The organism is Vibrio proteolyticus NBRC 13287 (genome assembly GCF_000467125.1).
GTDB classification, from domain to species: domain Bacteria; phylum Pseudomonadota; class Gammaproteobacteria; order Enterobacterales; family Vibrionaceae; genus Vibrio; species Vibrio proteolyticus.
On record NZ_BATJ01000006.1, the window covers coordinates 1 to 57,671 of the forward strand.

Here is a 57,671-nt window from a genome sequence, read left to right on the forward strand (position 1 = left end):
TCACTGGCGTTTAGCAAGAAGGTCACAGAAGTCACGGCGACATTCGGTGGACAAGAAGCCGCATTCACGGCGAATGCCGATGGCGATATCTGGAGCGCAGATCTGGTTGTTCCATCCATAGACTCAACGGATGCTGTAACACTGACCATTTCTAGCTTTAAGGATGACTATGGCAATCTGGGTGCTCAGAACAGCGACTACTCACTGGCATACTCACCAGAAATGGCGGTGGCAGGTCTTCCAATGCTGGTCAATGGCTCTGAGTCGGGGGCGGTGAGCATCAGTGGTACATTTAACCACGTTGTTTCTTCAGCACTGACACTGAAACTAACCGGTTTGGATAAAGATGGCGCTGCAGTAGAAACGGACGCTCTGCTGGTGAGCTACGACGACACTGCCGGCACGTGGACAAGTGCGCAGTACAATCTTGCTGAATTTGCCGATGGTTCGATTGCTTTGGTGTTTGGCGGGAATGTGACGGTGGCAAATGGCGTTACCGTGAATGCCAGCGATTTCGCACCTACGGATAAGACAGTGACATTGAATCAGCAGAAACCGGTTGTTACTGATATTGCCGTCGATACCCTGAGCAACGGTGCTCAGGGGGTGGTCACAGTGTCCTTCAGCGAGTCGGTGACCGAAGGGGCAGTAACGATTGCGGGTGTAAACACGACCTTAACGGGCTCAGGCACGGAATGGACGGCCACCACAACATCAACGTTATCACTTGCTGCCACGCAGGAAACAGTAGATGTTGAAGTGAGTGGTTTCAAAAACACCGTGGGAAATACTCTGGATGCGCATTCACAAACCGTGAATACACCGGTGACCTGGGCTTTGACACCAAATCAGGATACGCCATACAGCCAGGAAGAGGCGAAGAACATGGTGCTCAGTGGCCAAACAACGGGTCTGGCTGCCGGTACCTCGATCACTGTGGTCGCAAAACAGGCGGGCAGTACGCTTCAATCGGAAACCGCTCAGGTTCTCAGCGATGGTCAGTGGTCTGTAGCGTTTGATTTGAGTGCCAGTGATGGCGAAGTCAGTGTTCAGGCATCAGCAACACGTAATGCGCAGACTTTTGAATCAGAAACCAAAACTCTGCAATTGGATACTCAGGCGCCTTCGGTCGATGGCACCCCACAACTGACACCAGCGACACCGCTTTCTGGTGAAGCTGTGGCGGTGAAGGTGAACTTTACCAAGGCCATTACCTCTGTGGGCGCAACCACACTGGGTGGTCAGTCTGTTGTCTGGAGCACAAGCGGTGCTGCAACACAATGGACAGGCGAAGTCACATTAGGAAACATGACATCGGCTGAAGCGACCTTGATTCTGGGTCAATACCTGGATGAAGTGGGTAATACAGTCGCAGCGGGAGCCGAATACGACTTTGCAATCAAACCAACGGTCACACTGGATACCGTCACCATCACCCCAGATAACGCGAGCAATGTGACATTAACTGGCGATGCATTCGGCTTTGGTGACCTGGCTGCTGATCAAGTGACAGTGAGTTTCATCAGTAAAGAAGGAGCCACCGAGCCAGCACCACAAACTGTCGATGTGACCGGCAGCACAGGTCGCTGGACGTTAAGCAATGTCGATGTCAGTACGCTGGATGAAGGGAACTGGAGCATTGAAATTGCCGGTCAGAATAGCCAGGGTCAAAGTGCAGAAGTGGTTACGCAAGATGTTGAGTTGTCGAACAAAGCACCGATTTTAAACAATGTCACCTTTAATCCATTGCATCAGGATGCTGGCGAGTCGGTTCATGCCTCACTGGCGTTTAGCAAGAAGGTCACAGAAGTCACGGCGACATTCGGTGGACAAGAAGCCGCATTCACGGCGAATGCCGATGGCGATATCTGGAGCGCAGATCTGGTTGTTCCATCCATAGACTCAACAGATGCCGTAACACTGACCATTTCTAGCTTTAAGGATGCCTATGGCAATCTGGGTGTTCAGAGCAGTGACTACTCACTGGCATACTCACCAGAAATGGCAGTAGCAGGTCTGCCAATGCTGGTCAATGGCTCTGAGTCGGGGGCGGTGAGCATCAGTGGTACATTTAACCACGTTGTTTCTTCAGCACTGACATTGAAACTAACCGGTTTGGATAAAGATGGCGCTGCAGCAGAAACGGACGCTCTGCTGGTGAGTTACGACGACACTGCCGGCACGTGGACAAGTGCGCAGTACAATCTTGCTGAATTTGCCGATGGTTCGATTGCTTTGGTGTTTGGCGGGAATGTGACGGTGGCAAATGGCGTCACCGTGAATGCCAGCGATTTCGCACCTACGGATAAGACAGTGACATTGAATCAGCAGAAACCGGTTGTTACTGATATTGCCGTTGATACCCTGAGCAACGGTGCTCAGGGGGTGGTCACAGTCTCCTTCAGCGAGTCGGTGACCGAAGGGGCAGTAACGATTGCGGGTGTAAACACGACCTTAACGGGCTCAGGCACGGAATGGACGGCCACCACAACATCAACGTTATCACTTGCTGCCACGCAGGACACAGTAGATGTCGAGGTGAGTAGTTTCAACAACGCCGTGGGAAATACTCTGGATGCGCATTCACAAACCGTGAATACACCAGTGACCTGGGCTTTGACACCAAATCAGGATGCGCCATACAGCTTGACTGAAGCGAAGACAGTTGTGATCAGTGGTCAAACAACCGGTTTGGCGACCGACACGCTAATAACCGTTGTAGCAGAGCAGGCGGGCAGTACGCTTCAGTCGGAAACCGCTCAGGTTCTCAGTGACGGTCAGTGGTCGGTAGCGTTTGATTTGAGCGCTAACGACGGTGACGTCAGTGTTCAGGCATCGGCAGATCGCAATAGCGAGAGCTTTAGTTCAGCGGCGCTCTCTCTGGAGCTGGATACACAGGTTCCAACCCTGACTCAGGTGGAATTTAACCCAGAGCATCAAAGTGCTGGTGAAGACGTGGCGGTGACACTGACCTTTAGCGAAGTGGTCCACAGCGTGGCTGCGACACTGGGAGGAGAGGCTGTGGCGCTAAACTCCAACGATGACATCGTTTGGAGTGGTACTGTCACAATGCCGACTCAATCAGGAGATAGTGCCTCTTTGCTGGTCTCTGGGTATGAAGACAGTGCGGGCAATCTAGGCGCGGAAGATTCTAGCCATATATTGCCATATACGCCGACGATCTCTGTCAATGCTCCGGGTACATCAAATAGCAATCTTACCGTGACAGGAAGCACAACCTACTTCGAGCAGGGCAGTGCACTATCCGTCACATTGACGGATCAGCGTGACCAAACGGAAACTGCGCAAGTAACGGTCGATGAGTTTGGTGACTGGAACCTGACACAAGATATTGCGAGCTTAGATTCTGGCACGATCAAAGTGGATGTGGCCGGTACGAATCAGAAATCGGTTAGCGTGAGTGCCACTCAGGTTGAGTTGACACTGGATAAAGACGCGCCAAGCGTCCAGATCGTGGTTTACAGTCCTGAGTCACCGCAAAATGGCGATGAAGTGACGGTGACCATCACCTTTGATGAACGGGTTTCTAGCGGTGTTGCCGCGACTCTGGGAGGCGAGGTTATCGATTTTAGCAGCGTAACTGCACCTGCGACGACTTGGGAAGGGACTGTTGCGGTAAATGTTAGCGCAGTAGATGAATCACTGGATTTGGTATTGGGTAGTGGCTATCAGGATCAAGTAGGCAACGACGGCAGTCAACATGATGATGTATTCAAGATCACACCGACCATTGCGATAGAGGAACCGGTGGAAATGACCAGTTCAACCGTGATAACTGGCACGTCAACCGGTCTGGCGGAGTCAACGACAGTCACCATTACTATCACCCAAGATTCAGAAGTTTCCAATGAGTACTTAGGCACTACCACTATAGGTAGTGATGGCAGTTGGACATCAGAATCCATTGATATGGAGTCATGGTCAGTAGGCACGTACACCATAGAAGTTAAAGCGACTAACGGCCAGGCTCTGGACGCGATTGATACGCTGACGATAAGTAAGTCAACGGCGATGTTAACCACGGACAATTGGAATTATCCGTTAGCGGCATAGTTTCATTAAAGGGCCAGCAGCATGCTGGCCCTTTTTCTATATATTGTTGGTAATGTGATTTTGTTTCCAAATTCTATTCAGAATGTCATCTGGATTGTGAGCCTAATAGTGATTTGTTGTGATTTTATTTGAAGAAATTGCTTTTTTTAGACATCGGATTTGCACTAATTTTCGACGATTACCATAACCCAACTGTGCTAATAAATGCAGCCATAGCCTAATTACACATTTATGAACAATGATTGGTAGTGGATTAGTCGGTTATGCTGGCGGATTAGTCATCTTGTTTCAATACAATCGAGCCTATATAGTCCTGTCCTGTGTGTTTTCAAAGCTTTGTAAACACAGTCCTGCTTTTAAAGTAAGCGTTGCTTACAACCTAGCATAGTATCGGTTTTGCGTGTGGGAATGCGTAGTGGCAGCTAAGGCTGCCAGACATATCGTTACTTTCGGAGTGCTGCTTATAATAGCCGCACTCCTTCTTTTTCTTCTCATGCTCCTCCAAGCCTTCCATTGCTATAAACAAAAGCGTATCTCATGTGTGCAAACGATCAGATAGTCACGACACAGTGGAATCAAATGATAGTGATATGCGTACGACGACTTTTTGGATAGAACTATGAATAAAAAAATCCTGATATCAGTTACCGTCGCTACAGTTATTGTCTGTGGGACTCTTTTTTGGGTTACTAAGTCACATAAAGTAGATCCGGAATTCCAAGTTCAACTTGACTGGATTGCATATGATCATTTAATGAATCCTGGTAGAAAAACTAGGACACCTAACTGGAAAATTACTGTTGAAATGCCGAAAAATTCAGCTGTAGAACGTTGGGATGCAGTAAATAAACAGCCACAAATTATGTTTCACTATGGACGAGATGGTACGATTTATACCATGAATATGAACGGTACAGATGTTCGGTTGCTATTGGATCGTGATGAACTGGGAGAGCTACCTGCTTCAGGCTACGATATACGTTCTCCAAATGGAAGATACTTGTCAATTCATTACGCGTTAAACTTAGACCCTACAGCTTGTCTTATTTTTGACTTAAAAGAACGTAAGATTGTTACTAAATTGCGTAGTTGTTGGGATGGAACCTTTAGTAAGGATAGCCAGTCCTACTATTATTCAGATCTTAGTCCGGCTCACCGTCAACCTAGAAAAGTTAACTTGATATCAGGTAAGGCATCCGATGTATTGCCAGAGACAATCACAATTGATGGTTCAAAGTATTACCCAGAAACTCAAACTCAAACGTTTATGATCAACGAAGCATTGAACTTATTGATCTGGTCTGGTGCAAAGAAAAACCCTGGCGGAGAAATTATAGAACGAGTTCAGGTGGGCTTTGATTTAGAAACATTGGCGTTAAAAGAAGTGAAAAATTACCTGGCACCTGAATGCCAAGGCAGCTTTAACTATAACCCTAATCCCGACTACTTTATTTGTGGATATCGCGTTGAACAACAAAACTTTGTTTTTTCTTCGTCTGAACCGGATGAGAAAATTGAAAATGCTTCCATTAGAAACGTAATAAAAAGGAATGCATGGTATTTCAATGGTTCCGCTAATAATTACGATAATACCTTGTTGCGCTATCGCCAACCAAATGAAGCCGGCATGTTTGATAAAATCAAGTACTACTATGAACTAGAAATAGGGAATAAAGACGATTATGACCGACTTAGTCACCTTAACCTTTTTATTCCTGATAGCTTGTTGTACAAGTTTGAACAGGTTGATTTAAAATCATTTTTCCCCGCGATTCCAACCCAAGAGCAGTATGACGAATCCTATCGGCGCCAGTTAAAAGCTCGTAAGGAAGGGAAAGAGTAAGCATCCTATGTCTGACGCTGTTAGGTGAGCTTAACGGGTTGGTACGTCTGGCATCACCGCTTTGAATTCACTCTATGTGATCGATCACAATAGCGATTATAAAGACGTCTTTGATTTAGAGTTTTATGAAGGGGAAGACCACGACTGGCAGCAAGCGTTATTAAGTGGGCTACCATCGGACGGGGTCTTTACTATGTCCCTAGTACATGACCAAGACCCAGACAGTCGTCACATACTTTTTGATCGGGTCGCTTACAACGATTTATTTGTTGAACCTGAGAGCGCTACTGAACGTTCGCCCGAAGCTCAGCCAAACGATAAGCCTAAAAGTATGACTGCAGCAGAAAAACAACGCTTTGAGTCATTAGTGCTGGATTGGCCGTTGTAACCTAAATAGAAAATGGATTAAGAATGAAAAAGAAAATATTACTCGGCTTGGGTTTTACGACTACTGTCGCCGCAGGTGTTGGTTACATAGCAACTAAACCCTATTTTGATGAAAAAGCAAGAATAGGCTTGTTAGCTGATTGGTTAGATACAAACCGGGGAGATACTAAAAGTTGGCTTTATCGTTATGATTTTAAAATCCCAACGAACTCGGAGGTGGCAGATTGGAATACTGAGAATGTAACACTCCCTCAGTTGCTGTTTACTATCGAAAACCTAGAAGACAATTCTAAGGTTAGTTACTGGGCTGTGAATATAGACGGTACTAACCCTCAATTGCTAATCCCTGAGGGGGTATTTCCGCCGCCAATCTATCGAAGTACGACTGATTACGCAAAATATATGTCACGCTCGCCAAACGGTCGCTATCTTGTTATCCCTCAGAAAAATAGCACCGTCTTGTACGATCTAGATAACGGAGAAGTAACAAACATTAGTGAGGAGTCTGGTTCAACTCGTCACGACATTATGTGGGATACAGACAGCACACAAGTTGTTGTGAAAAAAAGAGATGAGCTTCTGCTGGTTAAGCTAGACACCAAAGAGGTAGTGAAATTTACTGATGTAAATGGTTCATACGCACGTTACATGACCTCTTTTGCCAAGCCTTATATGAGCCAGTCAGAGCAAGCGATATATTTTAGTTACGAACCTGGCTTGGCGGGTTTTGGCTGTAAAGGAGAGGAAGAGGAGTATCTCGAAACTTTTGGGGATAGTGATGTTCCAAAATGCGGTAACACATTTGTGTTCGATGCCAAAACCTTAAAATTGGTCGATCGTGGTGATTTTACTCCGGATAGCTACGATTGTAATGTTTGGGGCGGAAAGTATGGAGATGGCTTTTATTGCCTTGGAGGTGCGGCATACCGCTCGGGAAGGCCATCTGAAAAAATGGGTAACTTCCCTGCTACAGTGGATTTGTTGGCTTTCAACGGTGGTGATATGTGGTTCGTCCCCGCGCATGGTCGAAATATTACCCGCGTGTTACACCAACCGACCGACAATAGCCCTACGACAGAGATGATATACACATATAGGGCGCTGAAAAATGGCGAGCGTGTCAAGCAATCAGCTTTCGGTTTGGGTTTTAGTCGTTATGTGATTGAGCATAAAAAGACGGATAATTGGAGTGAGTCACTCTATCCGCTGCCAAGTTATGCTGACATCAAAAAAGCAAGAACAGTTCTAGAGGAGCGTAATCATGGCTAGGACTAAGATTGAACAGCACTCTCTTTATTTGATGGGGCAATTAGTCGGACCAACTGGAGAAGCAGTAATAGAGAGATAGTTGTTCGATAAGATAAACCCAATCCACTTCTTTTTGAGTGCTGTAAACAGGCAGATTTGTTGTCAGTCACGCTTGTTTAGCTAGTTAATGATTGAAGTGTTAATTAAATTGGCTCAAAACTGGGAGGAAGGTTTCTTATCTTCGGTTTCTATCTGATAAATAAAGAATTACCATGTGAGGTTCGGTTGTGTTGGGTGGTGCGCCACAACAGTGACAGCGCCAAATAATGATGGTTGAAGTTCAAATAGTGAATGGGTATCATATCAGAACCAAATCGCCCAAATTTAAGCCTTATCAGCTTAAGCATCACCGCAGCCGAATGAACAAAAGATTCTTGGTTGTGGAGATCTCAAATGCAATTGTTTTGCAAATTTATACCGGGTTCTAAGTTAACGTATGACGAACTCGATTACGTCCTGACGCCAGATGAGTGCATCGGGCAGCTTTCGCGCGCGCGAAACATGCAAGACGTCCTGCGGCAACTTCCCAAGCCGCTATCGGAAAGACTCACCCTGTCAGCAAAGAAAGACATCCACAGCCTACTCAACAACGTCAGGCAGCGCCTCGTTCGTGCCGAGTGGATTGCGCTGTCTTCTTTTACCCGCCGCACTAGCCTTACAGACACGCAACTTCAGGCATTTCCTGCACTGAGAATGCAAGTTGATAAAGTGTTGGCAACGCAAGATGCAAAACCGGTCAAAGCTAACTATCAGGCAGTCACTGATGATGTTCCTTTGGCACGAAACCTGACTTACACACCGGTACCACCCTCTCCGGATCATAAAATTGTGGTTGAATTCGCTGGCCAGTGGTCAAGCAATGCTGCCTGTCTAATGTTGGCTAAAACAGAAGCCCAAAAAGAGAAAGTGACCGTAGGCAAAGCCGATCTGGACAACAAACACCGCAGCCTCGCCACTTTCAAAGACTTAGAAGTTGAGGGGAAAACGCTTTATATCAAGATTCCGTGTGCCGATCAGCCCACTCCTATCTTGTTGAAGCTTGCTGAAGATCTTCAGCCAGTGGACAAGGAAACGGAGATGGATGAATGGGATAACGTGTTGGTGCCGGTTAGGCCGCTTGCCTACCTTGACGGTAACAAAGATAAGGCCAAAGCGTCTGAGCTGTGTGGCGGTTACCTCTATGTCTTTTGGAAGAATAAGCTTTGGCGAGAGCTGGCAATCACCGAAAAGGGTTACTACCAAGACGTGGATGTCGAGTACTATCGAAACCTTTATAAAGAAGAGCAGCAAAAAGAGACACCTCAGGTCATAAAACGCAAAGCTGAAGGTTTTGCTGTCCCTCATTTTTGGGCGCCATATAAGATCAACGGCGAACTTCAACAAGGTGACAATGGCCTCAAACTCATCTTCTCCCCAAAACAGAAACGCTTTGCCCAAATTGAAGCATTAGAATCGGATGCTGCTTTGCTAGAGAAATCAAGTACACCACTTGATGAATTAAGCAGCTACAGTGATGGGCAGTCATTCAGTGCACAACAATTCACTTCCGATGTAGACAGTGCAGCCATCCATAAAGTTACCGAAGATGACATGCCCTGGCTAAGCGACCAGCAAGCCGTAGTTCGCAGCTATGACCAGAGCAATACCGTGATTGCTTATGTGGATGGAAAAAACAGTGGTTTTCTATTGTCAGTTGAAACCGGTCTGATCGATTTTAACACCCCTGTCATACATTATGCGGTGATATCTGATAGTGAAAGTGATTGGGTACTGAGTGAAGCGCTTCAATATGACAACGAAAACCCACATTTTGCGACGGCGCAGCTCGGTGGTTTCCCACCAAAAGGAAAATTCACTTTACAGATCACTTCTCCAGGTTATGCCCATCACTCGGAACTGGTTTTTCAAGATTTAACTCTTGAGCAGATACAGAATTGGCCGACTCCGAACCAAATGGCGGAAAGGGTAGAACCCGAGCCAGAACGCAGCGAACAAGAGCTGAATGCAGAAGATAATCTCAGCCAATATATGTCGCTGTGGAAACAAGAATTAGGAATGTAAGTTATGAACAAAAAAGTCGTATTTGGCTTGACCGTACTAGCCATAGCGGGCGTTGGGGTAGGCAGTGCCTTTAGCCCACAAGTTCAGCAATGGTTAGATGAAAGAGCGATTGCACAAGCACAGCAAGCTAAATATAACAAGGCGTTAAACACGGTGGTTTCTTCTATGGGACTCTTTGTTGATAGGACGTCAGAGCAAGCCGATTGGGCTTTAGAAGTCGCAGACCCTCGTACGGCACCATTGGCTGAGTGGGACAAGCCCGGAGACAAGCCGCAAATTATTACTCAGATTTATCGTGCTGAAAACCGCAAACAAGCTGGTTTATATACCATGAACTTAGACGGCAGTAACCTACAAACCCTGTTGACCCCAGAAGAAGTTGGCAGCCTGGTGAGTTTTACCAAAAATTTGCGTCCGCAGCGCTCACCAAATGGCCGTTTCTTGTTTTTTAACATGGGGTTATTCGTACAGCTAAAAGGGTGTGCGGTTGCCGACCTTAAAACCCGCCAAATTGAACGCTTTGGTGGCGATTGTAACTTTGGTGGCTGGCTACCTGACAGCAGTAAAGCGTATATATCGCAACTCGGCAAGGCGTACGAATTTGATACAAACACCATGGTTATGAGTGAGCTGCCGTTGGCTTTACCCAATCCGGACTCTCCTGAACTGAGAAAGAAATGGCTTGAAGGTAATTGGGGAGATCTTGCCTATGACAAAATTAAAAGAGTAAGGCTTTTAAATGATGGGAAGGAGCTTCTGGTTAAGACAAGAACATCACGTAGCAAAAAAGTTTTGGGTAGAGCCGATAAGGAAACCAATCTCGTCTATCAAGTCGGCGATTGGCAACATTACACGGTGGAGCGTTATTACCCTGAGGGGTGCTATCTAGCGGAAGAACAGAGAAAGTACGATGTCTTTTCAGCGTACATCTACTGGCGGGAAGATGGTGGTGCGTTTACGTGTAACACAAAAAATGGTTACCGTTCGTTTAATACCCGAGAAATGGGAAAATCAATTCCTTTGGTTGATAAAAATACTCGCTACACATTACAACTAGGCGTATTAAGCGGTATGGATGCTCCTACGCCGAGATTGTATAGAGCGCGTCAGGCAGATGAGAGTTCGCCGATTGATGTATTAGCCTACCAGTATAAACCGCCTGTAGAAGGCGATAGTGTTAATGGCTTCTCCCTTTATGTACCAGCGAGTTTGCAACCCCAGTTCTCTGATTATGATTTACGGCAGGAATTCCCTGCTTTGCCAAGCCATGCCCAGTATAAAGATGCCTACGCTCGCTACCTCGCAACTCAGGAAAAAAAATGCAAAAAAGTGAACTACGAAAATTCGACAGGTGAAGAAATCTTTCGATGTGAACGGACATGTCAAATTGAAAGACAAGGCAATCATTTTGTGACGGCATATTGCGAATCAAATCAGGTTAATTAAGGAGTAAACTTCGTGGCGAAATTAAACCTTAAAGTCCGTGGTGTTTATCTCCTTGGGCAACTTTTTGATGACATGGGACCAGTACCAAACAGTCGATATTTTCCCCTACGTAATGTGTGTTTCGCGCATAAAGACGACCGTGAGGGCAGGACTGTCAGCTATGATGGAGAGGGAAATCAAACTCAAACGACCCCGAAGGCCGCGTTATTGTACAGTGACGCACTCGGGAAAATTACCTATTTTAACGCGCCTGAATCATTAGACTTGCAGCAAGATTTGCCATTGCAAGGTAATCCTGCATCTGCGACAACGTTTGCCTCTGGTAACTCTCGCTTGCTATTCTTTCCGCCTTATTTAGCACCAATTCATCTTATGAGTAAAGAGGGCAAAGACGGTAAATGGCTAGCGAATTTGTATGATGCGCTTATCTCAGGAGCAGAAACTAAGCCTATAGAAAATTATTATCAAGTTTCTGAACAAAGTGATTATTCCATCTCAGAACTATTACCAAGCAAAGAGGTGAGTGATGAACAATATGCCGCTGCTATCGGTAAACTTGAGGACTCGATAGAGACAGAACAACTGAGTACGCTAAAAGCCATTGTTTTACCACAAAAATATACCATCGTAGTGCACTTTTCTGATGCAAATTTCGTTGGTGCCACGGTTACGCTGTCGAATTTTCCTTCACACTTGCGTATGAAAGGGGATGAAGACGGCAGTAATTTAACTGCGGTGAGCACGGTCAAAGAAGTGAAATTCAAAGATATCGACGGTCATGAAAAGAACATTTATAGCGCTACGTTTTGGGTAATGTCCGACTCTGTGTTTTCACTCAAAGAAGCAAGCCAGCATTGCCGTTTTGATATTGACGTATCTACAGTAATAAATGGAACCGCAAAAGACTTTTGGCTAAGGAAAAATATTCAAAAATACAGTTTTTGCGAAAGAGTGCTGCACCTGCCAATCTCAACCCCACTGGGTCGCAGTGCTTTGGTGAATGGCGATCCAATCTCGGTAGAAGAAGCACTGTTCAATCAAGCGCCCCATCTTTATCCAGATTTACTTGAAAAGCTTAAACAAAGCCCAACTGATTTGCCGGAAAAATTAGCCAGTGAGTCAAAAAGCGCGATCGCAGCTCAGATATGGCACAGTGTACAAAGCAATAAAGCGTACATTGAAAGTGCAGCCCAAACGATGCAACATAAGTTAAGCTGGCAGACTGTAGCCAAGGTCGCGGCGGCTTCTGTTGGTGGCAGTGCTGACAGTGAAATCAAAAATATTGCGGGCGCTACTGGGGCTTGTTTATCCGTTATGGGCAAAGCCAATGATCTTTCAGCGAACACGGCCGCATTTGGCCAGAGTCAAATCGATCTGATTAAGTTGTTCGGTGACAAAGGCAATATCTTATTCGATAAGCTGAAAGATAAAATCAATTTGATTGAAGTACCCTCGCAGTGGCGCCAGTTATTACAAGACACTCAAATAGCAGAAAAGATTGGTAAAGCTTACAGCTTAGCGGATGTTATTATTAAAGGCGGAAACTTAGTTGAGGCCTATAACAAAGACGACAAAGCAAGCAAAAAATTTGATTCTGTTGTCGTTGAATACCTTGCTACGGTTCAACAGCCGGGTATGCAATCTTTAGCGGCGATTAGTGATCAAGAATTGGCGAGTGCAGAGAAGGTGGCACTTGAACAACTCAAGCAGCTGCTTCCCTATATGGGCGATGATGAGCTGTCGATTAATACTCAGGTCAAAGAAGGGCAACATATTTTTGAGCTAAGGAGTACAACGTTTGCGTTTGACCGTAGCGAATCTGATAATCCTAAAGCTAAAGCTAACTTAGTTAAGTTGGGGGAAATACTGTCAGAGTTACACCGTCCTATCCCTATCACTATTAAAGGACATACGTGTTCCAGAGGTTCTATTGAATACAACCAGAATTTGTCTGAACAGCGAGCAAGCTACATACGAGAGTGTATTCTTGAAGGGATAAATAGCAACTACGCTGTATGGCAAAAATGTATTCGTGCCGTCGGTTTTGGCGAACAATTGCCTCTTGTTCCTAACGACTCCGAGGAACAGCGCCGCCGCAATCGTCGTGTCGACTTGGTATTGCATTTTGAAGCAATATTGGACTATCCGTTGTCCCGCGGCGGATTAACGGTCGTTGAAAAAGCGCGTAAAATGATGATTGCTAATGAGATGCAGCTTGATGAAGCCGCCCTGGATGCAATCGAACTCGCCATTGATACCGCCCTTGACGTTGCCTCAGTGACGCCTTGGGGGGCGTCTGCAAACTTTATTTATACTGTTGCAAAGGAAGGCGGAGCAGTATTCTCCAATTTTTATGATTTGTGTACAGAAAATGCTGATACATTGAAGCTACGTAATAACCTTGAACAAATTCAGTACCAAAACATTGTGTCTCAAGAACAGATACTTTCGTTTGATTCAGCCAATCTTACCGATGAGATGAAATCAAGCTACTATAAACGCGCCCACGCATTGAATGGTTTGAGTCGCTTACTACTTGAGCGCAACTATCAGATGATGTCAGGTGAAAAGGTAAACGTCGAGATAAAGCATATTGATGGGTACATTAAAGAGTTTTTGCTAAATGATTTGTGGCAGCTCAATGAAAATGGGTTTGGCATGGTTCATCTTGATGAGTTCTATATGGACTCCGGTTATGCACAAGCGGAATTATCACTACTGAAAGCCAGTACGTATTCCGCTTACGCGCAGCTTGGTGCGAGTATAGCGAGTAATCAGGTGAACAATTGGTTTTCTGATGAAAAGGATAGTGAGAGCCCTAAACCATTTATGGAATACTGCCCCATTCATTACACTGCATCTTCAAGCATCAATGCTCTCGTTGATATGTTTGAGATTCCATTTAATACTGAAGAGCTTGAGGCATTGTACAAAGGGTCCACACAGTCTATTTCTGTCAAAACGGCTCGTGACGGTGCGCCGAACGAGTGGATGGCGATGGATGAGTTCTTAGACGAATATGATTCCTTGTCTCCATTTGATGAAGTGAGGATTATCGTGATTTTAGCCCAAGAGGCTATTCAATCATTAGCCGAAGACAAGCGAAGGCTATTGCATCGTGTAGGGATTGAGACTCAAACTAAATGGAGTTGGTTGAATCATTTGGATCTGACAGATGCTATGTTCAAGCGTTCTAAGATTGTGGGTAAAAACTCAGAGTATCTACGAGACATTACTCCTTTGGTTAAGCAGTTAAGAATGACTTCTCAAGAGAAAGCTATGATCAACCAGCATTCTGGCAACGAAGTGTGGGGCGCTATTATCGAGCCATCTTTTGTATTCGGCGTTAATAAGATTAAGGGTACACGACCATGGCTAAATAGCGATTCGTATAAAAACATGCTTTTAAATGAGTTATTTAAGAAGAAAGGACGAGAAATTCGCACCGGAGAAATGGCCTTAAGCTATGAGTATTTAGCAGGTATTAAGGGGGTAAAAGATTCATTTAAGCCAGTCAATTATGGTTCCTGGGGAGGATTGAGTTTGTCTACATTCAACCTTTCACTGAGTCCTTCTAGACTTTATCAGTTCGGTAAAAATAAAGATCCTAGACATGCTGATCATTTGCTTGTTACTGAGAGCTTTCTTTCTGCGCCTAAACCAGATTCTGATGAAGGTTACTTCCCTAAAGTATTTGATGACCCTGTCGTGGAACTCCATGTTATGCAAAGAGGCCTTGAAGGCGAATACTCGGATTTCAATCGTTATTACAAAAAGGATGTAAAAGGGTTTGATTGGAGCCAATGGGTTAACTGTTTGGCTGTTGTCAAAACCGCGCATTGTAGTGACGAGGTATTCACTAACATGGGGTTTGCACCCGGAAGAGTGGTTGGGGTCGATGCCAAATTAAGAGAAGTTGAACTTGCGAATAGTCTTGACTTCTTGCCAGGAGTATCCGGAGGATCACGTATTGATTTAGGTCGGAAGGAGTTATATCGACTTGGAACTATTATGGAGAAGGATGGTGATTGGCAGTTTGATAAAGTTACTCCGTCCGAGAGTGTGGCACTCGAATCGTTCCAGTTGCCTAGCCAACTTGAGACTCTGCAAAGATACTATTCTGAAATGACATCGGATGAACTAAGGAAGCACGTCGTTACTAAATTTGGAATAGGTCAGAAAACTGATATTTATGCTCAAGCTTTTAAACCAGAATACGTTAATGCGTTAGGCACCAAAGTGCGCGGACTTAAGCCCTTTAAAAGAGTCGAAAAGTTAACTGATAGCTTCTTTATATTTTTAGAACTGCAACTTGAGCTCATTGGCCCTACAGGCTCTGGGTTAAACGCTCAATCGGATAAGCTAAAGTTGAATGCTCATGCTATTGATCGCGAGAAGATCCCGGAAGCATGGTATTCATGTAAAGAGGAACATATTCGAGGGGCTAAAGAAATCCTGCAAGTTGAGAAAAAGGATAACCTCTATGCGAAAAGAAAAATTGCAGAGAACTATGGTAAAAAATATTCGGACATTGTGCCTATTTTACGATGGTTGGAAGCCGGTGAAGCGAAACCTCCTAGAATAACGGATGCTCAGCTAGGCTTGATTAACGACTGGATCTCTAACCAATAAAAAAACCGCCTTCGGGCGGTTTTTTTATTACTTACTCAGTGGCGGTTATCTCGTACTTGCGCATTTTATGGTTCAGTGTACTCAAGGGTAGAGATAGCTGCTCTGCTGCGCGTTTGGTGTGCCAGTTGCACGCATTCAGGCAGTCGAGAATAACGGTCTTCTCATACTCGCTCACGGCTTCTTTAAGACCTCGGGAGAAGTCTGTATCGGCTTCATCAAGGTTTTTGGGATCCGCAGTGAGAGTTTCCTGACTGGGTATTGGCACTGACTGCTCTGATACCAATGGTGTCATCACGCCTTCACCGATTTCTACTTGCGTGATGGTTTCGAAATCAGACAACAACACCGCGCGTTCTACGATGTTTTTCAGCTCTCGGACGTTACCCGGGTAGGCATATTCCAATAACTGACGTCGTACATTCGCACTGAGTCCGGGTGCCTGAGGCAGCCCCAGAGAGCTTGCACTCTGTTGCACGAAGTGTTCGGCCAAAGGTAGGATATCCGCTTCACGTTCACGCAAAGGCGGTAACGTGATGGGGAAAACATTCAGGCGGTAAAACAGGTCAGCCCTGAATTCGCCGGATTTGATTTTCTCCATCAGGTTGCAGTGCGTCGCCGCGACGACACGAACATCCACTTCAATCTCTTTGCTGGCACCCACCGGTCGGACTTTGCGTTCTTGCAGCACGCGCAATAATTTGGCCTGAAGTAGCAGCGGCATGTCGCCGATCTCGTCCAGGAACAAGGTACCACCGTCTGCTGCTTCAAACAGGCCGATCTTGTCTTTGTCTGCACCAGTGAATGAGCCTTTCTTATGACCGAAGAGCTCAGACTCCAACAACTGCTCTGGTATGGCCGCGCAGTTTTGCACGATCAACGGTTGCTTTGCCCGGTCGGAGTTTTCATGAATGTACTGAGCAATCACTTCTTTACCGGCGCCGGTTTCTCCGCGCAGCAGTACGTCTACAGGCAGGGTGAGCACTTTATCCAGACGGCGCAAAACTTCAAGCATCTGCTCGCTTTCAGCAATGGGGCCGTTGTACTGGCCTTGCTTGCGTTTTTTAAGCTGCTTGTTTTCCCGAGCGAGGGCTGCGTTGTCTGCACTGAGGTTTTTGATCATATGCCCGTACTCTTCCAGCCAGAAAGCCTGACGAATACTGTTCGCTGCGATATGACAAAATGCCGTGAGTGCTGATTCGTTGTCGATCACACTCAAGTCCATCAACGCCAGCAGGCCGATGGTTTTGTTGTCATCGTCCACCAGAGGCCAGGCAAGCAGGTTAGTACTGCGCAAACCAAGCTTTGCCTCGGTTTGGTAAATCGTATCGCAATCGTAACCATTGTACTGGTACAACTCATTGATTAGGACGACTTCACCATTCTGGATGGCGTAACTGAACGGGTCGTTTTCGCTGGCTAAATCTAAGGAAAGGGGTTTCCACGGATGGGCGGAGAAAGCGGTTTCGTTGTGGTGGACAATACTGGGGATCAGTGCTTGTCCGGTCTGATCCAGAACGTAGATGATGCCGTGTTTGGAAAACGTCATCTGCCGGGCAGCGGTTAACACTGCGTCTAAAGTTTGCGCTAACTGAGAGCGATCAGCCAGAGACTGGCTGATCGCAAGTAAAGCACTACTCAGATCGTTCTGATTAGCTGAACGCATAAGACAGCGTTCCCTGTTCATCGACAGAAACGGTGATCTGGGTATGCGCATCGTCTTTGTCGTGAACCAGCAACTGCGTTGACAGTTGAGGCAGCAACTGACGGTTGATCACGGCATCAATGTTACGTGCACCAGTTTCCGCCAGACGACAATTACCCAGAACAAACTCAACCAGATTGTCGTCATAGTTCAGTGTCAGTTTATGATGATTTTGCAGACGCTGAGACACTTTACCCAGTTTATGATGGATAATATCGGTCATGGCGTCGTCAGACAGAGGCACGAACGGCAGAACAGACATACGCGCCAGAAGAGCAGGCTTGAAGTGCTGATTCAGGGTCGGGCGGATAGCTTCGGCAATCACACCCGCTTCGATCTCTTTTGACTGTTGAACCAGAGATTCAATTTCATGCGTCGCCAGATTACTGGTCATGATGATCAGGGTGTTTTTAAAGTCGATCGCACGACCTTCGCCGTCGTTCAGCGTACCCTTATCGAACACCTGATAGAACAGATTCAGTACTTCTGGGTCGGCTTTTTCTACTTCGTCCAGCAGGACTACAGAGTATGGGCGTTGACGGACGGCTTCGGTCAACATACCACCTTCACCGTAACCCACATAACCCGGAGGTGAACCGATCAGGCGAGATACCGTGTGCTTCTCCTGGAATTCTGACATGTTGATGGTGGTCATGAAACGTTCACCGCCAAACAGCTGGTCTGCGATGGCACGGGCAGTTTCGGTTTTACCCACACCGCTTGGACCAACCAGCAGGAAGACACCGGTAGGCGCATCTGGGTTACCCAGACCGGCTTTAGCGGTTTGGATGCCTTCTGCCAGTGCATCAATTGCAAACTCCTGGCCTTTAATGGTTTGAGTCAGATTGTCTTTAAGGTTCAGCGTGGTCTCAGCTTCATCCTGCAACACTTTACCCATCGGGATGCCTGTCCAGTCGGCAATCACATGGCTGACTTCGTCAGGGCCAACTTCAAAGTGCACCAGTGGGTTCCCGCCGCGAATTTGCTCAAGTTGTTCCTGACAAGCCGAGATCGCGATGCGTACCGCTTCTTCATCCATTTCTGCGTAAGGAGAAACGTCAGCGTCTTGATCGTCTTCTGTCTCTGATGCCGGCTCATCTGATACCAGTTCGTGAAGACGAGCACGCAGTGCGATCATCTCTTCGATCTGGTTCTTTTCGTTTTGCCATTGGGCTTCCTGTACTTCCAGCTCTGCACGGGTTTCTTCCATGGCCGCTTTTAGATCAGGAATGGTTGCCAGACTATGCTTATCACCTGTTTGTTGCAGAGCGTCACGTTCCAGCGCTTCCAGTTCACGGGTTTGCGCCGCCAGCTCTTGTTGCAGCGTTTCTACAGAAGCAGGTACCGCATTCAGGCTGATGTTGACACGCGCACAAGCGGTATCGAGTACGTCGATCGCTTTGTCCGGCAGTTGACGACCGGAAATGTAACGGGCAGACAGAGCAGCAGCGGCAGTAATTGCGTCGTCACGCACGTACACGTTGTGAGATTTTTCATACGCCGGGCGTAGACCACGGATGATGAGTGCGGCTTGCTCCGGTGAAGGTTCGTCGAGTTTCACTAATTGGAAACGACGGGCAAGCGCCGGGTCTTTTTCGAAATACTTTTTGTACTCAGACCAGGTTGTGGCTGCGATAGTTTTGACTTCACCGCGGGCCAGGGCGGGTTTCAGCAGGTTTGCTGCATCGCTGCCGCCAGCCTGATTACCACCGCCGACCAGAGTATGGGCTTCATCGATGAACAGGATAATCGGTGTTGGTGAGTTCTTTACTTCATCCAGAACGGCATTGAGGCGCTTTTCGAATTCGCCCTTTACGCTTGCGCCTGCTTGCAGCAGACCCATATCCAGGCCGTACAGTTCCACCCCTTTCAGGTTGTCAGGCACCTCGCCCTGGACAATTTTGAGCGCCAAGCCTTCTACCACCGCGGTCTTACCTACACCGGGTTCACCCACGGCAATCGGGTTGTTTTTGCGACGACGGGCGAGGATATCGACGATCTGACGAATTTCCTGATCACGGCAGAATACCGGGTCGATTTCGCCTTTACGTGCTTTACCGGTGAAATCAGTAGTGAATTTGCTCAACGCAGAGCCTTCTTCACGTGCCTGAGTTTTCTCGGATGTTGCTTCACGTGCTTCCAGAGACTGCGACGTGAGTTCCGCAAAGTTACGCTTCAGGCTGTCTGGGTTAACGCTTTCAAGAATCGACGCGTAACCGTGTTGGCCGTAACGCAGCGGGTTACTGACCAGAGTCAGCAGCAAGGCGCCGGTACGAATCTTAGTTTCCGAAAGATCCAGAGACGACACCAGCCAGCTTTCCTGCAGCCATTCGATCAACAGAGCCGAGAATACAGGTTTACCGCCGTTACCAGTTGGACTGGAATCCAGTGTTGAACGAATGGACTGGCGTAGCAGGTTTTCAGAACAGTCAAAATGCGCAAGCAGGACGTCAATATCACTGTTTGGGCGTTCAAGCAGGCTAAGCAGGTAGTGCTCGATTTGAACTTCATTGGCCTTTTCTGATACAGCCAGTGCTGCTGCATCTTCTAGCGCAACTTTTGCGATAGGGTGCAGACGTTGTATTAAAGAAGAGAGATTAATATTTATCATTGTCGTTTCTGAGCTTTTAGATTGTATAAAAGTGGGCGAGATTATACTAAACAATCGAGTGTGGTTTTTTTTATCCGCTAATTTAACTAGTCAATTTTAGTTATTATGTTGGTGGCTTTTTCCACAATTTAAATATACCTAAGCAGGCTTTCGGTGTTTGTGAATTAATTGATGGGTAAAGTGACTGAAGTGGTAGTTAATATGACTTTTTTACCTCAGTGGAATGCCGTTATTTTCTCTTTATCGCCGAGGAACAATAAATTAATATGGGAGAACAAGATTTTGTTTAAATTTCTAAAATCTTGTAATTGTGTATAGTGTGAATAAGATGGAATTTTTACTAAGTCATTGTAATTAATACTATTTTAAAGTTGGCATGCTGGTTGCATTGTTATATTGGGTCGCGGTGATAAGCGATTTGGTGAATGTAAATAATATAGAATTTTTTAAGAAGGAAATTTCAATGCCAACTCCAGCATATATGTCTATCAATGGTGAAACTCAAGGTCACATCACTAAAGATACTTTCTCTGCGGATTCTGTCGGTAACACTTGGCAAGAAGCTCACGTAGACGAGTTTCTGGTACAAGAACTGGATCACGTTCTGACTATTCCACGTGACCCACAAAGCGGCCAACCAACTGGTCAACGTGTTCACAAACCAGTTGTGGTAACTAAAGTTCAAGACCGTTGTTCTCCACTGCTGTTCAACGCGTTGGTTTCTGGTGAGAAACTGCCTGAGTGTCAGATCCGTTTCTACCGTACCTCTGTACAAGGTAAGCAAGAGCATTACTACACGATCAAACTGATCGATGCTTTGCTGGTTGACGTGCAAACTCGCATGAACCACTGTCAAGACGCTGCAACTGCAGACCGCGTGACTGAAGAAGTTCTGAAGTTCACTTACCGTGCAATCGAAGTGACTCACGAAAACTGTGGTACTGCGGGTAACGACGACTGGCGTGCTCCACGCGAAGCGTAATAGCTATCGCGGTACGTATCAGGGCCAACATGATGTTGGCCCTAACTCCTTTATTAGTATCAGGTAAAAGATATGGTGAATGACGTAGAGTTTAAATTTGAAGTCCTCGGGACAGGACATGAGTTTCGGGTTGAGAGTTTTCAGGTAACGGAAGAACTGTCCAAACCTTTTCATGTCAGCCTTTCATTACTTTCACTTGATGCTGATATTACATTCGATGCATTGATTCGAAAGCCAGCTCTGTTGACCTTGTATGGTCAGGGAGCGGGCTCTGCGCGTTTGTTCCACGGTGTTGTCAACGAGGTTCGTTATCTGGGGCAGGGGCGACGCTTTGCACGTTATCAAGTCGTGTTGGTTCCACAGTTTTGGTTCCTGACTCAGCGTCAGGATTGCCGTATTTTCCAACATAAAGCGGCGCCGGATATTATTTCTGAAGTGCTGGACGACGCGTCGGTGACTGACTATCGTCTGGAGTTATCAGGGACTTACCCACCAAAAGAGTATGTGCTTCAATATCGTGAAACAGACAGCCATTTTGTTCAGCGTATGTTGGCTGAGCATGGTATGTGGTATTACTTTGAACACACTGAAGCCAACCATACGATGGTGATCGTCGACAGCAATGACGCCATTGCTGAACTGCAAAGCACCCCGCTAAACGCGTCTTACATCGGTCCGATCGTTTACCATTCGGATGCTGGTGGTGTGGCTGACCGCGAGCACATCTTTGATCTGGAGTTGATCAATCGCGTTCGAACTGGTCACGTGACGTACACAGATTACAACTATGAACAGCCGAAGATCCCTCAGGAAATGGCGTCAAATGGTGACCTTGATCAGGATCTAAAACTGTTTGATTATCCGGGCCGTTACGGGGACCCTGCGCAAGGGCAAATTCGTGCCACGGAATGGATGGCCGATCATGTCGTAGAGAATCAGCAGATTGAGGCCTCCAGTAACGTGATGCGCCTTACTGCGGGTTACAGTTTTAATATCGGAGAGCATCCTCGCGCGTCAATTAACCGTGATTTTACCATGTTGGCAGTGACTCACCATGGTCATGACCCTCAGGTTCACGAAGACGAAGCGAGCGGCATGCCAACGTCATATCACAACCAGTTTGTATGTATTCCTCGTGATATTGTTTTCCGGGCGCCAAAGCTGCCAGCACCTATGGTCGATGGCCCGCAGACGGCCGTTGTAGTGGGGCCGGCTGGAGAAGAGATTTATACCGATAAGCTTGGTCGGATTAAAGTTCAGTTCCATTGGGATCGTTACGCGAACAACGACGAGCATGCCAGCTGCTGGATTCGTGTCAGCCAGTCAATGGCGGCGCCAACCTGGGGTGCGGTGTACTTGCCACGAATTGGTCACGAAGTTGTGGTTACGTTCCTGGAAGGTGATCCGGATCGTCCGTTAGTGACGGGGGCCGTTTACAACGGTCTGCACTATCCTCCGTACTCGCTGCCGGAAAACAAAACACGGACCACTTTCCGTACTCAGACGCACAAAGGCACTGGTTACAATGAACTGAGTTTTGAAGACGAAGCGAACCAGGAAGAGATCTATATCCATGCACAAAAGGATATGTCGACCAAAGTCCTGAACAACCGTTATCGTGACATTGGTCAGGATGAGTTTCTCAAAGTCGGCCGTCACCAGACGAATGAAGTCCACGGCGACCACAAAGAGACGATTGACGGGCATAAGACCACACAGGTGAACAGCACCTTTACGGAGACGGTTGAGCAAGACGTTACCGTCACCTATAACGCCAACGAAACTCAGTACGTAAAAAATAACAGCAGCCTTGAAATTGGTGACAATCGTACCACCAAGATTGGTAAAAACGACGATCTGGATGTCGGTGAAAACAGCAACCTGACGGTTGGGGCTTCACGCTCTTCGGACGTTGGTGCGGATGACAACCAAACGGTCGGCGGTAACCTGACGGTTTCCGTCAAAGGCAATACCTCATATAAGGCAGACGGGGCCACACAGATTATCAGTGGTGAAAAAATTGTACTCAAAACCGGCGGCTCGTCGTTGGTGATGAGCAGCGACGGCACGATTAAACTTTCTGGTACTTCAATTACCATCGATGGCAGCGCTAAAGTGGTTGTGAAGGGTGGTAACGTAGCGATTAACTGATGAAACAGACACAAACATTACTAGAGTCCCCTCTGGAAACGGAAACTACACAGCAAGCCGAGCAATCGGCTTGCTTTTCGCGTTTTGGACGCATTGTGGCCATCAATGAATCACTGGATAGCGTGAAGATCGATTTCGAAGGCAATACTTTCGGCCAGCCCATCACCGCCAGACTCGGACGTATGTTTCGCAAGGCGGAGCTGGATATGGCGGTGACCAATCAACTCAATTGTAGGATTGAATTCATTAATGGTGATCTGAACTTGCCAGTTGTGACGGATATTTTCTTCTCGATCCTGAATGACTCAGATGAGTTCGTCTTGCGTGCCGACAAAATGGTCATTGAGGCCTCTCAGGAGCTGGTGGTACGCAGTGGTGAAACCGAAACTCGTTACAGTGGGCGTGATAACCGCGTCACCACCAAAGCGAAGTATGTCACTTCTCAGGCCGAAAAAGCCCAAAAAATTCAGGGCGGCACGATCGCCATCAATTAAGCCGTCATCAAAAAGAAGTAAAGAACGGAATGCGACAAAGAATTGGTGTAGAACAACTGAAATCGCCGTTGTCAGACGGTGAGATCGAGCAGGCATTAGCTGCGGTAGAAAAAGCCGTGTCAGAACTGGATAAACTGGATCCGGCATGGTTGTCGTTTTGCCGTGACAAATCGATTTTAGCGATCGAAAACCTCAGTTTCTTTCTCAGACAATGGCTACGCCTGCATCAGCAGGGATATCCCAGTACCGAAAACGACTATTTGAGAATCATCGAACGGCAGATGGGCGAGTTGAAGCAGGTTTATGTTGCCTTGTACAAGCTGGCGCCCGGATTGGTTTACGAGTTGCAACAACAAGCGCCAGAAGTGTTTGTCTGGTTGATGTTGTCAGCAGAATTTGGCCAGGAGAAAACCCATCTTCTGAGTGGACTAAGTACCAGCCAGGATATTTCGCGCGAAATGGCCTGCATGCTTGTGGTTCAGTCAAAACTGATGCATCTCGACTTGTATCTTGCGGGCTTGGTTGACGGCAAAACGAAACTGGCAAAAGACACGTTTGACTATTTACGCCTACGCCAGACATTGAGCGTGTCACTAAGTAAACGCTGGCTGAAAGAAGGAATGATCCCGGAGCGAACTGTGCATCCGGTATTGGCGACGTTTGACGTGGTGGACAGTATTGAATGGATGGAAGAGAATCTGTCTGGTGAGCAGAATTTATTTGAACGCTTGCTGGTTAAGCAAGATCGTAACACCTGGTTCCGCCAGTACTTCGGAATCCAGCCAGATGCACTGCCTTCCGAACAAGTGAATACGTTCGCTAAGTTACTCGAACTCAAAGAGTTTATGCAGTTTGATTTGTCTTCGCCTCACGCGCCATTCCATCTGGCGTTAACTGGTGATCCGGAGTGGGCATACAATGTGCTGGCGGCGTTACAGGATATGGACGAGGAAGACGGTGAGCGCTGGTTAGACTCTCTGCACGTTGTTTATGGAGAAAGCTTTCCACTCAATCCAACCGGACTTGGGGTTGACTACGAATGGCAAGATGCTCTTGAGATACTGGATGAATGGGTCAGCGACGGCCATCACCAACTTCATGTACCGGCTCGCCTTGGCTTTGCGCTTTCTTATGATTCGACGTTGGCAGCCCTGCAAACCGCGACCATACCGGAAACGTACCGAATCTGGCTATGGCGTCAACTGTGCTTGCATGCCCGGGTATACATCCCCTGGCACGCCACTATGCCTGAAATTCAGCAGGCATGGATCATCAGTAAACTGAAAGAGATACCATCGGCTTCCGAACGATTTAACCTAAGGAGTCATCATGCAACTGTGGGATATTGATGAGCATCCGGAACTGGAAGTTAAAGGTCGATTCCAACGCGACCATAACGGGCATGAGGTCTGGGTTCTGACGGCAAAGCGTCAGTGGCGCTGGATAGAAAAGCAGTGGATGGAAGAGCGCGCAGAACAAGTCTTCGATGATCCCGTTTATCTGGGGGAGGCGGGCTTTTCAGCGATGCAAGTGGACCATGATTTTCCCGTTTACAAACAAAACACCGATGTCGTCGTGTATGGGAAAGCACGCGCTTATGCGAAGCGACCAGTCACCTATATGGAATGTCGGCTGTTGGTAGATGGGCATATCGATAAAACGCTTGCGGTGCATGGTCTGCGTCATTGGGTCGAGCACGCTGGTAGTGTGACGATTGCCAAGCCGCAGCCATTTATTGAACGGGATATGGACTACTCGATGGCGCTCGGTGGTGATGAGCGCAACCGGATTGGTGGTGGTATTGCAGACAGCAATCGAGAGTTGCTGGAGCAGAATGTACCCAGCGTGTTTTATCCAAAAGAAGACTGGTCGGCTAATCCGGCGAAAGTGAAAGTGGCAGGCTTTGGCCCGGTTCCCCCGTTTTTTGCCCAGCGCTTTCGTTACGCCGGAACATTCGACCAACAGTGGGAAGAGGAGCGCAGACCGCTGTTACCACTCGATTTCGATGGTCGTTTTTTCCAGTCGGCACCCATTGACCAACAGTGTAAGGGGTACCTGCAAGGTGGAGAGCGAATGATGCTCAGTGGTTTTTCTCACGACGATACACTGTCGTTTCGTATTCCAGCCGAGCAATACCGTGCTCGTGTGATGTTCGGAGACGAACCTGTAGTGGCAGATATGCCGATTTATACGGTTTTTGTGGATACAGAGCAGCAAATCATTACTCTGGCTTACACGGCCGCGTTTCCTTGTCAGGGGCAAGAGCATTTACTGACGACATCACAAATTCTGGATAGTTTTGATACTGAGGAGACGGCATGAACAACCGACTGGGTCGTTACGTTTTAGCCGGCGACGTTATTACGCCATCTGGCATGAATCTGGATATTTCGCTTGCGGTGGCTCAGGCGGATTTGGCTCGTTTTAGTCAGCGTGTTGATAATGGCGGCTTAGATCGCTACACCTATGCTCGGGTTGATTTCTGGCTGGGTGAAACACTGCAAGACAAAGTACAGACAGCTGTGGCTACGTTACTGGATTCACTCTTAGGTAAGTTACCGAAATCACTCAAACCGATTCCACTGTTGCTATCACTGCCAGATAAAGTAGACGCGCAACCTTTGGTGGATTGGCTGGAGGAGAGTCAATATGACAAGTGGATCTCGCAGATCGACACTTCTTACAGTGGATCCGTCACTCTGCTCAATGAAGCCTTTGCTAAGCTTGACCATCACGACGCCTTGTTATGTGTTGCTGTTGACTCTTTGGTGGATGATCTAGACCAACTGATCGAATCCGGGGTCGTGATGGGGAATAAAAACCCCTGGGGTGTCATCCCGAGTGAAGGCGCAGCAGGTTTGGTGGTGACGAAGAAAAACATTGTCGACACGCTAAAGCTGAAACCCTTATCGCGTATTGGCTACACAGCGCGTGAGTCTGGGGTTTCTGATCGCCGAGGAATGATGAGGCTGACCCGCAAGGCAGCGAAAGCCTGCGATCACCTCGGCAGTATCTACAGCGACATGAGCAATGATCGAACCGATACCGAGGACTACGGATTTGCGATCGGTGCTCGGGCTGAGCAATTTACGAATCCGCAAAACCCGTTTTTAATCAATGAGCTGTGGGGAACACTCGGTAAGTGTTCTGCGTTGGCATTGATGGCGACGTTCAATCACGTTCACCGGTCGACAGCGCCGGCTTCGCTGATGTTGTTTGGCCGAGATGGTCAGCGTGCCATTATGCAGTTGGAGCTTTGTGCGTGATTGAGAACTTAGTGATAAAACGGTAAGTATATCATTACCTAAACTGGCATGAATATTCCGTTATTTATCTCTTTTGTGAATGTAATTTAACCCGTCAAAGCGAGTGTGTATTTTTAATTTAGGATAGTGAATATCACTAAATTGATAGATATAGCGTTCGTTTTATTTTGCAGCGTTGAAATAGACATTCCACACTAATTAATATGCCTCACTAATTATTATTTTAAGTTGGCTAAGAGAATAACGTGTCTGATCAGCAGGGATCAACCAACGGCTATATTAATCGTCTGGTTGTAAAAGCTATTGAAAAGAAAAAACATCATGAACAACATGTGGCAAACAAGAATAAGCCCAAGTTGGAGTATGTTCTATTCTCTCAATTCGACGTCCTCGATACCTTGCCGTCTAAAAACGGTAAAACAACGGTGTACCATCTGGCAAAGAAAAATGAACCAGAGAAACAGGTATGCTGCAAGGTTGTAAACGAGGAAGCGCCTGAACTTGCACGCGCAATGCTTATTGGCGAAGCCAGCCGCCTTGAGATATCCCAACACCCGAGTGTCGCGGAATTTATCAAGGTTGGTCATGAGTTTGACCGCCCTTATTTGATGTACGAGTGGATTACCGGTGAATCCTTAGCGGAGAAAATGACCCGCCATTCATCCAAAGGCTTTCGCCACGATCATATTGCCTGGCTGATTTATCAATTGGCTGGTGCGCTGGAGTACATGCACACTCGCGGTGTTTGCCACCTCGATATTAAACCGTCGAATGTGATTGTCGGTGAAGATGACAGTGTTCGTCTGATCGATTTTGGCGCCGCACGCTACACCGACGAAGCCGAAGGCCATGCGGAAGCCAGCTTGCAATATGCCTCACCTCTCTATCTTGAAAGCGGTGTTGCCAAGCCCCAGGATGACGTTTATTCCTTGGCTCTGTTAACCGGGCATCTGTTTTTGGGGGCCATTTACGGCAATGCCTGGTGCCAGCAACTGACTCAACGTAAGCGCCCGCGCTTAATTCCAAAACATGTCTGGTTGTTAATTAAAACGGTAATCAATAAGCCACGCGCTCACGGTTATACGGCCATTTCATTTGCACAAGATCTAGCGAAGATCGATGCAGATGCGTTGAAAGCTGACAATAGTGCGCCGATTTTTACTAACCTGAGAAACGCGGATCTGGTGCTCACCCAGCGCCGTGGCTCAGACAAATTCGCCTTTGGTCGTTTCAAATATCTGGAAGCCGCCATGGTTGCCAGTGTTGTCGCTGTCACGGGTACCTACTTATATGATGCTTCACAACCGGACTGGCAGCCAGTACTCAAGTCTGAGCTGGTCAGCCCGGAGAAAGTCGTGCGCACGATCAAACCCGCACAAACCGCCGCATTCCTTGCTCAACCGCCTTGGAAAATTGAGAACGCCCTGAGCGATTCTTCAAACGATCTGGTTACCATGGCGCCTTACCGTGAAGCTTATCATGTGCAACAAAAGAAGCTGTTGGAAGTGTACGAGGATTATAAAGCGACATTGTATGAGCAACGTGATGATGCCTCACAGTTACCAGGTTATCTAGGCGACATTCGTCGTGATCTGGTCAAACTGCGTGAAGAGCTGAACCAAGACGGTGCCTTGTTTCCACAGGCTGATCGTAAGTTAACGGATGTTATGTCCAAACTAAATACGGTGGCGCTGCAGTCCCAGACCTTGACGGACTTTCTTGGTAAGAAAGATGATCAGCTCGCCCAACAGGTATTGGATGGTAATGCCGAATACGTCGATCAGTACATCAAATACGCCTGGCAATCACATCAAGCTGAGGCGTATTACTACAGCCAGATTCTACCTAGCCTGATTCTTGACAAAGTGTATGCGTCGGTCGATGACAATGCCAAGAAGCATTATTACTCCAAAGCGATAGCTGAAGTTGAAGCTGCCCGTAAGTTCTTTGGTAATACTGCTCAGCTCAATGCCAAAGCTCGCGAGCTGCGCGTCGCCAGAAGTGAATTTATCCTATTTAGCACGGTGACAGAACAGAACATATATGAGCCTCAGAAACTGAACGCGGCATTAAACGATTTGGAACAAAGCGCGCCGAAGAAATTTGATGAAGTGAGTGAGTTGCTTAATCGTATGGCGTCACAAGCTATTCAACAAAGCCATCAGAAATCGAAGCCTGCTCGTGGGGCTTTAGCGATACAGCGTGCGTTGCTGGATTACAACGTAGATGGCAGGAGCTAAGCATGGAATTGATTGCAATCGATAGCTTGTTGGCTCCGATCAGCGATGCTTCGCCATGTGGTGATGATGCACGTTACGAGTTCAGCTATGAAATGATGGAGTCGGAAGTTAAGAAATTCGGCTCATTATTCGGGGAGACGGTCGACTGGAATATCGTTAAAACCAACGCTGTTGAAGTTCTCAGTCATCACAGTAAAGACCTTAAAGCGTTATGTTATCTGGTTCGTGCGCTGGTGGAAGAAGCCAATGTGGATGGGCTAGAACAGGGCCTGACCCTGTTAGCGCGTTCGATTGAAAGCTTTGGCACTGGTCTCTACCCAAGCCGTAAACGCGGTCGTGACGGTGCAGTAGAGTGGTTAAATCATCAGATCAAACTGAGCCAACCGACGCTCGAGCAAGAGGCGTTAAGCTGGGAGCAACTTTCTCGTTGTAATGATTTAACGGAAGAAGTGCAGCGTCATTACGATAACGTCTTCAGTGATTCAGAAGCGGACTTCTACGAAATCCGTACCTCGATCAATGCATTGATGCAACGTGCGGGCTCTGACGTGGCACCGCAAACGGCGCCCGTCGCAGAAGCGCCCGCCGTGACTCCCGTCGCTTCTGAACCGGAACGTGCACCAGAGACGGCACCGGTTAAAACGGCGCCTGTTGCGGCACCGACTCCACCTCCGGTCAAACCGCAGCGCAAAGAAGTGGACGTCGATACCGACTTCTCTTCACCGACGGCTTCAAAACGTACGTTAAAGAAAGTGGCCGAAACGATGTTGGCGGCTGAGCCGACTGTGCCGCTGTCTTATCGGATTCATCGCCACCTTACCTGGATGGACATTGATGAACTGCCGGATCATCAAAACAACGTCACGCCGTTGAGCCTGGCGGTATCTTCTGATCAACAGTCGGAATACCGGGACAAAGCTAAACAGGAGAGTGATATTGATACCGTTAAGCGACTTGAGCGCACCCTAACAGATGCGCCGTTCTGGTTGACGGGTCATTACATGGTGTTCCAGATGCTCGACAATCTGGAACTTCATGAGGCCGCTCAGGCGGTCAAACAAGAGACGCAAAAATTTGCTAAGTCTCTACCGGGCCTTGAAGCCCTTTCATTTAAAAATTCTGTTCCATTCGCTGATGAAGCGACGCTTGGTTGGTTGTCTACAAGCGATAGCATGTCTTCTGGTCAACAAGTGGTGATGCCAAGCATCATCATTGCAGAAGATGATTCATTGTCGATGGACGATGTCACCCTCGAGAATTTGGGGGAACGTGTGGCAGAGGTTGCTCGTCGTCTGGAGCTTGATAGCTCAGGACGAGGGCAATTTATGTTGCATTTACAAATGGTAAAAGCCTACCACGGCGTAGGATTATTTTCTCTTTGCCTGCCTTATCTGGAAAAGGTCTGGACAGTACGTGAGGAAATGGATCTTGCCAGCTGGGAACCACATTTGTCTTTGCAATTGGATTCTCTTACCGAGAGAACCCTCAAAGAGCTGTATCCATCTAAGGAGCAGTTACCTGCAAAATATCAAGAGTGGGAAACAATTTATAACTAGTAACACGATTAGATAAGGAACTAATTATGTCACGCGATGGCTCGGTAGCTCCTAAAGAGCGAATTAATATCCGTTATGTTCCAGCGACTGGTGATGCGCAAGAAGACGTAGAACTGCCGCTGAGTATGATGGTTGTTGGTGACTTTACTGCACGTGCAGATGAGACACCAATCGAAGAACGTACGCCTATCAACATCGACAAAGATAACTTCAACGAAGTTCTGGAAGGCTACTCGCCTAACGTGAAAGTAAACGTTGATAACCGTCTGAGTGATGAAGAAGGTGCCCAACTGGCAGTCGATCTGACTTTCAAAGACATGAAAGACTTTTCACCTGAAACTATTGCTAAGAACGTCCCAGAGCTGAACGGCTTGTTGGAACTGCGTGAAGCATTGGTTGCACTGAAAGGTCCACTAGGTAACGTTCCTGCGTTCCGTAAGAAGATTGCAGCAGTACTTCAGGACGAAGAAGCACGCAAGAAACTACTAGAAGAGCTGAGTCTTGGTGGAAACCAAGATGCGGATAAAGCAGAGTAAGAGGATATTATGACGGCAGAAGCTCAAGCTCCAGAACAAGAAGCAGCCCTTGCGGAATCAGGTTCACTTCTGGATAGCATTCTAAACGAAACGCGCCTTAAGCCTAGCGATGAAGGTTTTGATGTTGCTAAGCGCGGTGTTGAAGCGTTTATCGGCGAACTACTAAGCAACAGTGCATCTGAAAAAGTTGACCAGTCTCTGGTTGACCTGATGATTGCTGAAATCGATCAAAAATTGTCTACGCAAGTTGATGCAATCCTGCACAATGAAGAAGTTCAGGCAATCGAATCAACTTGGCGCGGTCTGAAGTATCTGGTGGATCACACTGACTTCCGCGAAAATATTCAGATCGAACTGATTTCTGCGAAGAAAGACGAAGTTCTGGACGATTTCGAAGACGCTCCAGAAGTGGTTAAGTCTGGTCTGTACAAGCAGATCTACACTCGTGAATACGGTCAATTCGGTGGTAAACCAGTTGGCGCGGTGATCTGTGATTACCAGCTTTCTGCTGCTACACCAGACATCAAACTGATGGAATACATGGCGAACGTAGGTGCGATGTCTCACGCTCCGTTCATCACGTCTGCTTCATCGAAGTTTTTCGGTCTGGACAGCTACGAAGAGCTGCCTAACCTGAAAGATCTGAAAGCGGTATTCGAAGGTCCTCAGTACGCTAAATGGCGTGGTCTGCGTGAACACGAAGATGCTCGTTACCTGGGCCTGTGTACTTCTCGTTTTATGCTACGTAATCCGTACTCAGTTGAAGACAACCCGATCAAGGCGTTTGACTACAACGAGATGGTGACTGACAACCACGACCACTTCCTGTGGGGTAACTCTGCGTACGCGATGGCGTCAAAGATCAGTGAATCGTTCGCGAAATACCGCTGGTGTCCGAACATCATCGGTCCTCAGAGCGGCGGTGCGGTATTTGACCTGCCAGTATACAACTACGAGTCAATGGGTCAGATCGAAACTAAGATCCCAACAGAGATCCTGGTTTCAGACCGTCGTGAGTTTGAACTGGCAGAAGAGGGTTTTGTTGCTCTGACCATGCGTAAGGGTTCAGACAACGCAGCGTTCTTCTCTGCGAACTCTATCCAGAAGCCAAAAGTGTTCCCGAACACGCCAGAAGGCAAACAGGCTGAAATGAACTACAAGCTGGGTACTCAGCTGCCATACATGTTCATTATCAACCGCCTGGCACACTACATCAAAGTTCTGCAACGTGAGCAGATCGGTTCTTGGAAAGAGCGTTCTGACCTGGAAATCGAACTGAACAAGTGGATCCGTCAGTATGTTTCTGATCAGGAAAACCCGCCAGCAGAAGTTCGTGGTCGTCGTCCACTGCGCGCTGCGAAAGTAGAAGTGTCTGATGTTGAAGGCGATCCAGGTTGGTACCGTGTATCAATGTCTGTACGTCCTCACTTCAAGTACATGGGCGCAAGCTTCGACCTGTCACTGGTTGGTAAGCTGGATCAAAACTAAGATCGTTTCATTATCAATAAGAAGCGGTCAGCGCAAGCTGGCCGCTCTTTTTCAGAGTTCAGTATGGAAAAAGGCTATCGTCTTCTGGAGCGTATCGAGCTCGGAGAACCGAAAAACTGCTACGAAAAGGTAGTATCACATCAACATTTGGTTGAATCCATTCATATACACCTCGCGGACTTACTGAATACACATGCGGGGAATGCAATGATAGACAATGACTACGGTCTGCCGGATTTCAACGATGTGCTGTCCACCAACACCAATCTGGTGCGCCATATTCAGCAGAATATCCGCACGACGATTGAAAAGTTCGAACCACGATTAAAAGGCATCGAAGTGTTTCACCGGGATGATTTTCACAACCCGTTGCAACTCAGCTTTGGCATCAGTGGTGAAGTGACGCACAACGGCGGCAAAGTGCCTATGTCTATCAATGTGTTCATGGGTGTCGACGGACAATTTAACGTTTAGTCTTAGGAGCAAGCTTTCGTGAGCAGCAGTAAATATTTTCAGGATGAGCTGACCTACCTGCGTGAAGCAGGCAGTGAGTTTGCCAAATACCATCCCAAGCTAACCAACTTCCTATCAGAAGGAACCTACGATCCAGATGTTGAGCGTCTGATGGAAGGCTTCGCGTTCCTGACCGGACGCATTCGGGAGAAAATCGACGATGAGCTACCGGAGCTGACGCAGTCGCTGATGACGCTGCTCTGGCCGCATTATATGCGCTCTGTGCCGTCGATGTGCATTACGGAACTGTCACCCCATGTCGGGAGCGTGACTGAGCGGACGGTGATTGCTCGTGGTGCTGAAATGGCCAGCGAGCAGGTTGAAAGCACGCAGTGCCTGTTCCGGTCGTGTTATGATGTCGACTTATACCCGGTCCGTCTGACCGGAATTGAGCAGGCGAATAGCCGGACCAGCTCAACTGTGGATGTGTCTCTGTCGACAGAGCATGGCCTGGAGCTGTCTCGTCTGAAAATGGACTCACTGCGCTTCCATTTGCACGGGGAAGTGCATATCACCCGTACGCTGTATCTCTGGCTGTTCCGGTATTTGGATTATGTTGAACTGGATGTCGGTGGTGGTTACAAGCATCGTCTGCGTGCAGATCAGATCAAGCCGGTTGGATTTGCTGAAAATGAAGCGATCTTGCCGTACAGCAAAAATTCCTTTTCTGGCTACCGGTTGCTGCAAGAATACTTCTCTCTGCCTGAAAAGTTCATGTTCTTTGATGTGACAGGTCTGGAATGGTTAAAAGGCATTCCTCAACGATCGACACTGAAGTTTTCTTTTGTATTTAAACGTGCGCTGCCATCGGAAGTTGTGCTGAAAGATAAGCACTTCAAACTGCACTGTACACCTACGGTCAATTTGTTCTCTATTGATGCGGATCCGATTCGCCTTGAGCATCGTCGCAACGAATACAAAGTGCGTCCACAGACCAACAGTCAGGAGCACTTCGAAGTTTATTCGATTGAAGAGGTTCAGAGCTGGAGTAAAAGTGAGCGTCGGCGCAAGAAACTGATCGAATTTGAATCGTTTGAGCATCAGATCAATCAGCGTGACAAGCGTGAGTTCTACAAAACTAAGGTGGGTGAGCGCATCAACGGCCGTGGTCTGGAGCGGTATATTTCGTTCCACACACACGACAGCGGCATCGCTGATCTGGGCACAGAAACCGTTCTCATGAAATTGGTGTGCAGCAACGCTGACCTCGCTGAGCGACTGTCAGTCGGGGACATCACATACACCACCCACAAGTCGCCAACCTATGCTACGTTTCGCAATATCACTAAACCGACCCAGTCGGTCAGCCCGCAGATCAACGGTGAATTACAGTGGCAGTTGATCGCTAATATGTCACTCAACTACTTGTCACTGGCCAATATCGATGTACTGAAAGTTCTGTTATCGACGTATGATTTTCATTCGCGTGTTGACCGTCAGGCTCACCGTGCGTCGATTCACCGTCTTGATGGGATACGCTCGTCGGAGATGGAGCCGATTGATCGTGTATTCCGTGGTGTTGCTGTGCGTGGTACTCAGTTTAATCTGATAGTGAACTCCAGCTACTTTGTGAACGAAGGTGACATGTTTCTGCTGGCCAGCGTGTTGAATGAGTTTATCCGTCTCTATTCGAGTCTCAACTCGTTCACGGAGCTGGAAGTCTTTGACGAGAAAACCGGTGAAGTCTACCACTGGCCTAGTCTCCCTGGTAAACAGACAGTGTTATGATCAATCAGATTTCAGATAAAGCTTACGAGTTCAGCTTTTTCCAGGCTGTATCGCTACTGGAAAAACACTATAAATCTGACAGCAGTGTCGACTTTAGCGGAGTCGGTGAAAACAAGTACTTTCATCAGGAACGCATTCGCTTTAGCGTGTCTGCCAGCTTGGCTTTTCCCAAGAGTGATATGGACTTTGTCACTCATATGGATATGGCTGGCGAAGCGTATACCCGGGTCGAGGTCAACTTTCTAGGTCTCCACGGCTCTAGCTCACCTCTGCCGTCCTCGTACACGGAAAAGCTGGCAGGCAGGGAAGAAGAAGATAACCCGGTTAAGCAGTTTTTTGACTTCTTTCATAACCGCTATGTCTCGATGGTTTATCGGGTATGGAAAAAGTACCGTTACCACATTCAGTATGAGAGTGGCGCTCAGGATCCGTTTTCCAGCCGTATGCTGCATTTACTTGGCCTGTCCAGTGTCATGCAGGAAGCAGAAGCGGCGGATTTGGACAGAGCGAAGCTGTTGTCCTATGTTAACCAGTTATCCACCCGGACCCGTTCCCCTAAACTGATTTCGGGTATTGTTGCGCACTATTTCTCACTGCCTAATGTGTACATTGAGGAGTGGGTGTTCCGCCGGATCGAGATACACCCTAGCCAGCGCAATCAGCTTAATCAGATGAATTGTCAGCTCGGACAGGACTTTCACTTGGGGCAGAGCATGCCGGACCTGGTGGGTAAATTTAATCTGTGTATCGACGAAATTGATTTCTCCACCTATCAGGCGTTTTTGCCAGGTAAGACGCAGCATGAGACGCTGGTGGGCCTGATTCGCTTCATCTTAAGAGACCCGATGGCTTGGGATTTAAAAATGCGAGTTAAGTTAGATACCGTGCCTCAGAACAGTCTTGGTCAGGGGGAAGGCAATGTGCTCGGACAGACGGCGTGGCTGGGTATTCCAACGGAAGATGATACTCAAATCCGGCTTATCGGTAGTGTATAACAGACGAAAAAAAACCGCCGTTTCCGGCGGTTTTTTATTATCGGCTTACAGGTTGGTGTAGTACGACCGTGGTATGCAATGACTTGATGCCATTAAAGGATTCAATCTCATTCGCCAGGTAGTGGATCGACTGGAGATCGGGAGCCTCAATTAGCGCAATAATATCGTAGGTGCCACCTACGATACTGGTCGAACGAACCTCAGGAAGCTCTTTGAGAGCTTCCGTAACGTCATTTTTCTTACCCTTTTCACATGATATCAGCAGGTAGCTGGCTGCCTTACGTCCTTCGTTTTCTACGCGGATTTGAGCAGTGTACCCTTTGATGATCCCTGTTTTTTCCAAGCGGTTAATGCGCTCTGCGACGGCAGTGCGCGATAAACCGATGTTTCTGGACAAATTAGCAATGGACTCTCGACCGTTTGACAAAAGGTTAGACAAAATCTTACGGTCCAGCTTATCCAAGCCTTGTAGATTCATATTTGACATTATAATCCTGCCTTTGCGTTGCTTTTATTGTTATGTGTTTATTTATAATTAGATAGATTCGGGTAACGTAAAGTTGTACAGCTCAGGCAACGTAAACGGATTCTTCTGCGTGAGCGGAGTAATGCGCATACGGAGATCGCGGCCAGACACTTTAATATCACTGACGAAGCTACCATTGTGGGAATTTGTTAATGTCGAGCTGCCCAGAAGACGATACACCGCCCATTGACCATTTTTGCTCAATACGTGCTGCTTACCCTCATCCGTCACATCCTGGATGGTGATGCTGACGCTGAAATCGCCGCTTTGTGGTGGCCATTGCAGCTCTTTCACCAAGCTTGGCCCCTGATAATAGTTAATGCTGGTGTCGGCAACCTTAATTGTGGCGCGTATAGCACTGGAGTCCAGATCCAGAACTTTAGCACTGAACGGAATATAGAAGCGGTTGGTACTCTTATTGATCAGGGTATCGCGAATCACGTTGTAGTTTTTCAACTGAACCAGCAGTTCTGGCGATAATGGCATGACCTCACCGTCGACACGTTTCGGTGTCCACAGGTTGGTGTCGTAGAACGGAGCGAAGTTCTGCTGGATAAAGGTATCCATGATGCCACCCTGAGCGAACAGCAGCTCAAAGTCTTCAAGAGAGATCTCGTCGGTTGCGGTGAGATCGAACGGATACTTGTTGAGGCCAATCTCTTTAAATTTGCTGTAAACCTCACTATACCACTTGGTTTGAATCCCCTGAGATGCTTCGGTAATCATAACAGACCAAGTTTGGTTGACGATGTCCATCAGCCAAGAACGCACCGGTTCTGGTGACTTTTGAGCGATCTGTTTGAGACGGATCAGCGGATCGGCTTCCGAGCTGTTCATCCGTTTGCGCGTTGCGGCCAGGGCGGCCATTTGGGCATCCGGTGAGTCGGCAATATCTTTAACGTAAGAGCGCACCTGGCTCAGAGCGGTAATGGTCTCTTCCCAAGGGGTAGGGGAGTTCGGCGTCTCGTTAACTTGCAGTTGGTTCAGCAGGCGGAACGCTTGTTCTACACGCGACATCAGCAGGTAATCTGGCTGGACAACGTCTTCTGCCGCACCTTTTGCCGCTTCCACAGCATCATTCAACAGAGGCGCTTTGTTTTTCAGCAGTTCGGTCTTATCACCAGTAGGAGAGAATTGTGTATTGGTATACACCTGCTTCAGAACGGTAGTCATCGGTGATGACGGACCCGAAATCAAATCGATGGCATTGGTTAAATCACCAATGTTGTTGTATCGCTTCACTTTCAGCTCGCTGAGCGCATTTCGCCAATAACTGATGTAGTCATCGGTGTATTTCTTACGTACCTGCTCTTTGAAGCTGTCTTGTTCCTGCTGGGTCGGGATGACGTTATCTGACAAGCCCAGCACCCAGTTGTCGGCGATGACGTTCTTCGACATCAGATCCACACGTGGGCGATAGAACGTGGTGAAACCGGTGGAGGTGTACACTTTGCTGATGGTCAGACGGTTTTCGTCGACACTGTCGTTGAAGACGTTAGTAAAATCGAAGCCAACGGCGCGTTCGATATCCAACGTACCCAGATCGATTTCATCTGCCTGATCCAGCATCTGTGCGTAAACGAGATCGACGTTCGAGTTGGACAGCAGTTGTCGACGTGTCGCCCGTACCAGATCCATATTGATATTAACCGGGGCAAACTGCGTTCGGAAGTAGGCATCAAGATACGCCATGGTTTGTGCCGTCATCTCGTTGCTGCCCGTCAGTGAGCTGACCACTAACTCGGTTTTCTTACGCAGATACGCCATGTCGCGCTTGGCTGGATCTTTCAGCATCAGGTAGCCTTTGAGCAGCGGCAGAGCACGAGTAGGTTTGTCTTGTACTTTGGTTAACTCAAGACGGTAGCCTTTTTCAATGACAGGCATCAGGTTCGTTGAGATACCATCCAGCAGAGTGTTGTAGGCCAGTTTAGTCGTGTCTTCCAAACGGCTGATCTTCATCGTCGATAGCTCTTGGTCCAACGCCTGGTTACCAGTTAGCCACGCCGCGTAAGACGGAGCGATAGACTGGTTGGCATTCAGCAATTGAGCATTGAATGAGGATACTTGATCGTCGCTTTCTTCTGTGCCTTCTACCCCAATCATCTGGTTCATCACATTCAGGTTACTGTCCAGCACCTGGAACAACAGATAGCCGCCGCCAAGAATGATCGCGACACTCGCAGCCATTGACAGGTAGCTGTGACGTTGGATACGACGCAAGTAGGTCTTGTTCTCGCCGGCGAAATCGGCTTCTGGCAGAATCTGCGATTCAACCAGGAAGCGGGTGAAATACGGAGTTTCACTTAGGTGAGAGTGCTCCGACGCGATAATTGGCAGGTTGAAATAGTTACTGCAACTTTTGGCCAGCAAGTTGTATTTTCTACCACCTTGTAAGTTGGAGCTGAAGAACACCTCTCGAATATCCAGACAGTAACTGCCGTGATTGAGACTATTCAGACGCTCGACCACATTACGTACTTCTCCTTGACACAACTCGAATTGCTTAGGAAAGGCCAGAATGGCTTTTTTCTCATCCACATTGTTGGAGTGAGAGGACGAATCCAGTGCGTTGGACTCCATCACTTTGACCAGATTGGTGAAACTGTCATTGAAGTAGTCGATCATCGCACCTTTTGCATCTTTCAATGGAATGCTCAGGTACTCGATCGCTGTTTTCAGTGGACTGAAGTGCACATATTCTTTAAATCCATCCAGTTTATCCAGTTTCGACATCACCAGATAAAGAGGAATGGCGGCCGCCGTTTCCTGACCAATGTATTCCAAACGTTGTAACAGTGCGGTCAGGGTGTAGTCGACCTGTTCGTCTTCATGGACAATCAGAAACTCAAAGTCGATGAAAAACAGACAGCCACTGAACGGTTTACGTGGACGGAGTCGGATGACTTCATTGACCAATGTATGCCACAGCGCGGAATCCGCACTGGATACTTCCTGAAAAACCAGACGGCGGTCTGGTTTGATGTAGATAGCAGAGTCGGACTCGTACCATTCAAAGAAATCATTCTTGATGGTGTTGGGGCGGTCCATCGGCTTTATCGCGTTAGAAGTGTGCAGAAACTGGGCTTTACCGGAAGACTTATTACCCAAAATCAGGTAAATCGACTTTTTACTGGCCCGCTGAAGCAACGGACGCAACACCATCGACAGCGTTTCTTCTTCGGTTTCCAGTTGTTGTGATTTTTGTTGACGGCGCTTCTTCACCCACAGAATTGTGTTGAAAGTCGCGTAGATGACCAAAATCGCAGCCAAAGGTCCGTATAAGTACCAGGCACTGCTTTCTGCAAACCAGACAAAATACACCGTCAGGGTGATCGCTACCCCAATCAATGCCAACAGTGTTGATAAAAACACTGGGTTCCTAACCAAATTCTTCTTGAACATAATCTAAGTTTCGTTCTGACGTTGTTGTATATAGTTATTGAGCGGTGGCGGACTGTTCTTGTTGCAGCTCCACTTTTAACTCATTGAGTTTGTGTTGATAGATATTCAGTAAACGCTGAGACTTTGCGACTTCTTCCGGCATTTGATTTTGAGCGGCATATTCAATGCGGCCCAGTAAAGGGAAGAGGGTATTACTGTAACGGTAGGCTCTTTCTATGCTGGCTTTGTCGTTGTTTTTCGCCTTGGCGTTTGCAAATACGGTGCGTGCTTGTTTGAACTCGGCGCTGAGTTTCTGATACTCCGCTTCCAGGTCCGCGCGGCTCTGTTCGAATGTTGCTGACAGAGACTGTGCCGATGATGAATCGGGGTACAGTTCAGTGACGGTTTGTGTGACGCTACCGATGTCATCAATTTGACTGACGCGGATAGGGTCGAGATCCCAGCCGTTTACCAACGCGGATACGCGTTGCAATAGCGTATCTTTGATGGCTTGTTTCGTGGAATTGTCTTCAAGCTTGATGGCATTGGCCAGAGGTACCAACTGATTGATCGACGCAATCTCTATTTGCGTCTTCATTGCCTCAACTCTTCTGTCCTGATAAACAAAATGGCTAAACAGAGCAACAAGAACCACCACGGCTAACGCTGCCATGAAGAAACCCATTCCTGAGCGCTTTTTTTCTGGCTCTGAAGCCGCAGAGGGTGAGACGTTCACTGGAGTCGCAGATGTCGGTGATGGAGAGGGTGACACATCCATCTTCATCATAGGCTGCGAGCGAGGTGCAGGGGCTGGCTGAGCAACAGAAGCGGTTTGTTGTTTGACGGCTTCTTCTCGCTTAGCCATTTCGGTTTTGAGCTGTTCAATCCACTGCGTAAAAATGCGTCGAATCGCGCCTAAAGAGGGGGCTTTGATACCGTAGTGCAGACGCAGCTCTTCTTCTATCTTGAGGGTCAATCGATGCCCTGCCTCAATAAGAGGCAGATCCTGCTCAGAAGGATTGATGTGTTTTTGGCGACGTTCCGCGTATTCGACAAACCACTCGATGGAAGACATGCGGGCATTGGCCTTGTCTTCCGTCGGGTAGCCGGAGTGCCAATACACCACGCATAAATCGTAGATGGCGTTAAGACCTTCTACCAGGCCTTTCAGGCCATGATTATTGGTGGCAGCGACACCGAAGTAACACGCGCAGCGAAAATCCTTTCCATGTTGTGTCAGAACCTGTTTTGATAGTTCTTCCACTTTTTTCCATGAAACACGGCCAGTAACTTTGTTGATGTTGTTGATTTGACGTTTAATTTCGTCAAATTCTTCTAGGCCGTTTGGATTAATGCCACTGGGATGCTCATGATCTATCGGTCGACGAGCAAAATCCGAGAAGTACATATAAACCCTACCAAACTGATGTTATTAGCTTTTATTAATATAAATACATTAGCCTTACCTAATTTTATTTTTGTTGTACTGTGGCAAAGCAAAAAAATTTCGAGCAATTTTATTCTTAAATTGACCAAATGAAATTTAAAACTTTATAAAAATGTATTTAATTTAACTAAATGTGAACTGCATCACTAAGCCTAATGCAGATGTTAGGCAGAGTCGCATAAGTAATTTCTGACACTTTCCTTTTGATATAAGTCTCACTAGCAATGAGGGGTGATGCTTGCTAGTTGTTGACAATGTTGATAGTAAATGCTGGATGAATCTGAATTGAGGTATCAATGTTGCTAATGTTATCTATTTATTTGTGATTAAAAAAACACCACAAATAATATTCACAAATCTAATTTGTTTACATATTAATCAATAGAGTGACAACGTTTTGACGGGTGTTGAATTTACTAAAAGTATAGATGTTTTCACTAATCTCGTTGTCATAATGAGCTATTTATTAGCGCTCTCGGAAGGGGATATTGAAAAAGGGCGATAGCTTGGTATCTTCGCGTGTCAATAAAAAAGGAAACCTTATTTTCGGCCGAGGAAAATTATAATGGCGAAGCCAATCAATATCGCTTTGGCACTCTTGATGTGTGCCGTTTCTAGCAGCGCAGTGGCAAAAGGCGAGCGTTACGGTGGTAGCGTGAGTATGCTTAGTATCGAAGGTATCGACTACGACGAAGGTACCAGTGGTGAAGCTGATGCGCTTCGCTACGGTTTGCTGCATACCCGACCAATCGATGAGAGCAATAATCGCTGGCGTTGGTGGTTAGGTTTGAACTACCTGGATGAATCTGTGGATGCACCATCAAACGGGATTTATCAGGAAGTCACCAGTTACGAGCTGCGTGTGGTACCTCAATACGCACTGGCAGACTGGGGCTGGTTTACTCCGTATGTGGGTGCTGGCCTGTCTCTGGCATACTCTCAGTACTCTAATCGTTGGGTCGTTGACGGTGAAGGCTACCGTTACGGCGAGCAACTTGACGATATCGATCAGTTTGAAGTCGGCGCCGTTGCGACACTTGGCACTGTTATCAAGCTGGGTGGCAACCCAGATGCGCATCTGCAAATCGTGCCTCAGGCATCATACATTTTACCTGTGTATAACGATGGTCTGGGTGGCGTAGAGTTCTCAGTCGCGTTGCTGTTCTAAGGAAATCGGTATGCGAACTAGTCAACTCGTTCTTTATATTGCCAAGTGCCCGGAAGAGTACACCGGCTCTAAACATATTGAGATGCCAGAAAGTGGTGGTTCAATAGGGCGGAATGCCGGGAGCACTGTTGCGCTGACGGATCACAACCGCTTCATTTCTGGTACACACTGCTTGATCAGCGTGTATGGCGATACTTACTACATCAGTGATGTCAGTACCAATGGGACCTTAGTCAACGGTAATCGTATTCTGAAAAATCAGCCAATTTCGATTCAAGAAGGCGATTCAATCGCCTTGGGACGTTACGAAATCTCAGTGGCGTTTGAACAGTTGACTAGTAACCTTGACATCGCTGCGGACATTGTACCCGATCGCGATTCCACCGACCCCTTAGTCGGTCTGGGCGAACATATCGTGCATGAAGAGCAGCAAGTCGAAAGCATCGAAGAGCTGTTTATGGAGACCAAGAGCGAGCAAGTCGACACTCATGATCCGGTCGCTCATCTTGATTTTGCCATGCAAATCGAAGATGACCATTTGATTCGCGACGAGAACACCCAGAAAGAGGTGCCAAAGTCGAATGAATACAAACGTCAGATCCCTGATGATAGTTTCAGTATTTATTCAGAGTTTGAAGCCCCTAACCTGATCCCTGAAGATTGGATGGCTGGCGAAACAACATCGCAACCTCAGCCCGCTCCTCAAGCCGCACCAGTAAAAGTGAATCCAGCACCACAGCCAGAGCCACAGCCGGCAGCACCTCGTCCTCAGTCAGATATGGTGATGCAGGCTACCCAGCCTGAGGCTGCGCCATATACGGCACCTTCAACTGAGGCGCCAGCACCAAAACCGGCGGAACCTAAGTCCAGGTCTGCGTACTGGGAAGAAGTGACTCAGCCAATTCCTGCTCAATCTAATACCGAACCTAAGCAAGAAGAACCGAAGCCGCAAACCATGGCAATGGTGCAGCATGAGCAGCAAGAACCAGCTCAAGCTACTCATGACGCGGTGCATGCTGCGTTTTTCCAGGGGTTGGGTATTTCTGATTCCAGCTTGCAGTCGGCAGATCCCAAGCTCTTTCAGCAGATGGGGGCGTGTCTGCGCTTATGCATCGATAAACTGCAGAAAGATCTGAGTGAAGTCGAAGATCTTAAACAGCAAGGGGAGCAGGAAACTCTGGCCACGAATCTGACGGAATTGATGCTGACCCTTAATCAACAGAACCTGCTGTCTCCGAATGAGTTGATCGAACAAATGCTGGATGAACTTGACGAGCACCGCTCGCATTACAACCAAGCGGTGAGTGATGCGATTTATGCAGAAGTGTCTGATTGTGATCCCGAGCAGTTTGCCAAGAAAGTCGCCGCAGAGTCTAAGTTTGTAACCCGGGGTAAGCTGTGGAGTAAGTATGAAAACTTCTACCACAACAAACGTCAGGGAATGTCGGACACCAGCGGCGCTTTTGCTCAGAAGAAAATCAAAGAACAGTATCATAAGAATTTAAAGGTGAAACATGCGTAAGTTGACGGTCGCCCTGACACTGTTTTTGTTATCGGGCTGCGCGATGTGGGAACAGTTTAAAGAATCTTCTGGTATTACCCCGGAAACCTCCTCGATTGAACTGGTGATCGAAGCGTCGGACGTGTTGAACGTTCGAGATGGCGGCCAGCCATCGCCGGTCATTATGCGAGTACATGAACTGACTTCGCCGGTATTGTTTCGGAGTTTGGATTTCTTTGCGTTGTTTGAAAACGACAAGGCGGCACTGGGTGATGAATACATCAAACGTTATGAGTATCAGATAAAGCCAGGCGAAAAAATCCATGAGCTGATCGAGCTGGACCCTACCACTCGAGCGCTGGGTTTCTCGGTCGCGTTTCGTGACATTAATGGCTCTTCATGGCGCAAAGTGGAAGCTATCGAAGAGAAAACAGAATACTTCCTGAGACTGAAACTGGAAGGTAGCGAAATGATCTCTGATACCACGAAAGGTATCGAGCAGACTTATTTTTAAGGAAATCGAACATGTCTTTATATAATCCAGTTGTATGGCAAGATGGTATGTTCATGAAGCCACAGCATTTCCAGCAGCTCGACCGGGCTCAGGGAAAAGCGAGTGGTATGCTTAGCACATACAGTGCGCCACTGCATTGGGGAATTAAGCGTCTAGAGATCAACACGGAACTGCTGGCGCTCGGAAAAATCGGTATTACCCGTGCAGAGGGGGTTTTGCAGGATCGTACCCCATTTGAACTGCCGCTGCTGGCCGATCTACCAGAAGTAAAAGAAGTGGATCCGTCAGTCACTGACAAAGTCGTGTATTTGTGCTGCCCTTTGCCTTCAGAGCGCTCAGAATTATTCGGTACGCAACGTGATGGTGCTCGTTATTCCATGCACCCACAAGAAGCTGTGGATTCATGTTACAACAGTGAAGACATGGCTAATATCATGGTCGGGAAGCTGAATTTTTGTTTGATGTACGATCATGAAGATAAGAGTGCTTTTACCTCAATTCCGATCCTCAAGATTTCTGAAGTAAAACCAGACGGCAGTATTGTTCTGGATGAGAGTTTTATCCCGACCTGTCTGGATATCAAAGCGTCGACGGTATTGAATAAATTCGTGACCGAATTTGCCTCGATGCTGCGTCATCGCGCAGAATCCATTGTTCAGCGCCTGGGCGTGGTGGATCAGCAGGGGGTTTCATCGGTTTCTGATTTTATGTTGCTTCAGGCATTGAATCGTTATGAACCACTGTTCTGGCATTTTGCCGCGACGGAAGGGGTGCATCCGGAATCCTTGTATCGAATTCTGCTGCAGGCAGAAGGCGAATTGTCGACCTTATGTTCTTCTGCGCGTCGCCCGCAAGAGTATGTGGAATACAATCACGCTGACCTAACGGCATGCATGAGCCGTACACTGGAAAGTTCGAAGATGACCTTGAGCGTTATGTCTGAGCAGCGCGCAATTCCGTTGACGCTGAAAGAGCAGAATTACGGTATTCGCACTGCACCGATTCCGGATCAGCGAATTGTTGATTCTTCAACGTTCATCCTTGCGGTGAAAGCCGATGTTCCTCTGGATATCCTGCATACACAATTTGTAAGTCAGGTGAAGATCGGTTCTATCGACAACATCCGTCAGTTGATCAACTTGCAGTTGCCAGGCATTAGCATCAAGCCGATGCCAGTTGTGCCACGCGCCTTGCCATACCACGCCGGTTACACCTATTTCGAACTGGATCGCAACAGCGAAGAGTGGATGGCGCTGAATAATGCCGCTGCGATCGCTGTTCACGTAGCGGGTGAGTTCGCTAACCTGTCACTACAACTGTGGGCTGTGAGATTATGAGTTACGCAGATGATGATGTAACCGTTGTTCTCTTTCAGCCTGAGCCCGGCAAGCCTATGGAGGTTATGCCGGCGCCGGATCTGTCGCGTAATATTGCGGTGGATGATCTGGATATTTCCACCATGGGGGTTAACCCCTTGGTGGATCAGTTTTCGTGGCTGATTGCGAGTTTATCCTGTATGGACTCGATTCCATGGCTGGACGATCCAATGCCATTTCGCGAGCAGGTAGCACGAGAAATTCGCAAAGGTGAACGCAAGCTCAATGAGATGGAAATCGACCGGGCGACCATTCTGGTGGTGCGTTACTGTTTATGTGCTGCGGTCGACGAAGCGGTACTGGCGCAGGAGTGGGGCACCAACAGCCGTTGGAGTCAGAACAGCTTGTTGGCCGAGTTTCACAATGAGACATCGGGCGGTGATAAGTTTTTCGTTATCCTTGAGCGCCTGAAAGCAGAACCAAGAAAGTATCGCTATGTAATTGAGTTTCTGTACTTGCTGCTACAGCTTGGTTTTAAAGGTAAATTTGGCCGTGAAGAGCGTGGTAACGAGCAACTGGCGGAAATTGGCAATACAATTTATCGTCTGATTCGGGATGACCGTCTTGCGGAACAAGAGAAAGTTTCGTTGGTCAATCTTAAGGCGAAATACCTTAAGAAGCCGCTCAAGCGCGTCATCTCACCGAAAATGATACTCGGTGTGACCGCCCTAGTTTTTGCTGCCATGTACGCGGCGTCTTATCTGCTGATCGATGTTAAGTACCAGCAACTTCTGGGTGTGTACCAATAATAGCTATGGTGTTGAAAAAGCCCGCTTTAACGCGGGTTTTTCTTTGTCTAAACACTTTCCGTTTAAGGATATAGCAAAAAGCCCGCTGAAGATTCAGCGGGCCTTTTCAATAGTGGCGGAGAGATAGGGATTTGAACCCTAGATACGCTATTAACGTATGCCGGTTTTCAAGACCGGTGCTTTCAACCACTCAGCCATCTCTCCATGTGGGCGCTATGATAGGAATATCCAACAGGCTTGTAAAGCGAAGAATCGAGATAAACGGCGCGGTTGCTCGTTAACTAGCCGATTGTCAAACTCGTGCTAAACTACTAAAAATGCTTATAAATACTAATTTTGTGACGTAAATACTCTATTCATACTTATGCTAATAAAATAATGTTTTATTAATAAGGTTTTGAATTTTAAAAGAAATATGGGTTTGAGAAAACGCTTGTACGCCCGAAAGTCGTTGCACGTAAGTGTGAACTGTTTCAAAATTAGCTAATTACCAGTCTGAAGTGGTTAATTCTGAGGTATTTATGAAAGTCGCGGATCTTTTCAAACATCGTGGTGAAACAGTGTCCAAGTATCATTCTGAGTTGTTGGAGAAAATGTCTCCCGCAGTACGTGAGTACTGGGGCGAAATTCTGCATAAGGCGAATAATCGCCAATTCTTCTCATGGGTACGTGATTTTCAGCAGCCAGCAGTCAACGAAGACGTGGTTGTTGAAGAACCGCAGATCGTGCTTAAGCCTGAAGCACAAGTCTTGTTTGATGAACTTCAGCAACAGATTGGCGAAGTGATCCACACCGGAGACTGGCTGAGCGTTGATCAAGAGCGTATCAATCAGTTTGGCCAGGTGACAGAAGACATGCAATGGATTCATACTGATCCTGAGCGCGCAGCCGCAGAGTCTCCATTTAAGACGACCATTGCACATGGTTTTCTGACCTTGGCATTGCTGCCGCGTTTAACGGACAGTGTTGACCCTGAACATAACCTGTTCCCCAGTGCGAAAATGGTGGTCAATATCGGTCTCAACCAGGTTCGATTTCCCTATCCGGTGAAAGCTGGTAATCGCCTTCGTGCAGTGAGCACGCTAACTAAAGTCACACCTATTCGCAAAGGGTTAGAGGTTGAGCGTGAAATCAAAGTTGAGATCGATGGAGTACGTCGTCCAGCTGCGGTTGTTGTGTCGGTGATTCAACTGCACTTCTAAGTATCCAGATAGCAAAAAGGAGAGCCATGGCTCTCCTTTTTTGTTTCTTAAGTTATTTTGTCGGTGTGTAGCCGTACTCTTCAATCAATTTTTTGGCCGCTTCAGAATCAATGTATTCGATAAACGTTTTAGCGTCTTTGTTGAGCTTTTCTGGATAGAAGACCAATAAGAACGGACGGGAAAGCTCGTATTTTCCGTCGGCGATGTTCTTTGTTGTCGCTTCTGTTCCTTCAAACGTAATGGCTTTAACGGACCGATCAACTGAACCGGTGGAGATAAAGCCGATTGCCTGTTTGTTGTGGTTAACCAGTGTTTTTACCATGCTGTTACTGTTGACCACCAGGTTGTCTGGATTAATGTCAGAAACCTCACGGTTGTTCACGATGCGCGTCAGGCCTAATAGGTGCTCGAAACTGTAACGGGAGCCTGATGATGCTTCACGGGTAACGACGGCAATTTGTTGATCCGGTCCGCCAACTTGTTTCCAATTGGTGATTTTTCCTTTGTAGATATCATACAACTGTTCACGGCTGATATTGGTCAGTGGATTTGACTGATGGACGATCACTGCCAGTCCGTCAAATGCAATGGGATCCACCTTCAGGTCGCCAGACATCTCGCTTTCGACCAGGTAGCGTGAACTCATACCAATGTTGACGACTCCTTTTTTGACCAGTGTTATCCCCGCCGTAGACCCGACGCCCTGAACCGCGACATAAGTTTCTGGATGAGCTTTATTGAAATCTTCGGCGAGTACATCCATGACACGGGCGACCGACGTTGAGCCGGAAACACTGATTTGTGCCGCAAACAGCGGGAAAGAAAACAACGTAGTAGACAGCAGGGCAGCCATCGCAATTCGAATCATACAAAACTCCGGAGGTGGTATATCAGATGCCGCTTATCATATGTCGATTACATGACAATTTTGTGAAAATGAATGCAGACTCAAATATTTATAATTCATATTATGGCTTCTACACTTAATCAGAAGTGATGTTACTCGGGCTAAATAGCTGATACAGTCAAAAAAGTGATCACGCCAGCATCGCTAGGGAGAGTTGAATGAGTTTGGTGAATTTGTTGCAAAGGCAGGTTGAAACCCGGGCTCAGGTTGTGTGTCAGAACCGTAATCAGAGCTTGCCGGTTGAACTGGGCAAGGCCAGTTTTGAAGTGCTCGATAATGGTGTAGTGTTTGTCAAACAACACTATCTTCTCGATTCTTCGCACTGTGATTACTTTAACCCGGTGGCGCGAGTACTGTGGGATGAAGAACAGCAACGATGGAATTTGTCGGTCATTCAGGAAGAAGGGTGTGACGACTGGGTTCCGTATCCTTATCTGGCGTTTAGTAATGACTTAACGGCGTTGATGCGAGAAATTGAGAAAGATCCCAAGTCGTTGTTCTGGGATTGATGCCTATCCGGATACGAATTAAAGAAAAGGCGCCCTACGGCGCCTTTCTTGCGGACAATGTGTTATTCGGCTTCAGCCGGAGCCTTTTCCGATTCTTCCGGTTTTGGCGGCTCAGCGAAGACCTGAGTCGGTTTTGCCACCAGGCTGCGATTTTCCTGGTTCACTTCTGTCAACACCACTTCCAGTGTGTCGCCAAGGCGATAGATCAATTCTTTGTCGATGGCGATGGTACCGTTGTCGCCATCCAATTGGATACGCTCTTTGTTGGCGACGATCAGTTTGCCTGGAACAAACGCTGCGGCGCCATTTTCCAGCAGACGGATACGCATACCGGCACGTGAAATATCGAAGATCTCAGCAGAGAACTTGGTTTCTTTCGCCGGCTCTTCGGCCAGTGTGCGGGCATACAGCCAGTCGGCCACGTTGCGCTCAGCAATCTTATGATGCTTGCGGTGCAGTGCAAGCTCTTCGCCGACCGTTTCATCGGGTTGCTGCACCGGCGCTTTGCCCAGCACGTGCGCTTTGAGCATGCGGTGGTTGATCATGTCGCCGTATTTACGGATTGGAGATGTCCAGGTCGCGTAGATATCCAGGCCCATTGCAAAATGCGGCAGCGGTTGGTTACCAATTTCGCTGTATGTCTGGAATTTACGAATACGGTTATCCAGGTAAGTCGTTTCCTGAGTGCCCAACCAACGACGCAGTGCGGCAAAGCCTTCCAGAGTAGTAATGCTTTCAGCGGTGAACGGAAGGTCGCCTTGTGGATTCACCAGTTCAACGACTTCTTCAATTTTCTCGGCTTTAAAACCACTGTGACAGTTGAACACACCAGTTTCAAAGTGAGCACGCAGAACTCTGCCTGCACAAATGTTAGCCGTGATCATGGACTCTTCTACCAGACGGTTTGCACTGCGGCGCAAGTCGGCATGAATCGCGACAACGTCGTTATCTTCACTCAGTTCAAAGCGGTAGTCCGGGCGATCAGGGAACACGACGGCGTGTTCTTCTCGCCAGTTTGCACGTGCCTGAGAAAACGCGTACAGATCGCGCACGATCTGTGCGATCTCATCGCTTGGTGTCCACTCGGATGACTCACCGGTCTCCAGCCAGTCAGAGACATGATCGTAGACCAGCCGTGCGTGGGATTTAATGTTGGCAGAGAAGAAACGGATATCGTCGCCAATAACGCCATCTTTGCTTACGGTGACCGTGCAACACAGCGCCGGGCGAACTTCGTTTTCTTTCAGTGAACACAGATCGTCCGCCAAATCACGAGGCAGCATCGGAATGTTGCGGCCTGGCAGATAAATAGTGAAGCCACGTTCACGTGCCACTTTATCCATCTCATCATCCGGCGTGATGTAAGCCGTTGGATCTGCGATGGCGATGGTCAGCTCAAACTCCCCGTTTTCTTTTTGTTTGGCGTACAGCGCATCGTCCATATCTTTGGTTGATTCGCCGTCAACGGTCACAAACGGAATATGGGTCATATCGATGCGTTCAAGATCCGCATCGTCTTTTAGTTCCCAGTTCTCGATTCCTGCCGGTTCGCTGTTCGGCAAATCGTTTTCTGCCAGCGTAACCCACCACGGCGCAATCTTGTCGTTTGCGTCGGTGATCTTTTCTGAGATTTCAACAAAGAAGCCATTGTCGCCTTTAAGAGGGTGGCGCGTCAGGTGAGCGACCACCCAATTGCCTTCAGCAAAATCGTCTGGCTTGAGACCTTTTTTCACTTTGGCTTTCAGGGATTGTTTCTTCAACTGAGGGTGATCAGGTGCCACATTCAGTTTGCCTTTGAACATCTTAACGCGGCCGATAAAACGGGTCAGAGATTGCTCCAGTAGCTCTTGAGGTTCGGCCACTTCACGCTCGTTTTCGGTACGAATAATGGCAACGACTTTATCGCCGTGCAGACATTTTTTCATGTATGGTGGCGGGATGAAGAAGCTGGTTTTGCTGTCGACTTCCAGGAAACCAAAGCCTTTATCGGTGGCTTTGATGGTGCCTTCTTTCTTTGGCAGGGTTTCCTGAATTTGTTGTTTTAGCTGAGCTAACAGAGGGTTGTCTTGAAACATCGTAAACTTATCTAATTTTGGGCCGGCGAGACATGTCGCGTTGGCGACTCAGATTTTACGTCGATTATGACGCAGCAATAGCAGCACACTATAAACATTGACGCTGCGGATTACTACCGAAAGCGTGCTTTTCACTCCGGAAAAGTTGCTGTTTGCCGTAGGGCGTGCCACCCTTTCTAAACTTGGCTTGTGACGTAAATATGACCGTTTTTACCAGTTATGAGAAAAAATTGTGATGTATTTCAATTTTTTCTGGCTTTTTGTGTGCTTTTACGAAATAATCCGCGTCCCTTAGTTGTCCCTAGCGGCTTGATGCGATTTAACACTTATCCGCATCTGAAAGGAATCAGCTCTAATTTGTTGTTTGGATTGGTATGGAATTGGTAGAGCTCGTGGGACCTTGTAAATCAATAATCTTAGTGGGATCCCAATGCAAGATTCTGTAACACAGTTCAGCGACTTAGCGCTGAACGACGCCATTCTTTCTGCTCTGGACGGAATGGGCTTTGTTTCTCCAACTCCAATTCAGGCGGCTGCCATTCCGCATCTGATGCAAGGCGCTGACGCGCTGGGTAAAGCTCAGACCGGTACTGGTAAAACAGCGGCTTTCTCTCTTCCTCTGCTGAACAAAATCGATCTAGACCAACGTAAGCCCCAAGCTATCGTGCTGGCACCGACTCGCGAACTGGCGATTCAGGTAGCGGCCGAAATGAAAAATTTGGGTCAGAACATCCGTGGTCTGAAAGTGCTTGAAATCTACGGCGGTACGTCCATCGTTGATCAAATGCGTGCTCTGAAAAGTGGCGCTCATGTCATCGTCGGTACACCGGGCCGTGTACAAGACCTGATCAACCGTGAACGTCTGCACTTGGATGAAGTACATACTTTCGTTCTTGATGAAGCGGACGAAATGCTGAACATGGGTTTCGTTGACGACGTTACCGATATCATGGAGCACGCGCCAGAGTCTGCTCAGCGAGTTCTGTTCTCAGCTACAATGCCTCCGATGCTGAAAAACATCGTTGAACGCTTCCTGCGTGAGCCAGTCACTATCGACGTTGCAGGTAAAAACCACACAGTAGACAAAGTAGAGCAGCAGTTCTGGGTGGTTAAAGGCGTTGAGAAAGACGAAGCCATGTCTCGTCTTCTGGAAACCGAAGAGACGGATGCGTCAATTGTATTCGTGCGTACTCGTCAGGATACTGAGCGTCTGGCAGACTGGTTGTCTGCGCGCGGTTTCAAAGCAGCAGCACTGCACGGTGACATTCCGCAATCCTTGCGTGAGCGTACCGTTGACCACATCAAACAAGGTGTGATCGATATTCTGGTGGCAACTGACGTCGTTGCTCGTGGTCTTGATGTGCCACGTATTACGCACGTATTTAACTACGATATTCCATTTGATGTTGAGTCTTACATCCACCGTATCGGTCGTACTGGCCGTGCAGGACGTAAAGGTAAAGCGATCCTTCTGGTTCGTACCAACCAAATCCGTATGCTACGCACTATCGAGCGTGTGACGAAGTCTTCAATGGAAGAAATCCAACTGCCACATCGCGATAAAGTGGCAGAATCTCGCTTGGAGAAACTGGGTGCAGAACTGGAAGCGGAAAAAGAACACAAAGCACTAGAGAAGTTCGTTGATCTGGTAGAGAAACTGCAAACGTCTCTAGAACTGGATGCAACCACTCTGGCTGCCATTCTGCTGAAGCGTCAGCAAGGCAAACGTCCATTGTTCTACATCGGTGAAGATCCGATGATCGAAGCGATTGAGCGTGATAAGTTGCGTCGTCGTGAACGTCGTGAAAACGGTGGTCGTCGTGAGTTCGGTAACCAGGAATGGGATACTTATCAATTCCAGGTTGGCCGTGAGCAAGGCGTTCAGGTTAAAGACATTGTCGGTGCGCTGGCAAATGAACTTGGCCTGACTAAAGGCTCTATCGGTGCCATCAAGCTGGATCGTGGTGAGACTTACGTTCAGTTGCCTAAAGCGATGTCTTCAGATGTAGCGAACAAGCTACGCAAATTACGCATTCGTCAGAAGCAAGTGGATGCTGTGGTATGTGACTTTGATGATTTCCGCGAGTCACGTGGTCGTCGCGAAGGCGGACGTCGTGATGGTGGTCGTCGTGACGGTGGTTTCCGTAGTAATCGCGAAGGCAATGGCAACTTCCGTGGTAGCCGTGAAGGCGGCAATCGTGAAGGTGGTCGTCGCGAAGGCGAACGTCGCTTTGATCGCAATCGTGGTGGCGATCACCGTGGTAACCATCGTGGTGAACGTGGTCATAGCCGCGGCCGTCGCACCGAAGCGTAATTCTTTGCAGAATTAAGAAAAAGCCCCGCTCAGATGAGCGGGGCTTTTTTGTGCATTAAGCGGCGGGATAAACCATTGGAAAGTCGAGCGTGGGATGTTTAGCAACCATGGCGCTGAAGCCGTATACCCGCTCAAGCAGTTTGGGTTGCAGCGCTTCCCAAGGCGCGGCATCTTCGACCAGCTTGCCATTATGGAGGATCACCATTCGGTCTGCGTATTGCGCGGCCAGATTCAAATCATGCAGCACCACAATGACCGCAGCCTGTTGTGTAGTGGCCAGCTCACGTGCGATGTGCAACGTATTGTGCTGGTGGGCGAGATCCAGGGCAGATGTCGGTTCATCCAACATCAGGATTTTGCGCTCTCCACTCTGATGTAACTGGGTTAGTACCCGGGCGAGATGCAGCCGCTGTTTTTCGCCGCCAGATAACGAGGTGTATAGCCGTTCTCCGAGGTGCGCAACATCGGTCAGCTGCATGTAGTGCATGGCGATATCCCGGCTTTCGGCCTGACCGATGTTCAACGGTAAGGCGCCCAACTCGACCACTTCGTGAGCCAGAAAAGGAAAACTTAAGCTACTGTGTTGAGGCAATATCCCCAAGTGACGGGCCAGCGCTTGAGACGGCCATTGTGATGAAGATTGAGCAAAATAGGTGAGAGGGCTATCGGAGTTAATCTCACCACACATTAGTTTGAGTAAGGTACTTTTTCCCGCACCGTTTGGCCCGAGTAGCGCAGTAACCTCACCTGCGCGAATATCCAGATCAATGTTATCCAGTATGGTGTGCTTGCCAAATTGCACACTGGCTTGGCGAACACTCAGAACCACTTGTGGCATTACAGGATTCGTCCTTTTTGTTGAAACAGAAGATAGAGAAAGAAGGGGGCCCCAATCAATGCGGTAATAATCCCGACTGGCAATTCGGCAGGCGCAAGAACGACGCGAGACGCCATGTCTGCACCGGTCAGCAACAGTGCGCCCATCAGTGCAGAAAGCGGCAGCAAACGTCGATGATCCGGTCCGGCTAACATACGTCCAAGATGGGGAATCACCAGGCCAATGAAACCTATCATACCGGATACACTAACGGTCACGCCGACACCGACCGCCGTGAGCAAAATCAGGTGGCGTTTGAGACGTTGTACCGGAATACCAAGATGACGAGCTTCCGCTTCACCGAGCAATAAAGTGTTGAGAGCCCGGGCGTGACGATAAAACAGCACCATTAAGAGTAGGAAGGTGGTGCCCGCCAGGCCTATGGAAGACCAGCTTGCACCAGCCAGCGAACCCATCGACCAGAGTGTCAGATCACGTAACATTTGATCGTCCGCGAGAAAGTTAAGAAAGCCGATGCCCGCCCCTGACAAAGCGCTGATTGCAACGCCGGCAAGCAGCATAATGGTGACGGAAGTGCCGGTTTTAGATGTGCCAAGATGGTAAACGATAACCGTGGTCAGCGCTCCGCCTAAAAAAGCAAATACCGGAATCGCAGTGACGTTCATCAGGACAGGATAGGCTTGCGCCAGTTCGGAAAATAGGACTATCGCAGTCGCCGCCCCTAACGCGGAGCCGGCTGATACACCAATGATGCCCGGTTCTGCCAGCGGGTTGCGAAACAGGCCCTGGGTCACCGTGCCGCACAGAGCCAGCGTTGCGCCAACAAATACACACAGAATGGTGCGTGGGAAGCGAATTTCATGGATCACCAGATTTATGTGCGCTGGAAGTGTGTTCGAGCGCACAAGCAGACTGTACAAACTGTCGGTGAACCCGATCTGCATTGGGCCGACGGTGATCGAATAGACGGAGGTTATCACCAACATCAGCGAAAACAGCCCAAGTGTCACGCTCAAAGGAAGTCGTCTCAACAACATGATTGAGCCCTATTTTGACAATAGTTGATGCAGTCGTTCGGCTTCGGCTAGGCTCTTTAAACCCAGTCCGCCAACCAATGCATGCCCGTCGATGGTGAGGATCTGTTTATTCTGACCCGCCGGGGTGGCTGCGAGCATCGGCATCGCCTTGAGGAGCGCGTCAGCGCCGCCTAACTTGTCGTAGCTACGGCCACTCACCAGAATCACATCAGGTTGCATCTCGACCATAGATTCCATCGAGAGCGGTTTGTACGAAGTTAGCTGTCTAGCTGCCGGGTTGATTCCGCCCGCCAGGCGAATAATGGCGTCTGGCGTCGTATCTTTGCCAGCCACGTTGGCTGCCCGGCCTTCATGAATTAGCAGGAAGAGGACTTTTTTCGGGGTATTTAACGGTTGGTGTGTCAGAGCATCGAGCTGCTGTTGGAGATCTTTTTTCAGCGTTTCGGCTCTGGTTTCGCTGTGGGTCAGAGCGGCAATTTGATCAACACGCGCTAAGAGTCCCGCAGTGCTGGCCTGAGTGTTAACGATTTCAACACGTACGCCAGCGGATTTGAGCTGCTCTAAAGTGGAGCCAGGCCCCATTTCATCCGATCCAATCAGCAGTGTCGGGGACAAGGCCAGCAGACCTTCCGCAGACAGGCGGCGATGGTAGCCTATCTTGGGTAGTGTTGTATTCCCTGGTAGTGTGCTAGTGACATCCACAGCGACAAGTTGATCATCCACGCCTAACGCAACCATCAACTCAGTGACGGCACTGCCTGCACTGACGATGCGTTCGTTGGCAGACGCGGTGATTGGGGAGAGCAGACTCAACGCTAAGGCGCCAAGGCAGAAAAAAGGTTTGAGCGGTAACATGTTAAAAATCTCGTTTACTTAGAATCTTCGGTGAGCAATTGGGTCGCCTGAATGCCGTTTTCTTGCAGGTAAGCCAACAGTTTGACCAGGTATTGAATATCGGCCGTTTTCTCGGCGCCGATGACGATCGGTCGCGGTTGAGAGCTGTGTTGTTCCAACAGCGCCAGCGTAAAATTTTCCCAGTCGAGGTATGTCTGACCATCGATAGCCCAATGTGGCTCATCATTAAGAATGTTGATGGTCATGGATTGGCTGTCGATGGCGGCAGAGACTGGGGAATCGGTGGTTGGCAGGCTCACGTCCAGCGAGTCCAGCTTGACGGCAGCCGTCAACATCAGAAACACCATAACGATAAAAATAATGTCCAGAAGCGGTGTTAAATCAGGCGTCATACTGAAGGACGTGTGGTTGTGCCCAGTTTTAATCATTGTGAAGCCACCGGGGAATTCATCGCTGTGCCATGTGTCTGAGCCGGGATTGGTCCGGCCAAATTGACGCCTTCAAGCCAAAGGTTGACATAGTTCAGTGTGTGCTCGAGTTTGGCCATCACACGGTCTGCCCATAATCCCAGTAACTGAGCGGCAACAATAGCGGGCAGTGCGATCAAAAGACCGGCAGCGGTGGTGAACATGGCGATGCCTAGCCCATCGGCCAGATCGCTTGGGGTCACATTGCCTGAAGATGCGGCCATGCCCTGAAACATCTCGATCAGGCCAAGTACAGTTCCGAGCAAGCCCAGTAATGGGCTGATCACTCCAACCAAGGTTAACAATCGCAAACCTGAATGGAGTTGGTGACGCTGCTCTTGCAGCCAGATACCGGCGGCGTCTTCTCTTAGCGTTTTCTCTACATGGCGATGTGTCAGCAACATACCGACGCCCTTAAACAGTAAGGGACGGCGGGGAAGTAGCGCTTCTGCTAGCTCGTCCAACTGTTGATGGTGTTGCGGTGAAAGCTGCATGAGTTTGTATTGAACCGCGCGTTTTCCCACTGAGAAACTGATCGCGACTTGGATCAGGCGCTCAGCAATAATCATTGCGGTCAGAGCGGAACAAACGAGCAGTGGCCAGGTCATCAGGCCAAGCTGTTGCTGTAATTGAGCAAAGGTTTCCATGGTTAATCCAACTTAAAACGAACGGGAATTTGTACTCGGTGTGCGACTTTCTGCCCCGCAATGATGTGGGGGGAAAACCGCCATTGTTTGATGGCATTGAGTGCCGATTTGTCCAGTAGTGTTTCTCCGGAAGAAGCAATCAATA

Annotated in this window: 40 protein-coding genes, 1 tRNA gene and 2 pseudogenes (1 of these 43 running past the window's edge); 28 read left to right on the plus strand and 15 right to left on the minus strand. The window is 47.9% G+C overall.

Features of this window, described 5'->3' with window-relative positions; all coding sequences use genetic code 11:
• From VPR01S_RS08765 to VPR01S_RS23045, 7 genes are all read left to right on the plus strand, one after another.
• Positions 1 to 4,074, plus strand: a 4,074-nt coding sequence (locus VPR01S_RS08765; protein WP_021704959.1) for a tandem large repeat, incomplete at its 5' end; no start/stop codon positions are given.
• Between the two features lie 619 nt (positions 4,075 to 4,693).
• Entirely contained in the window at positions 4,694 to 5,917 is a 1,224-nt protein-coding gene (locus VPR01S_RS08770; protein WP_021704960.1) for a hypothetical protein, read from the plus strand.
• Between the two features lie 61 nt (positions 5,918 to 5,978).
• Positions 5,979 to 6,305, plus strand: a complete 327-nt coding sequence (locus VPR01S_RS08775; protein ID WP_021704961.1) for a hypothetical protein — start codon at positions 5,979 to 5,981, stop codon at positions 6,303 to 6,305.
• A 23-nt stretch (positions 6,306 to 6,328) separates the two neighbouring features.
• Positions 6,329 to 7,573, plus strand: a complete 1,245-nt coding sequence (locus tag VPR01S_RS08780; RefSeq protein WP_021704962.1) for a hypothetical protein — start codon at positions 6,329 to 6,331, stop codon at positions 7,571 to 7,573.
• A 432-nt stretch (positions 7,574 to 8,005) separates the two neighbouring features.
• On the plus strand, positions 8,006 to 9,673 hold the full coding sequence (locus VPR01S_RS08785; protein ID WP_021704963.1) for a hypothetical protein: 1,668 nt from the start codon (positions 8,006 to 8,008) through the stop codon (positions 9,671 to 9,673).
• A gap of 3 nt (positions 9,674 to 9,676) precedes the next feature.
• Positions 9,677 to 11,119 carry a TolB-like translocation protein gene (locus tag VPR01S_RS08790; protein ID WP_021704964.1) on the plus strand — a complete coding sequence of 481 codons (1,443 nt, stop codon included), beginning with the start codon at positions 9,677 to 9,679 and terminating at the stop codon, positions 11,117 to 11,119.
• A gap of 12 nt (positions 11,120 to 11,131) precedes the next feature.
• Entirely contained in the window at positions 11,132 to 15,751 is a 4,620-nt protein-coding gene (locus VPR01S_RS23045) for an OmpA family protein (protein WP_021704965.1), read from the plus strand.
• 31 nt (positions 15,752 to 15,782) lie between these two features.
• Here the strand turns inward: VPR01S_RS23045 and VPR01S_RS23230 are convergent.
• The 3 genes and pseudogenes from VPR01S_RS23230 to tssH form a co-directional block, all read right to left on the minus strand.
• Positions 15,783 to 15,944 (minus strand): annotated as a pseudogene (locus VPR01S_RS23230) (helix-turn-helix domain-containing protein); the annotation flags it as partial.
• Positions 15,945 to 16,048: 104 nt separating this feature from the next.
• A pseudogene (locus tag VPR01S_RS08800) lies at positions 16,049 to 17,414 on the minus strand (sigma-54-dependent Fis family transcriptional regulator); the annotation flags it as partial.
• Entirely contained in the window at positions 17,401 to 20,064 is a 2,664-nt protein-coding gene (tssH, locus tag VPR01S_RS08805; RefSeq protein WP_021704967.1) for a type VI secretion system ATPase TssH, read from the minus strand. The pseudogene VPR01S_RS08800 and the gene tssH, both read right to left, overlap by 14 nt.
• 463 nt (positions 20,065 to 20,527) lie before the next feature.
• Here tssH and VPR01S_RS08810 point away from each other — a divergent pair, with 463 nt between their 5' ends.
• From VPR01S_RS08810 to tssG, 13 genes are all read left to right on the plus strand, one after another.
• Complete coding sequence (locus VPR01S_RS08810) at positions 20,528 to 21,046, plus strand: Hcp family type VI secretion system effector (RefSeq protein ID WP_021704968.1); 519 nt, start codon at positions 20,528 to 20,530, stop codon at positions 21,044 to 21,046.
• Positions 21,047 to 21,118: 72 nt separating this feature from the next.
• On the plus strand, positions 21,119 to 23,197 hold the full coding sequence (locus tag VPR01S_RS08815) for a type VI secretion system Vgr family protein (RefSeq protein WP_021704969.1): 2,079 nt from the start codon (positions 21,119 to 21,121) through the stop codon (positions 23,195 to 23,197).
• Positions 23,197 to 23,691, plus strand: a complete 495-nt coding sequence (locus tag VPR01S_RS08820) for a hypothetical protein (RefSeq protein WP_021704970.1) — start codon at positions 23,197 to 23,199, stop codon at positions 23,689 to 23,691. The genes VPR01S_RS08815 and VPR01S_RS08820 overlap by 1 nt, the downstream gene beginning before the upstream one ends.
• Before the next feature lie 29 nt (positions 23,692 to 23,720).
• The gene (locus tag VPR01S_RS08825; protein WP_021704971.1) at positions 23,721 to 25,040 is read left to right on the plus strand and encodes a hypothetical protein; all 1,320 of its coding nucleotides are present in this window, start codon (positions 23,721 to 23,723) and stop codon (positions 25,038 to 25,040) included.
• On the plus strand, positions 25,021 to 26,013 hold the full coding sequence (locus tag VPR01S_RS08830) for a DUF2169 family type VI secretion system accessory protein (protein WP_021704972.1): 993 nt from the start codon (positions 25,021 to 25,023) through the stop codon (positions 26,011 to 26,013). The genes VPR01S_RS08825 and VPR01S_RS08830 overlap by 20 nt, the downstream gene beginning before the upstream one ends.
• Positions 26,010 to 26,957: a hypothetical protein gene (locus tag VPR01S_RS08835; protein WP_021704973.1), complete on the plus strand. Its 948-nt coding sequence runs from the start codon at positions 26,010 to 26,012 to the stop codon at positions 26,955 to 26,957. Before VPR01S_RS08830 ends, VPR01S_RS08835 begins: the two co-directional genes overlap by 4 nt.
• 245 nt (positions 26,958 to 27,202) lie before the next feature.
• Complete coding sequence (locus VPR01S_RS08840) at positions 27,203 to 29,197, plus strand: serine/threonine protein kinase (RefSeq protein ID WP_021704974.1); 1,995 nt, start codon at positions 27,203 to 27,205, stop codon at positions 29,195 to 29,197.
• Positions 29,198 to 29,199: 2 nt separating this feature from the next.
• Positions 29,200 to 30,753 (plus strand): type VI secretion system protein TssA, encoded by a 1,554-nt coding sequence (gene tssA / locus VPR01S_RS08845; protein WP_021704975.1) that lies wholly within the window; start codon positions 29,200 to 29,202, stop codon positions 30,751 to 30,753.
• A gap of 26 nt (positions 30,754 to 30,779) precedes the next feature.
• On the plus strand, positions 30,780 to 31,289 hold the full coding sequence (gene tssB, locus VPR01S_RS08850; RefSeq protein ID WP_021704976.1) for a type VI secretion system contractile sheath small subunit: 510 nt from the start codon (positions 30,780 to 30,782) through the stop codon (positions 31,287 to 31,289).
• A gap of 9 nt (positions 31,290 to 31,298) precedes the next feature.
• Entirely contained in the window at positions 31,299 to 32,777 is a 1,479-nt protein-coding gene (tssC, locus tag VPR01S_RS08855) for a type VI secretion system contractile sheath large subunit (protein WP_021704977.1), read from the plus strand.
• 63 nt (positions 32,778 to 32,840) lie between these two features.
• A complete protein-coding gene (gene tssE, locus VPR01S_RS08860; protein ID WP_021704978.1) occupies positions 32,841 to 33,251 on the plus strand; it encodes a type VI secretion system baseplate subunit TssE in 411 nt (136 codons plus the stop codon).
• Between the two features lie 18 nt (positions 33,252 to 33,269).
• On the plus strand, positions 33,270 to 35,018 hold the full coding sequence (tssF, locus tag VPR01S_RS08865) for a type VI secretion system baseplate subunit TssF (RefSeq protein ID WP_021704979.1): 1,749 nt from the start codon (positions 33,270 to 33,272) through the stop codon (positions 35,016 to 35,018).
• Positions 35,015 to 36,013: a type VI secretion system baseplate subunit TssG gene (tssG, locus tag VPR01S_RS08870; RefSeq protein ID WP_021704980.1), complete on the plus strand. Its 999-nt coding sequence runs from the start codon at positions 35,015 to 35,017 to the stop codon at positions 36,011 to 36,013. Before tssF ends, tssG begins: the two co-directional genes overlap by 4 nt.
• Before the next feature lie 37 nt (positions 36,014 to 36,050).
• Here tssG and VPR01S_RS08875 read toward each other — a convergent pair whose 3' ends face one another.
• The 3 genes from VPR01S_RS08875 to VPR01S_RS08885 are packed head-to-tail and all read right to left on the minus strand — an operon-like array spanning position 36,051 to position 41,328.
• Positions 36,051 to 36,503 (minus strand): Lrp/AsnC family transcriptional regulator, encoded by a 453-nt coding sequence (locus VPR01S_RS08875; protein ID WP_040902487.1) that lies wholly within the window; start codon positions 36,501 to 36,503, stop codon positions 36,051 to 36,053.
• A 45-nt stretch (positions 36,504 to 36,548) separates the two neighbouring features.
• Positions 36,549 to 39,941, minus strand: a complete 3,393-nt coding sequence (gene tssM, locus VPR01S_RS08880; protein WP_040902488.1) for a type VI secretion system membrane subunit TssM — start codon at positions 39,939 to 39,941, stop codon at positions 36,549 to 36,551.
• Positions 39,942 to 39,975: 34 nt separating this feature from the next.
• Positions 39,976 to 41,328, minus strand: coding sequence for a type VI secretion system ImpA family N-terminal domain-containing protein (locus VPR01S_RS08885; RefSeq protein ID WP_021704983.1), 1,353 nt, complete (start codon positions 41,326 to 41,328; stop codon positions 39,976 to 39,978).
• A 604-nt stretch (positions 41,329 to 41,932) separates the two neighbouring features.
• Here VPR01S_RS08885 and VPR01S_RS08890 point away from each other — a divergent pair.
• From VPR01S_RS08890 to icmH, 5 genes are read left to right on the plus strand one after another with little or no spacing between them, the layout of a single operon-like run.
• Positions 41,933 to 42,535, plus strand: coding sequence for a putative outer membrane beta-barrel protein (locus tag VPR01S_RS08890; protein WP_021704984.1), 603 nt, complete (start codon positions 41,933 to 41,935; stop codon positions 42,533 to 42,535).
• A 10-nt stretch (positions 42,536 to 42,545) separates the two neighbouring features.
• Entirely contained in the window at positions 42,546 to 44,057 is a 1,512-nt protein-coding gene (locus VPR01S_RS08895) for an FHA domain-containing protein (protein ID WP_021704985.1), read from the plus strand.
• Positions 44,050 to 44,550, plus strand: coding sequence for a type VI secretion system lipoprotein TssJ (tssJ, locus tag VPR01S_RS08900; RefSeq protein WP_021704986.1), 501 nt, complete (start codon positions 44,050 to 44,052; stop codon positions 44,548 to 44,550). The genes VPR01S_RS08895 and tssJ overlap by 8 nt, the downstream gene beginning before the upstream one ends.
• A gap of 11 nt (positions 44,551 to 44,561) precedes the next feature.
• Positions 44,562 to 45,887 (plus strand): type VI secretion system baseplate subunit TssK, encoded by a 1,326-nt coding sequence (gene tssK, locus VPR01S_RS08905; protein ID WP_021704987.1) that lies wholly within the window; start codon positions 44,562 to 44,564, stop codon positions 45,885 to 45,887.
• A complete protein-coding gene (gene icmH / locus VPR01S_RS08910) occupies positions 45,884 to 46,675 on the plus strand; it encodes a type IVB secretion system protein IcmH/DotU (RefSeq protein ID WP_040902490.1) in 792 nt (263 codons plus the stop codon). The genes tssK and icmH overlap by 4 nt, the downstream gene beginning before the upstream one ends.
• 113 nt (positions 46,676 to 46,788) lie before the next feature.
• Here icmH and VPR01S_RS08915 read toward each other — a convergent pair.
• Positions 46,789 to 46,879, minus strand: a tRNA-Ser gene (locus VPR01S_RS08915).
• Positions 46,880 to 47,196: 317 nt separating this feature from the next.
• Here VPR01S_RS08915 and VPR01S_RS08920 point away from each other — a divergent pair.
• Positions 47,197 to 47,877: a MaoC family dehydratase gene (locus VPR01S_RS08920; protein WP_021704989.1), complete on the plus strand. Its 681-nt coding sequence runs from the start codon at positions 47,197 to 47,199 to the stop codon at positions 47,875 to 47,877.
• A gap of 52 nt (positions 47,878 to 47,929) precedes the next feature.
• Here VPR01S_RS08920 and VPR01S_RS08925 read toward each other — a convergent pair whose 3' ends face one another.
• Complete coding sequence (locus VPR01S_RS08925) at positions 47,930 to 48,745, minus strand: phosphate ABC transporter substrate-binding protein (RefSeq protein WP_021704990.1); 816 nt, start codon at positions 48,743 to 48,745, stop codon at positions 47,930 to 47,932.
• Between the two features lie 197 nt (positions 48,746 to 48,942).
• Between VPR01S_RS08925 and VPR01S_RS08930 the strand changes: the two genes are divergently transcribed.
• The gene (locus VPR01S_RS08930; protein ID WP_021704991.1) at positions 48,943 to 49,293 is read left to right on the plus strand and encodes a DUF3024 domain-containing protein; all 351 of its coding nucleotides are present in this window, start codon (positions 48,943 to 48,945) and stop codon (positions 49,291 to 49,293) included.
• A 62-nt stretch (positions 49,294 to 49,355) separates the two neighbouring features.
• Here VPR01S_RS08930 and rnb read toward each other — a convergent pair whose 3' ends face one another.
• Positions 49,356 to 51,368, minus strand: a complete 2,013-nt coding sequence (rnb, locus tag VPR01S_RS08935) for an exoribonuclease II (protein ID WP_021704992.1) — start codon at positions 51,366 to 51,368, stop codon at positions 49,356 to 49,358.
• A 430-nt stretch (positions 51,369 to 51,798) separates the two neighbouring features.
• Between rnb and VPR01S_RS08940 the strand changes: the two genes are divergently transcribed.
• Positions 51,799 to 53,682 (plus strand): DEAD/DEAH box helicase, encoded by a 1,884-nt coding sequence (locus tag VPR01S_RS08940; RefSeq protein ID WP_021704993.1) that lies wholly within the window; start codon positions 51,799 to 51,801, stop codon positions 53,680 to 53,682.
• 55 nt (positions 53,683 to 53,737) lie between these two features.
• Here the strand turns inward: VPR01S_RS08940 and VPR01S_RS08945 are convergent, their stop codons facing one another.
• The 6 genes in view from VPR01S_RS08945 to VPR01S_RS08970 are tightly spaced (at most 14 nt apart) and all read right to left on the minus strand, a layout consistent with a single transcriptional unit that may run on beyond the window.
• Positions 53,738 to 54,520 (minus strand): heme ABC transporter ATP-binding protein, encoded by a 783-nt coding sequence (locus VPR01S_RS08945; RefSeq protein WP_021704994.1) that lies wholly within the window; start codon positions 54,518 to 54,520, stop codon positions 53,738 to 53,740.
• The gene (locus VPR01S_RS08950) at positions 54,520 to 55,557 is read right to left on the minus strand and encodes a FecCD family ABC transporter permease (protein WP_021704995.1); all 1,038 of its coding nucleotides are present in this window, start codon (positions 55,555 to 55,557) and stop codon (positions 54,520 to 54,522) included. Before VPR01S_RS08950 ends, VPR01S_RS08945 begins: the two co-directional genes overlap by 1 nt.
• A 9-nt stretch (positions 55,558 to 55,566) precedes the next feature.
• Positions 55,567 to 56,412, minus strand: a complete 846-nt coding sequence (locus tag VPR01S_RS08955) for a heme/hemin ABC transporter substrate-binding protein (protein ID WP_021704996.1) — start codon at positions 56,410 to 56,412, stop codon at positions 55,567 to 55,569.
• A 14-nt stretch (positions 56,413 to 56,426) separates the two neighbouring features.
• Positions 56,427 to 56,840: an ExbD/TolR family protein gene (locus tag VPR01S_RS08960; RefSeq protein ID WP_021704997.1), complete on the minus strand. Its 414-nt coding sequence runs from the start codon at positions 56,838 to 56,840 to the stop codon at positions 56,427 to 56,429.
• On the minus strand, positions 56,837 to 57,526 hold the full coding sequence (locus VPR01S_RS08965) for a MotA/TolQ/ExbB proton channel family protein (RefSeq protein WP_021704998.1): 690 nt from the start codon (positions 57,524 to 57,526) through the stop codon (positions 56,837 to 56,839). The genes VPR01S_RS08960 and VPR01S_RS08965 overlap by 4 nt, the downstream gene beginning before the upstream one ends.
• Positions 57,527 to 57,528: 2 nt before the next feature.
• Positions 57,529 to 57,671, minus strand: partial view of an energy transducer TonB gene (locus tag VPR01S_RS08970; RefSeq protein ID WP_040902493.1) — the end only. 556 nt of this gene lie beyond the right edge of the window; 143 of the gene's 699 nt are visible here — the last part of the coding sequence; its start codon lies beyond the right edge, outside the window; the stop codon is at positions 57,529 to 57,531.

Bases quoted from the DNA above. Each gene is read 5' to 3' on its own strand.
- VPR01S_RS08820 (WP_021704970.1), top strand. From the start codon at position 23,197: ATGAAACAGACACAAACATTACTAGAGTCCCCTCTGGAAACGGAAACT.
- VPR01S_RS08780 (WP_021704962.1), top strand. From the start codon at position 6,329: ATGAAAAAGAAAATATTACTCGGCTTGGGTTTTACGACTACTGTCGCC.
- VPR01S_RS08885 (WP_021704983.1), bottom strand. From the start codon at position 41,328: ATGTACTTCTCGGATTTTGCTCGTCGACCGATAGATCATGAGCATCCC.
- VPR01S_RS08950 (WP_021704995.1), bottom strand. From the start codon at position 55,557: ATGTTGTTGAGACGACTTCCTTTGAGCGTGACACTTGGGCTGTTTTCG.
- VPR01S_RS08770 (WP_021704960.1), top strand. From the start codon at position 4,694: ATGAATAAAAAAATCCTGATATCAGTTACCGTCGCTACAGTTATTGTC.
- VPR01S_RS08815 (WP_021704969.1), top strand. From the start codon at position 21,119: ATGGTGAATGACGTAGAGTTTAAATTTGAAGTCCTCGGGACAGGACAT.
- icmH (WP_040902490.1), top strand. From the start codon at position 45,884: ATGAGTTACGCAGATGATGATGTAACCGTTGTTCTCTTTCAGCCTGAG.
- VPR01S_RS08960 (WP_021704997.1), bottom strand. From the start codon at position 56,840: ATGATTAAAACTGGGCACAACCACACGTCCTTCAGTATGACGCCTGAT.
- tssM (WP_040902488.1), bottom strand. From the start codon at position 39,941: ATGTTCAAGAAGAATTTGGTTAGGAACCCAGTGTTTTTATCAACACTG.
- VPR01S_RS08930 (WP_021704991.1), top strand. From the start codon at position 48,943: ATGAGTTTGGTGAATTTGTTGCAAAGGCAGGTTGAAACCCGGGCTCAG.
- VPR01S_RS08825 (WP_021704971.1), top strand. From the start codon at position 23,721: ATGCGACAAAGAATTGGTGTAGAACAACTGAAATCGCCGTTGTCAGAC.
- tssA (WP_021704975.1), top strand. From the start codon at position 29,200: ATGGAATTGATTGCAATCGATAGCTTGTTGGCTCCGATCAGCGATGCT.
- VPR01S_RS08785 (WP_021704963.1), top strand. From the start codon at position 8,006: ATGCAATTGTTTTGCAAATTTATACCGGGTTCTAAGTTAACGTATGAC.
- VPR01S_RS08955 (WP_021704996.1), bottom strand. From the start codon at position 56,412: ATGTTACCGCTCAAACCTTTTTTCTGCCTTGGCGCCTTAGCGTTGAGT.
- tssE (WP_021704978.1), top strand. From the start codon at position 32,841: ATGGAAAAAGGCTATCGTCTTCTGGAGCGTATCGAGCTCGGAGAACCG.
- tssJ (WP_021704986.1), top strand. From the start codon at position 44,050: ATGCGTAAGTTGACGGTCGCCCTGACACTGTTTTTGTTATCGGGCTGC.
- VPR01S_RS08965 (WP_021704998.1), bottom strand. From the start codon at position 57,526: ATGGAAACCTTTGCTCAATTACAGCAACAGCTTGGCCTGATGACCTGG.
- VPR01S_RS08835 (WP_021704973.1), top strand. From the start codon at position 26,010: ATGAACAACCGACTGGGTCGTTACGTTTTAGCCGGCGACGTTATTACG.
- rnb (WP_021704992.1), bottom strand. From the start codon at position 51,368: ATGTTTCAAGACAACCCTCTGTTAGCTCAGCTAAAACAACAAATTCAG.
- VPR01S_RS08890 (WP_021704984.1), top strand. From the start codon at position 41,933: ATGGCGAAGCCAATCAATATCGCTTTGGCACTCTTGATGTGTGCCGTT.
- tssB (WP_021704976.1), top strand. From the start codon at position 30,780: ATGTCACGCGATGGCTCGGTAGCTCCTAAAGAGCGAATTAATATCCGT.
- tssG (WP_021704980.1), top strand. From the start codon at position 35,015: ATGATCAATCAGATTTCAGATAAAGCTTACGAGTTCAGCTTTTTCCAG.
- tssC (WP_021704977.1), top strand. From the start codon at position 31,299: ATGACGGCAGAAGCTCAAGCTCCAGAACAAGAAGCAGCCCTTGCGGAA.
- VPR01S_RS08940 (WP_021704993.1), top strand. From the start codon at position 51,799: ATGCAAGATTCTGTAACACAGTTCAGCGACTTAGCGCTGAACGACGCC.
- VPR01S_RS08895 (WP_021704985.1), top strand. From the start codon at position 42,546: ATGCGAACTAGTCAACTCGTTCTTTATATTGCCAAGTGCCCGGAAGAG.
- tssH (WP_021704967.1), bottom strand. From the start codon at position 20,064: ATGATAAATATTAATCTCTCTTCTTTAATACAACGTCTGCACCCTATC.
- VPR01S_RS08790 (WP_021704964.1), top strand. From the start codon at position 9,677: ATGAACAAAAAAGTCGTATTTGGCTTGACCGTACTAGCCATAGCGGGC.
- VPR01S_RS08830 (WP_021704972.1), top strand. From the start codon at position 25,021: ATGCAACTGTGGGATATTGATGAGCATCCGGAACTGGAAGTTAAAGGT.
- VPR01S_RS08925 (WP_021704990.1), bottom strand. From the start codon at position 48,745: ATGATTCGAATTGCGATGGCTGCCCTGCTGTCTACTACGTTGTTTTCT.
- VPR01S_RS08920 (WP_021704989.1), top strand. From the start codon at position 47,197: ATGAAAGTCGCGGATCTTTTCAAACATCGTGGTGAAACAGTGTCCAAG.
- VPR01S_RS08810 (WP_021704968.1), top strand. From the start codon at position 20,528: ATGCCAACTCCAGCATATATGTCTATCAATGGTGAAACTCAAGGTCAC.
- tssK (WP_021704987.1), top strand. From the start codon at position 44,562: ATGTCTTTATATAATCCAGTTGTATGGCAAGATGGTATGTTCATGAAG.
- VPR01S_RS08945 (WP_021704994.1), bottom strand. From the start codon at position 54,520: ATGCCACAAGTGGTTCTGAGTGTTCGCCAAGCCAGTGTGCAATTTGGC.